This is a genomic window from Thiohalomonas denitrificans, from assembly GCF_900102855.1.
In the GTDB taxonomy this organism is placed as follows: domain Bacteria; phylum Pseudomonadota; class Gammaproteobacteria; order Thiohalomonadales; family Thiohalomonadaceae; genus Thiohalomonas; species Thiohalomonas denitrificans.
Map to the genome: position 1 here is coordinate 275,887 of NZ_FMWD01000005.1, position 56,076 is coordinate 331,962.

Annotated in this window: 55 protein-coding genes and 3 tRNA genes (2 of these 58 cut by a window edge); 17 read left to right on the top strand and 41 right to left on the bottom strand. The window is 60.2% G+C overall.

Annotation, left to right across the window (positions count from 1 at the left end; all coding sequences use genetic code 11):
• From BLP65_RS09800 to BLP65_RS09820, 5 genes are all read right to left on the bottom strand, one after another.
• A tRNA-Glu gene (locus BLP65_RS09800) sits at positions 1-12 on the bottom strand (it extends 64 nt beyond the left edge of the window).
• Between the two features lie 57 nt (positions 13-69).
• A tRNA-Ala gene (locus BLP65_RS09805) sits at positions 70-145 on the bottom strand.
• A gap of 85 nt (positions 146-230) precedes the next feature.
• A complete protein-coding gene (locus tag BLP65_RS09810; protein WP_092996105.1) occupies positions 231-1,928 on the bottom strand; it encodes a glutamine--tRNA ligase/YqeY domain fusion protein in 1,698 nt (565 codons plus the stop codon).
• A gap of 26 nt (positions 1,929-1,954) precedes the next feature.
• Complete coding sequence (gene gltX, locus BLP65_RS09815; RefSeq protein ID WP_092996108.1) at positions 1,955-3,364, bottom strand: glutamate--tRNA ligase; 1,410 nt, start codon at positions 3,362-3,364, stop codon at positions 1,955-1,957.
• A gap of 25 nt (positions 3,365-3,389) precedes the next feature.
• Positions 3,390-3,812, bottom strand: a complete 423-nt coding sequence (locus BLP65_RS09820) for a phosphate-starvation-inducible protein PsiE (protein ID WP_092996111.1) — start codon at positions 3,810-3,812, stop codon at positions 3,390-3,392.
• A 118-nt stretch (positions 3,813-3,930) separates the two neighbouring features.
• Between BLP65_RS09820 and BLP65_RS09825 the strand changes: the two genes are divergently transcribed.
• Positions 3,931-4,005, top strand: a tRNA-Val gene (locus BLP65_RS09825).
• A 368-nt stretch (positions 4,006-4,373) separates the two neighbouring features.
• Here BLP65_RS09825 and BLP65_RS09830 read toward each other — a convergent pair.
• From BLP65_RS09830 to BLP65_RS09865, 8 genes are all read right to left on the bottom strand, one after another.
• Complete coding sequence (locus BLP65_RS09830) at positions 4,374-5,996, bottom strand: tetratricopeptide repeat protein (protein ID WP_092996114.1); 1,623 nt, start codon at positions 5,994-5,996, stop codon at positions 4,374-4,376.
• A gap of 125 nt (positions 5,997-6,121) precedes the next feature.
• A complete protein-coding gene (aprA, locus tag BLP65_RS09835) occupies positions 6,122-7,954 on the bottom strand; it encodes an adenylyl-sulfate reductase subunit alpha (protein ID WP_092996117.1) in 1,833 nt (610 codons plus the stop codon).
• Positions 7,954-8,424 (bottom strand): adenylyl-sulfate reductase subunit beta, encoded by a 471-nt coding sequence (gene aprB, locus BLP65_RS09840; protein ID WP_092996119.1) that lies wholly within the window; start codon positions 8,422-8,424, stop codon positions 7,954-7,956. The genes aprA and aprB overlap by 1 nt, the downstream gene beginning before the upstream one ends.
• Before the next feature lie 38 nt (positions 8,425-8,462).
• Positions 8,463-9,254 (bottom strand): adenylyl-sulfate reductase, encoded by a 792-nt coding sequence (locus BLP65_RS09845; RefSeq protein ID WP_092996122.1) that lies wholly within the window; start codon positions 9,252-9,254, stop codon positions 8,463-8,465.
• A 496-nt stretch (positions 9,255-9,750) separates the two neighbouring features.
• Positions 9,751-11,046, bottom strand: a complete 1,296-nt coding sequence (locus BLP65_RS09850; protein ID WP_092996125.1) for an NAD(P)/FAD-dependent oxidoreductase — start codon at positions 11,044-11,046, stop codon at positions 9,751-9,753.
• Entirely contained in the window at positions 11,039-11,650 is a 612-nt protein-coding gene (locus BLP65_RS09855; RefSeq protein ID WP_092996128.1) for a c-type cytochrome, read from the bottom strand. The genes BLP65_RS09850 and BLP65_RS09855 overlap by 8 nt, the downstream gene beginning before the upstream one ends.
• Before the next feature lie 17 nt (positions 11,651-11,667).
• Positions 11,668-13,647, bottom strand: coding sequence for a cytochrome c family protein (locus BLP65_RS09860; RefSeq protein WP_092996131.1), 1,980 nt, complete (start codon positions 13,645-13,647; stop codon positions 11,668-11,670).
• A 69-nt stretch (positions 13,648-13,716) separates the two neighbouring features.
• On the bottom strand, positions 13,717-14,157 hold the full coding sequence (locus BLP65_RS09865) for a hypothetical protein (RefSeq protein WP_092996134.1): 441 nt from the start codon (positions 14,155-14,157) through the stop codon (positions 13,717-13,719).
• Between the two features lie 232 nt (positions 14,158-14,389).
• Here BLP65_RS09865 and BLP65_RS09870 point away from each other — a divergent pair, with 232 nt between their 5' ends.
• Positions 14,390-15,178 carry a Tll0287-like domain-containing protein gene (locus BLP65_RS09870; RefSeq protein WP_092996138.1) on the top strand — a complete coding sequence of 263 codons (789 nt, stop codon included), beginning with the start codon at positions 14,390-14,392 and terminating at the stop codon, positions 15,176-15,178.
• 309 nt (positions 15,179-15,487) lie between these two features.
• Here BLP65_RS09870 and BLP65_RS09875 read toward each other — a convergent pair whose 3' ends face one another.
• From BLP65_RS09875 to BLP65_RS09950, 16 genes are all read right to left on the bottom strand, one after another.
• Positions 15,488-15,901, bottom strand: a complete 414-nt coding sequence (locus BLP65_RS09875; RefSeq protein ID WP_092996141.1) for a hemerythrin domain-containing protein — start codon at positions 15,899-15,901, stop codon at positions 15,488-15,490.
• Between the two features lie 301 nt (positions 15,902-16,202).
• A complete protein-coding gene (locus BLP65_RS09880) occupies positions 16,203-17,132 on the bottom strand; it encodes a tetratricopeptide repeat protein (RefSeq protein WP_092996144.1) in 930 nt (309 codons plus the stop codon).
• Between the two features lie 174 nt (positions 17,133-17,306).
• Positions 17,307-18,263, bottom strand: a complete 957-nt coding sequence (locus tag BLP65_RS09885) for a type II secretion system F family protein (RefSeq protein ID WP_092996147.1) — start codon at positions 18,261-18,263, stop codon at positions 17,307-17,309.
• Positions 18,264-18,276: 13 nt separating this feature from the next.
• Complete coding sequence (locus BLP65_RS09890) at positions 18,277-19,251, bottom strand: type II secretion system F family protein (protein WP_092996150.1); 975 nt, start codon at positions 19,249-19,251, stop codon at positions 18,277-18,279.
• The gene (locus tag BLP65_RS09895; RefSeq protein ID WP_092996153.1) at positions 19,232-20,602 is read right to left on the bottom strand and encodes a TadA family conjugal transfer-associated ATPase; all 1,371 of its coding nucleotides are present in this window, start codon (positions 20,600-20,602) and stop codon (positions 19,232-19,234) included. Before BLP65_RS09895 ends, BLP65_RS09890 begins: the two co-directional genes overlap by 20 nt.
• A 3-nt stretch (positions 20,603-20,605) precedes the next feature.
• Positions 20,606-21,805, bottom strand: a complete 1,200-nt coding sequence (locus tag BLP65_RS09900; protein WP_092996156.1) for a CpaE/TadZ family protein — start codon at positions 21,803-21,805, stop codon at positions 20,606-20,608.
• 32 nt (positions 21,806-21,837) lie between these two features.
• A complete protein-coding gene (locus BLP65_RS09905; RefSeq protein WP_092996159.1) occupies positions 21,838-22,317 on the bottom strand; it encodes a TadE family protein in 480 nt (159 codons plus the stop codon).
• The gene (locus BLP65_RS09910; RefSeq protein WP_175452515.1) at positions 22,317-22,766 is read right to left on the bottom strand and encodes a TadE/TadG family type IV pilus assembly protein; all 450 of its coding nucleotides are present in this window, start codon (positions 22,764-22,766) and stop codon (positions 22,317-22,319) included. The genes BLP65_RS09905 and BLP65_RS09910 overlap by 1 nt, the downstream gene beginning before the upstream one ends.
• Positions 22,753-23,901: a Tad domain-containing protein gene (locus BLP65_RS09915; protein WP_175452516.1), complete on the bottom strand. Its 1,149-nt coding sequence runs from the start codon at positions 23,899-23,901 to the stop codon at positions 22,753-22,755. Before BLP65_RS09915 ends, BLP65_RS09910 begins: the two co-directional genes overlap by 14 nt.
• 9 nt (positions 23,902-23,910) lie before the next feature.
• Positions 23,911-24,156 (bottom strand): hypothetical protein, encoded by a 246-nt coding sequence (locus tag BLP65_RS09920; RefSeq protein ID WP_092996168.1) that lies wholly within the window; start codon positions 24,154-24,156, stop codon positions 23,911-23,913.
• 11 nt (positions 24,157-24,167) lie between these two features.
• Positions 24,168-25,682, bottom strand: coding sequence for a type II and III secretion system protein family protein (locus BLP65_RS09925; protein WP_092996171.1), 1,515 nt, complete (start codon positions 25,680-25,682; stop codon positions 24,168-24,170).
• 190 nt (positions 25,683-25,872) lie between these two features.
• The gene (gene cpaB / locus BLP65_RS09930; RefSeq protein ID WP_245688290.1) at positions 25,873-26,655 is read right to left on the bottom strand and encodes a Flp pilus assembly protein CpaB; all 783 of its coding nucleotides are present in this window, start codon (positions 26,653-26,655) and stop codon (positions 25,873-25,875) included.
• Positions 26,648-27,973: a P-loop NTPase family protein gene (locus BLP65_RS09935; protein WP_092996174.1), complete on the bottom strand. Its 1,326-nt coding sequence runs from the start codon at positions 27,971-27,973 to the stop codon at positions 26,648-26,650. Before BLP65_RS09935 ends, cpaB begins: the two co-directional genes overlap by 8 nt.
• On the bottom strand, positions 27,973-28,446 hold the full coding sequence (locus BLP65_RS09940) for an A24 family peptidase (RefSeq protein WP_092996177.1): 474 nt from the start codon (positions 28,444-28,446) through the stop codon (positions 27,973-27,975). The genes BLP65_RS09935 and BLP65_RS09940 overlap by 1 nt, the downstream gene beginning before the upstream one ends.
• A 68-nt stretch (positions 28,447-28,514) precedes the next feature.
• Positions 28,515-28,709: a Flp family type IVb pilin gene (locus BLP65_RS09945; protein ID WP_092996180.1), complete on the bottom strand. Its 195-nt coding sequence runs from the start codon at positions 28,707-28,709 to the stop codon at positions 28,515-28,517.
• 137 nt (positions 28,710-28,846) lie between these two features.
• On the bottom strand, positions 28,847-29,647 hold the full coding sequence (locus BLP65_RS09950; RefSeq protein ID WP_092996183.1) for a helix-turn-helix domain-containing protein: 801 nt from the start codon (positions 29,645-29,647) through the stop codon (positions 28,847-28,849).
• Between the two features lie 473 nt (positions 29,648-30,120).
• Between BLP65_RS09950 and BLP65_RS09955 the strand changes: the two genes are divergently transcribed.
• The 5 genes from BLP65_RS09955 (at position 30,121) to BLP65_RS09975 (ending at position 36,614) form a co-directional block, all read left to right on the top strand.
• Positions 30,121-32,040 carry a hypothetical protein gene (locus tag BLP65_RS09955; protein ID WP_139181471.1) on the top strand — a complete coding sequence of 640 codons (1,920 nt, stop codon included), beginning with the start codon at positions 30,121-30,123 and terminating at the stop codon, positions 32,038-32,040.
• A 475-nt stretch (positions 32,041-32,515) separates the two neighbouring features.
• Positions 32,516-33,787 (top strand): ABC transporter substrate-binding protein, encoded by a 1,272-nt coding sequence (locus BLP65_RS09960; RefSeq protein WP_092996337.1) that lies wholly within the window; start codon positions 32,516-32,518, stop codon positions 33,785-33,787.
• Positions 33,788-33,789: 2 nt separating this feature from the next.
• On the top strand, positions 33,790-34,683 hold the full coding sequence (locus BLP65_RS09965) for a carbohydrate ABC transporter permease (protein WP_092996189.1): 894 nt from the start codon (positions 33,790-33,792) through the stop codon (positions 34,681-34,683).
• A complete protein-coding gene (locus BLP65_RS09970; RefSeq protein ID WP_092996192.1) occupies positions 34,680-35,519 on the top strand; it encodes a carbohydrate ABC transporter permease in 840 nt (279 codons plus the stop codon). The genes BLP65_RS09965 and BLP65_RS09970 overlap by 4 nt, the downstream gene beginning before the upstream one ends.
• A gap of 78 nt (positions 35,520-35,597) precedes the next feature.
• Positions 35,598-36,614, top strand: coding sequence for an ABC transporter ATP-binding protein (locus tag BLP65_RS09975; protein WP_092996195.1), 1,017 nt, complete (start codon positions 35,598-35,600; stop codon positions 36,612-36,614).
• Between the two features lie 217 nt (positions 36,615-36,831).
• Here BLP65_RS09975 and BLP65_RS09980 read toward each other — a convergent pair whose 3' ends face one another.
• Positions 36,832-37,761 (bottom strand): isoaspartyl peptidase/L-asparaginase family protein, encoded by a 930-nt coding sequence (locus BLP65_RS09980; protein ID WP_092996198.1) that lies wholly within the window; start codon positions 37,759-37,761, stop codon positions 36,832-36,834.
• 51 nt (positions 37,762-37,812) lie between these two features.
• Positions 37,813-38,262, bottom strand: a complete 450-nt coding sequence (locus BLP65_RS09985) for a CBS domain-containing protein (RefSeq protein WP_092996202.1) — start codon at positions 38,260-38,262, stop codon at positions 37,813-37,815.
• A 484-nt stretch (positions 38,263-38,746) separates the two neighbouring features.
• On the opposite strand from BLP65_RS09985, the gene BLP65_RS09990 reads away from it, so the two are divergent.
• Both BLP65_RS09990 and BLP65_RS09995 read left to right on the top strand, forming a co-directional pair.
• Complete coding sequence (locus BLP65_RS09990) at positions 38,747-39,151, top strand: DUF2267 domain-containing protein (RefSeq protein ID WP_092996205.1); 405 nt, start codon at positions 38,747-38,749, stop codon at positions 39,149-39,151.
• A 50-nt stretch (positions 39,152-39,201) separates the two neighbouring features.
• Positions 39,202-39,879, top strand: a complete 678-nt coding sequence (locus BLP65_RS09995) for a dienelactone hydrolase family protein (RefSeq protein ID WP_092996209.1) — start codon at positions 39,202-39,204, stop codon at positions 39,877-39,879.
• Positions 39,880-40,203: 324 nt separating this feature from the next.
• On the opposite strand, the gene BLP65_RS10000 is transcribed toward BLP65_RS09995, so the two are convergent.
• Positions 40,204-40,881, bottom strand: a complete 678-nt coding sequence (locus BLP65_RS10000; RefSeq protein WP_139181472.1) for a dienelactone hydrolase family protein — start codon at positions 40,879-40,881, stop codon at positions 40,204-40,206.
• 109 nt (positions 40,882-40,990) lie between these two features.
• Between BLP65_RS10000 and BLP65_RS10005 the strand changes: the two genes are divergently transcribed.
• On the top strand, positions 40,991-42,028 hold the full coding sequence (locus tag BLP65_RS10005) for an AI-2E family transporter (protein ID WP_092996216.1): 1,038 nt from the start codon (positions 40,991-40,993) through the stop codon (positions 42,026-42,028).
• 78 nt (positions 42,029-42,106) lie between these two features.
• Positions 42,107-42,595 (top strand): DUF4112 domain-containing protein, encoded by a 489-nt coding sequence (locus BLP65_RS10010; protein ID WP_092996219.1) that lies wholly within the window; start codon positions 42,107-42,109, stop codon positions 42,593-42,595.
• A gap of 209 nt (positions 42,596-42,804) precedes the next feature.
• On the opposite strand, the gene BLP65_RS10015 is transcribed toward BLP65_RS10010, so the two are convergent.
• The 6 genes from BLP65_RS10015 to BLP65_RS10040 all read right to left on the bottom strand — a co-directional run bounded on the left by BLP65_RS10015 (position 42,805) and on the right by BLP65_RS10040 (position 48,393).
• Complete coding sequence (locus tag BLP65_RS10015; RefSeq protein WP_092996221.1) at positions 42,805-43,506, bottom strand: class I SAM-dependent methyltransferase; 702 nt, start codon at positions 43,504-43,506, stop codon at positions 42,805-42,807.
• A 178-nt stretch (positions 43,507-43,684) separates the two neighbouring features.
• Positions 43,685-44,740 carry a glycosyltransferase family 9 protein gene (locus tag BLP65_RS10020; protein WP_092996224.1) on the bottom strand — a complete coding sequence of 352 codons (1,056 nt, stop codon included), beginning with the start codon at positions 44,738-44,740 and terminating at the stop codon, positions 43,685-43,687.
• A gap of 132 nt (positions 44,741-44,872) precedes the next feature.
• A complete protein-coding gene (locus tag BLP65_RS10025; protein WP_217631959.1) occupies positions 44,873-45,670 on the bottom strand; it encodes a TIGR04290 family methyltransferase in 798 nt (265 codons plus the stop codon).
• 46 nt (positions 45,671-45,716) lie between these two features.
• On the bottom strand, positions 45,717-46,322 hold the full coding sequence (locus BLP65_RS10030; protein WP_175452517.1) for a histidine phosphatase family protein: 606 nt from the start codon (positions 46,320-46,322) through the stop codon (positions 45,717-45,719).
• Positions 46,319-47,233, bottom strand: a complete 915-nt coding sequence (locus BLP65_RS10035) for a glycoside hydrolase 5 family protein (RefSeq protein ID WP_092996230.1) — start codon at positions 47,231-47,233, stop codon at positions 46,319-46,321. Before BLP65_RS10035 ends, BLP65_RS10030 begins: the two co-directional genes overlap by 4 nt.
• On the bottom strand, positions 47,230-48,393 hold the full coding sequence (locus BLP65_RS10040) for an inositol-3-phosphate synthase (RefSeq protein WP_092996233.1): 1,164 nt from the start codon (positions 48,391-48,393) through the stop codon (positions 47,230-47,232). Before BLP65_RS10040 ends, BLP65_RS10035 begins: the two co-directional genes overlap by 4 nt.
• 308 nt (positions 48,394-48,701) lie before the next feature.
• On the opposite strand from BLP65_RS10040, the gene BLP65_RS10045 reads away from it, so the two are divergent.
• Both BLP65_RS10045 and BLP65_RS10050 read left to right on the top strand, forming a co-directional pair.
• A complete protein-coding gene (locus BLP65_RS10045) occupies positions 48,702-49,064 on the top strand; it encodes a DUF1622 domain-containing protein (protein WP_245688292.1) in 363 nt (120 codons plus the stop codon).
• 52 nt (positions 49,065-49,116) lie between these two features.
• Positions 49,117-49,530, top strand: coding sequence for a CopD family protein (locus BLP65_RS10050; RefSeq protein WP_092996236.1), 414 nt, complete (start codon positions 49,117-49,119; stop codon positions 49,528-49,530).
• 90 nt (positions 49,531-49,620) lie between these two features.
• Here the strand turns inward: BLP65_RS10050 and BLP65_RS10055 are convergent, their stop codons facing one another.
• The 3 genes from BLP65_RS10055 to coxB are packed head-to-tail and all read right to left on the bottom strand — an operon-like array spanning position 49,621 to position 53,629.
• Entirely contained in the window at positions 49,621-50,118 is a 498-nt protein-coding gene (locus BLP65_RS10055) for a DUF2231 domain-containing protein (RefSeq protein ID WP_092996239.1), read from the bottom strand.
• 11 nt (positions 50,119-50,129) lie between these two features.
• On the bottom strand, positions 50,130-52,631 hold the full coding sequence (ctaD, locus tag BLP65_RS10060) for a cytochrome c oxidase subunit I (RefSeq protein WP_092996242.1): 2,502 nt from the start codon (positions 52,629-52,631) through the stop codon (positions 50,130-50,132).
• The gene (gene coxB / locus BLP65_RS10065; protein ID WP_175452518.1) at positions 52,631-53,629 is read right to left on the bottom strand and encodes a cytochrome c oxidase subunit II; all 999 of its coding nucleotides are present in this window, start codon (positions 53,627-53,629) and stop codon (positions 52,631-52,633) included. The genes ctaD and coxB overlap by 1 nt, the downstream gene beginning before the upstream one ends.
• Before the next feature lie 283 nt (positions 53,630-53,912).
• Here coxB and BLP65_RS10070 point away from each other — a divergent pair, with 283 nt between their 5' ends.
• From BLP65_RS10070 to BLP65_RS10085, 4 genes are all read left to right on the top strand, one after another.
• Positions 53,913-54,263 carry a hypothetical protein gene (locus tag BLP65_RS10070; RefSeq protein ID WP_139181473.1) on the top strand — a complete coding sequence of 117 codons (351 nt, stop codon included), beginning with the start codon at positions 53,913-53,915 and terminating at the stop codon, positions 54,261-54,263.
• A 195-nt stretch (positions 54,264-54,458) separates the two neighbouring features.
• Positions 54,459-54,671: an SHOCT domain-containing protein gene (locus tag BLP65_RS10075; RefSeq protein ID WP_092996250.1), complete on the top strand. Its 213-nt coding sequence runs from the start codon at positions 54,459-54,461 to the stop codon at positions 54,669-54,671.
• Positions 54,672-54,675: 4 nt separating this feature from the next.
• The gene (locus BLP65_RS10080; protein ID WP_092996253.1) at positions 54,676-54,996 is read left to right on the top strand and encodes a hypothetical protein; all 321 of its coding nucleotides are present in this window, start codon (positions 54,676-54,678) and stop codon (positions 54,994-54,996) included.
• 56 nt (positions 54,997-55,052) lie between these two features.
• Positions 55,053-56,076, top strand: partial view of a cation:proton antiporter gene (locus tag BLP65_RS10085; RefSeq protein WP_175452519.1) — the 5' portion only. The gene runs 149 nt beyond the window's last position; only the first 1,024 of its 1,173 coding nucleotides appear in the window; it begins with the start codon at positions 55,053-55,055; its stop codon lies off the right edge, out of view.

Consider the following 56,076-nt stretch of genomic DNA (forward strand, 5'->3'; position numbering starts at 1 on the left):
GACGATGGGGACGGGTTAACCGTCTTACAAAAACGAACCGGGCTGCCGCACAACAGCCCGGTTACTGATTGGTGGAGCTAGGCGGGATCGAACCGCCGACCTCCTGCATGCCATGCAGGCGCTCTCCCAGCTGAGCTATAGCCCCGAAAAGCAAGGCGACGATTGTAGTGAAATACGGCTCACTGTCAAGTACCACAACCGCATGAGGTTAGTTGTGTCTCTTTCCGCGACTAACCACCCTGCTGTTCGATCTTGGCCCAGGAGTCCCGCAGGGTTACGGTACGATTCCAGATCGGCCTGGCTGCGGCATTCACCGTGGCATCGCGGCTGAAGTAACCCTCCCGTTCGAACTGGTAGAGGGCCCCCACCTCCTCGTCAGCCAGAGTGGGTTCCAGTACGCAGCCGGTCAGCGTTCGCAACGAGTCGGGGTTGAGAAACTCCTTGTAGTCCCTGCCCTCCTTCGCCGCAGCGCTGTCGGGACTCGGAACACCGAAGAGGCGGTCATACAGCCGCACCTCTGCCTCTATTCCGTGGCGGGCGGAGACCCAGTGGATCACCCCCTTGACCTTGCGCCCTTCCGGGTTGGCATTGAGAGTGGCCGCGTCATAGCTGCAGCGCAGCTCGACGATCTCCCCTTGCGGGTCCTTGATCACCTCATCACAGCGAATGACATAGGCATTGCGCAGCCGCACCTCACCGCCGGTCACCAGCCGCTTGAACTTTTTCGGTGCCTCTTCGCGGAAGTCCTCCGCATCGATATAGATCTCGCGGCAGAACGGAATGCGACGGGTTCCCTGCGAAGGGTCCTGGGGGTGGTTGGCAGCCTCGACTTCTTCGACTTGATCCTCGGGATAATTCTCGATGACCACCTTGAGTGGATGCAGCACCGCCATCCGGCGCAGGGCGTTGACATTGAGGTCATCGCGCACGCAGTTCTCGAGCAGCGTCATCTCCACCGTGTTCTCGGACTTGCTGACACCGATGCGATCGATAAAGTCGCGAATGGAGGCCGGCGTGTAGCCGCGTCGGCGCATGCCGGCAATGGTCGGCATGCGCGGATCGTCCCAGCCCTCGACGTGACCCTCGTCCACCAGTTGCGTCAACTTGCGCTTGCTCATCACCGTGTACTGCAGATTGAGACGTGAGAACTCGATCTGCTGCGGGTGACAGGGCGCGTTGATATTGTCCAGCACCCAGTTATAGAGCGGACGATGGTCTTCGAACTCCAGGGTGCAGAGGGAATGGGTGACCCCCTCCAGTGCGTCGGAGATCGGGTGAGTGAAATCGTACATCGGATAGATGCACCACTCTGCCCCCGTCTGGTGGTGGACCACCCCGTGGCGGATGCGGTAAAGCGTCGGGTCGCGCATGTTCATGTTCGGCGAGGCCATGTCGATTTTGGCCCGCAGGACCTTCGCACCGTCCGGGAACTCACCGGCGCGCATGCGCCGGAACAGATCAAGATTCTCCTCCACCGAGCGCTGGCGGAACGGGCTCTCTTTGCCCGGCTCGGTCAGCGTGCCGCGATAGGTGCGAGTCTCCTCCGCCGACAGATCGCAAACGTAGGCAAGCCCTTTCTCGATCAGCTCGACCGCGAATCCGTAAAGCTGCTCGAAATAGTCGGAAGCGTAGAAGACCCGGTCGCCCCAGCTGAAACCGAGCCAGCGCACGTCCTCCTGGATAGAGCGAACGAACTCCACGTTCTCCTTGTGCGGATTGGTATCATCGAAGCGCAGATTACAGATCCCGTCGTAATCCCGGGCAATACCGAAATTGAGGCAGATCGACTTGGCGTGACCAATGTGCAGATAGCCGTTCGGCTCCGGCGGAAAACGGGTTACCACCCGGCCGTCATTCTTGCCCGCAGCGATATCCTGCTCGATAGCCTGGCGGATAAAATTGGTCGGGGCGGTGGTCTCGTTACCCATACTCGTGGATTCCCTCAGTGCAGCCTTCACTTGTCTTCGGCCCGGGCGCGGATCAGCTCCAGCGCCTTGTCGATGCGGCGCAGGGAGGCTTCGCGTCCCACCAGTCTCAGTGTCTCGTCGATGCCGGGAGAGGCGGCGGTGCCGACCACCGCGACACGCAGCGGCTGCGCCACCTTGCCCATCTTCAGCTCCAGGGCAGCGGCCACCTGCTCGACAGTGGCGTGCAACGCCTCGGGGGTCCACTCCTCCAGCCCCGCCAATGCCTCCCGCATCCTGGCCAGCGGCTCCTGGGCCACGGGCCGCAGGTGCTTCTTGGCCGCTGCCGGATCATATTCGTCGAAATCGCGATAGATATACGCACATTGCAGCGCCATCTCGGCCAGCGTGCTGGTGCGCTCGCGGTAGGCGATGACCACTTCCACCGGATCGGGACCAACAGATGGATCAATGTCCAGCTTGCCGAGCTGGTAGCTCAGGTGGCGAGCCACATAGGTCGGATCGAGACTCTTCATATAGTGCTGATTCAGCCACTGCAGCTTACTGAGATTGAGAGCCGAGGCCGAATGGTTGATGTCGCAGATATCGAACAGGCGGACCATCTCCTCCAGCTCGAAGATCTCCTGGTCGCCGTGGGACCAGCCGAGGCGTGCCAGATAGTTGATCAGCGCCTCCGGCAGGTAGCCCTCCTCCCGGTAATCGGTGACGCTGGCGGCACCGTGGCGCTTGGAGAGCTTCTGACCATCCTCGCCGAGGATCATCGGAAGGTGGGCATAGGTCGGCGGCTCGACGCCCAGCGCCCGCAGGATATTGATTTGGCGCGGCGTGTTGTTGAGATGGTCGTCGCCGCGGACCACATGGGAGATTTCCATATCCATGTCATCCACCACCACTACAAAATTGTAGGTGGGACTGCCATCGCTGCGCCGGATGATCAGATCGTCCAGCTCGGCATTACTGAATACAACCTTGCCGCGGACCATGTCATTCACCACCACGCTACCTTCGGTCGGACTCAGAAAGCGGATCACGTGGGGCTCGTTCGGATCGATCGCCTGCCCGAGGCAGCGGCGGTCATAGCGCGGCTTCTGTTTCCTCGCGATCTGCTCCTCGCGCAGCTCCTCGATGCGCTCCTTCGGGCAGTTGCAGCGGTACGCCAGGCCCTTGTCGAGCAGCTGCTGCGTCACCTCTGCATAGCGGTCGAAGCGATGGGTCTGAAAAAACGGTCCCTCGTCGTACTCCAGGCCCAACCAGGTCATACCCTCGAGGATCACATTGACCGACTCGGCGGTAGAGCGTTCCAGGTCGGTATCCTCGATGCGCAGCACGAACTTGCCGCCGTGGCGTCGTGCATACAGCCAGGAGAAGAGCGCCGTACGGGCGCCGCCTATGTGGAGGTAACCGGTAGGGCTGGGGGCGAATCGCGTTTTGATACTCATAGAATCCGTCGTGTTTGGTTTGAGGCTATTTTTTGTCAATCACTTTCTGATCGGTCGCGCCATACGGAAAGCGCAGGTGTCCGTAACGGATCACCAGCACGGCCAGCCCGAGCACCAGCACGGCACCAGCCACCGCCAGGATGCGCCACCCATCCATCGCCTTCATGTCAAGAATAAGATAGCGCGCCAACGCCACCATACCGATGTACAGGGGCATGCGCACCGGGAGCTGACCGGAGTTCCAGTAGCTGGCAACCATCGCCACCACTTCAAGATATATGAACATCAGCAGCAGATCGGCCAGACGAACCGTGCCGCTCTCCACCATGTGCCAGATCTCCTGCCCGGCTGCCACAATAGTGGCCAACAGGATGATGAAGAGGCCGATGTCCTCGACCACCCCCACCGCTTGCTGGCCCAGCCGGCGCACCCCCTGCTTCTCAGCCATTTCCAAAGTCCCGATGGCAAAAACAGGAAGTATACATTGGAAGCGCGTACATCCGCGAAAACCCGACCCAACGGTTTGACCACAGCCGGCAGGATGTATATCATCTGCGGCCTTCTTCGGGCGGTTAGCTCAGCGGGAGAGCACTGCCTTCACACGGCAGGGGTCACTGGTTCAATCCCAGTACCGCCCACCAGAAAATCAGAGGGTTACAGAGCAATCTGTAACCCTTTTTTCGTTTTTGGGCATTTTTGGACAAAACGGAAGTTGAGGCGCTATTAGAGGAGATAATTCCTTGAAAGCCCGTGGCAACGGTCCCAGACGCAACAATGACATCTTGTTGCCGGCGTAGGGCGGATAAGCGTCAGCGCATCCGCCGTTTTCAGCCATATTGGTGGATGCGCTTCGCTTATCCACCCTTCCCACAGACAGGCCACGAAGGCCTCTCCCAGGCTGAGAAGGCGCGCAGGTGGTGTTCATTGTATGTGAGGCCCGATCGGGGCGGTCAAAACTCGAGCCGAGCCGGTAGAGATGCCTCATGCATGACGTACTGATCCCTTCCCCCTATCGGCGGTCAATGCCAGAAGAGTCGAGGCGGGAGGTGACACGGTCATCACCTCCCACCAGCTCCGCGGTCAGCTTGCGGGCATGGGCCAGCTGCTCCTTCGCAAGGTGATAGTACCGGGGATGGCTGGCGTCATGGAAAACCTCGGCAACGGCCTCAAAATCGGCAACCGCCTGGAGAGATATCTCGATGTCCCGTGTCCGCTCGGCCAGGCCCCGGCGCGCACTGCCCAGGTTTGCGCAGGTCATGGCCCAGGCGAGGGGTTTGCCCTCGCGGGACAACTCCTGCAGCGCATTTTCGTAGGCGGTGACCGCTTCGCCCAGAAAGCTGGTGTCATTTTCTTGCTCGCCGAGTTTGTGGAGTGCGGCGCCCAGGTTGTTCTGGATCAGGGCCCACTCCGCAGGCCACTGCTCGCGGGTCAACAGCGTCAGCGCGCTGCGGTAGGCGGAGACTGCCTGTTCCAGTGCCCGCGGGTCGCCGTCCTGCTCGCCACGCACCCGTAACGCGGACGCCAGGCTGTTCTCGGTCCTGGCCCAATCGAGCGGCGCCCGTTCCCGGGTCCATTCGGTCAGCGCCTGCTGATAGGCGGCGACGGAGCGCGCCACGATGGCGCTGTCGTGCTTGAGCTGGCCCAGGGTCAACAGGGCCGTGCCCAGATGGTACTGGGTCATTGCCCAGTCCCAGGGGGTTCGTTCCCGATCGCGCGCCTCGATCGCACGCTCGAATTCCGAGACCGCGAGCTCCAGCATGTCGAGGTCCTGTTGGCGCTGGGCAAGGAGGCCGAGTGCATTGGCAAGACCGTGCCGGCTTGCGGCCCACTCCATCGGTGTCTGCTCACGACTGCGTTCACCCAGGGCATTCTCGAACGCCTCCACGGACCGCTCCAACAGACGGATTCCTCGCCCGCGCTGGCCCAGGATACCGAGCGCATTGCCGAGCGCATGTTGTGTGGCCGACCAGTCGGCCGGCCGTTCGGATCGGGGGGCCAGCGGCAGCACGCTGTTCTCGTAGAGTTCGACCGCTTCTTGCAGGGCCTCGTCTTCGCCATATTCCCGGCCCAACTCATCCAGCACCGCGGCCCGCCCATATTCGAACTGCCACTGCATCGCCGCGTCGAGGCCCGGCACCTTCGCCACTTTGGCGTAGAGCTCAGCGGCCTTGCGATGAAGCTGCGCTGCCGCGGCCACTTCTGCCTGCCCGGCGGCGATGGACGCAACCCTTCCGGGTGTTGCGGCACTGTCCTGCAGGCAGTGCGCAAGGGCTTCGCCGAATGCCTGCTCGGCCGCTTCCAGCGAGAACGACGGGCCGGCCTGCAGTGCCTGCCGGGCAAGCGCTACCGCAGCGGCGGTTTCACCGGCCGGGAGCTCTCCTGCCAGATCGCGAAAGGCGTGGGAACGGAGGTTGTCGAGGCGGGAACACGCTTGTCGCAGCACGCCGGGCAGTTGCTGGCGCGTTGCGCCACTGGCCCGGGCGCAAGCAACAAGAGAAGCCAGCTCGGAGGCATCGAGACCCTGCTCTTTCCCAAGGGCGTCGATATCCTCGTGATGCTCTGTCGAGCCGGTGTTTGCACGACCGGGCTCGCTTGACTCGATCGTTGACATGGAAGCTGTATCAATGGGCATCGGTGCCTACCTTTTTTCAAGGCCACGGAGGGCACGGAGAACACGGAGAAAACCAATCCAACCACAGGGGACACGGGAGATTAATGCACTTCTCAGTGCACTCCGTGCCCTCTGTGGTTTTATGACTAGTCCACGATGTGATAGACCGGGGCCTTCTCCATGGTCCACTCACCGGATTCCGGGTCACGCCGCGAAACGGTAAGGACATGCCAGTTATCATCGTCCAGTTGCGGGTGGTCGCCACGGTAGTAGTAACCCGGCCAACGCGTCTCCTGGCGGAACAGCGTGTGATGAACGACACACTCCGAAGCGAGTGCCCGGTGCTTGAGCTCCCAGGCACGCTGCAACTGATGCAGGTCTTCAGCCCCGATGTGTTCCAGGTCTTCTTGCAGGATCCGCAGATGCTCCAGCCCGCGTTTGAGCAGGGGCTCGTTGGTCATGTAGTTGACCGTGATGCCGCCGGCATACTCGTCCATGATTTTCTCGAGGCGCTGCAGACCGTGGATCGGCAGGATATAGCTGGGCGAAACGGTACCGGCGACGATCTCGTTGCGTCCGATCTCGTAGTTCTCGAGTGGTTTGTAGATCTGTTCGCGCAACTCCTCGATCTGCTTTTCGGAGACATTGACCCTGTCGTTGGCGTGGTCCCTGACATATTTGACCGCCGCCTTGGCAGCGAGTCGGCCCTCGGTGAATGAACCCGAGGAGAACGCATGCGCCGTGCCCCCCAGTGCGTCGCCGGCACCGAACAGCCCCTCCACGGTCATCATCCGGTTGTAACCCCAGAAATACTCGTCGGGAGAGATATCCTCCGGTCCGCTGGCCCAGGCCCCGGAACAGGTGGCGTGGGAACCCATCACGTAGGGCTCCGAGGTGGTCAGTTCGGGATTGACGTATTTCGGATCGATATCCTGGGATGCCCACACGACTGCCTGGCCCACGGTCATGCCGAGGAAGTTTTCCCAGCCCACGGTCTCCTTGTGCGGATCCTGGAACGCTTCCTTCGTCACCATGTGGATGGGGCCGCGGCCGGCCGCCACTTCCCGTACGAAGGCGTGATTACGCAGGCACGTGGGAGTCGGGTGGTGATCGATATAGGGACCCACCATCGACTTCAGTTCGTCATACCACTTGGACTCATACTCTTCGCCGTAGGCGTTCTGCGTATAGGTCTTGAGATGCAGGAAGTAGGCACCGACCGGACCGTACCCGTCCTTGAAACGGGCCAGGACGATGCGGTTCTCCATCTGGGTCATCTTGGCGCCGACCTGAATCGGCAGCGCATAGGCCGAGGCACTACTCCAGGGCGCATACCAGGTCCGTCCCATCCCCTCGCCCACCGAGCGCGGCTTGAAGATGTGCGAGGCACCACCGGCGCCGATGATGACCGTCTTGGCCTTGTACACATGCAGATCGCCCGTGCGCACATTAAAGCCGATGGCACCGCCTACCGTGTTCGGCCTGCTCTCATCCATCAACAGGTGCGTCACCATGATGCGGTTGTCGATCTTGTCGGCGGACTTGCGCGCGGCCTCGGCGACGATCGGCTTGTAACTCTCGCCGTGGATCATGATCTGCCACTTGCCCTCACGCTGGTAACGGCCCGTCTCCGGATCGCGCATGATGGGCAGACCCCACTCTTCGAACTGGTGAACCGCGGAATCCACGTGTCGGGCCATGTCATAGGCAAGGTCCTCGCGCACCATGCCCATCAGGTCATTCCGTGCATAACGTACGTGATCCTCGGGCTGATTCTCGCCCCAACGCATGCCCATGTAGCAGTTGATGGCGTACAGGCCCTGGGCCACGGCGCCACTGCGATCGATGTTGGCCTTCTCAGCCACCACGATTTTCAGGTCGCGCCCCCAGTAGCGGGCTTCGTAGGCGGCACCGGTGCCCCCCATGCCGCCGCCGACCACCAAAATATCGCACTCTTCGAAAACCGTATTGAAGCCCATCAGTAATATACCCCCTGCTTGAATTTGGATTTATCAATCGTGGGTAAGCCCCCTTCGACCTTGAGCCCGTCGGGCTCGTGGCAGAGCAGCGGAGAGTCGAGTTCCTTCTCATCGGGAATCTCGTACTCCGCGAGCTTCGGGATCTTCTCGCCCCAGGGTTGGGTAGTGATGGGTGAGACGAAGTCTTTGATGCGACCATCCCGGAACTTGATACGCCAGGAGATGGTGCCCTTTTCCTCCTCGCGCAGTACCCGAACGCTGTGTCCCAGTGGCGCAAAATCGGCATAGCCCCTGACATCGATGGCGTTCATCGGGCAGGCCTTCACGCAGGAGTAGCATTCCCAGCAGAAATTGGGCTCGATGTTGTAGGCCCGCCGGTAGGTCTTGTCGATGTGCATGATGTCCGAGGGACAAATATCCACACAGTGTCCGCAGCCGTCACACCGGGTCATGTAAACAAATGTCGGCATTTCGAAATCCTCCAGATTTCCAGGTTTTTCGTTTTTGCTTAATAGTGACGAGGCGCTTCGCGCTTGATGCCAAGACCAAACTGTTCCGGTTTGTCCGCGGGTGGCGGCAGGTTCTGGCGGGAGCCGTCGGCTTCACCGAGGTGGCGCTGATAGGCTGCGGCCGGCTTGAAGAACATGTGTGCGAATTTCGACCAGGGCACACTGCCGAACAGTACCGTGCTGGCAATGATAAAGAGCGCGAAGAACAGCATGGACCAGAACCCGACACCGGCTCCGGCCTGCACGGCACCCCAAAGGATAGCGAAGGTCGTCGACCCCAGCAGGGAGAGGACGAACAGGTCCGCTCTGGAGACGCGGTACCAGGGATTGCCCTCGGCAGCCACATCCACACGGATATTGAACCAGAACCAGTACCCGCCGCCGGCAACCATCAGGGCGCCGAGATACCAGAGTAGCGGCCAAATGGCAGAGGTCACCGCGTCGGCAGCCGTAAAGACCATGACGAACGTGCTGATGAGAAACAGCACAAAGCCGTACATGGTCAGCAGGTGGGCAATCCTTCGCCTCTGATTGCAGAATTCACCGGAAGCCAGGACATCATACGCGGCAGTTTTGAGCGCGATGGACGCCTTTTCGCCACCGCCGACCTCACGGGTCCGCGCCTCCCGGGACTTGACGCCGGCCTGAAAGAAGTACTTGGCGCTTTTCTTGTGCATGACGTCAACCACCGTGCCAGCCACGACGAGCAGGAGCATGACAATCACATAGCTCTGCATGGCCGGCGGTGGAACTAGCGTGTACAGCTCAGAAAAGGGGTTGGTGGTCAGCATGTTTGCACTTCCTCCGTTGATCCATTTCACGTGCAGTTTGCTCACATCCGGAAGCTTGCTCTTACAACCCGACCACGAACGCGGAAAGGTTTCTTCCCAGGATTCCCAACATGTGAGTACAGGTAAGCATAGACGCCCCTTGCGTAAAGGTAGATATCGCCTCTTCTGAACTGGCCATTGAGGAGTCAGGGGGTGGTAACAGGTAGTAAGGGTGGGGTGTGGTGGGCCAATCAGATTTGTTGTGAAATCCGGGACGGGCCCTATCCGGATCTATGGGGGGATGCTCGGCGACCGCAGGCAGCGGCCATTTATAAAGGACGCTTTCCACAAACTACAGCCGGGACAGCTGTATCCGGGAAACGCTGATTACAGGGTGGGAAAACGGCAGGTTAGCGCGTTGGCAGATCCCTGGTCCGATCGGCTCATCGGCAGAATTTACGGGTTTCCCTCTCCCCCGAAGAGGGAGAGGGAATCCTTTGCTCCTGCCCGAAGGTGCTCACTCCATCATGTCGTTGATGACATTGCTGAACCAACTATGGGCATAGCTCACTTCCCGCTTGCGCAGTTCGGGACTGGCATTGGCCGGTGAAACGCCACCCGAGTTAGGTATCGGTTCGATGGAGTTATTGGCGGCATCCAGGGAATAAACCGCGGCAACGGAGATGCCGAAGTCTTCCCCGACGATGCTGTAGCAGGTGTTCACGAAGGTGGGATCATCCGGCTCCTGGCCACTGAAGCGCGCCACGATCGCCGCGGCAGCCACCTTGGCCTGGGAGTTGGCGGCGTAGGCCGACTTGGGCATCTTGGAGGCACTGGAGGCATCGCCCAGAACATAGATGTCCTTGTGCCGGCTCGATTCGAAGGTGCGCTTGTCCACCGGACACCAATCGCCCTCCACCAGGTCTGCGGCAAAGGCGATAGCACCAGCCTTTTGCGGCGGGATGATATTGACTACGTCGCCCTGGAAATCCTCGACGAAGGTCTGCAGGGTGCGGGTCCCGGGGTCTACCGCTTCGACTGCGCCGCCTTCCGCACCGCTTACCCATTCGATCATGCTGTTGTCGCTGCCGTAACCGTAGAGCTTGGTCCAGCCTTCGACATACAAACCCTGCTTGGAAAAGGCATCCTTCGGGTCGAGGATGATGATCTTGGCGCGAGGCTTGTGGTGCTTGCAGTACATGGCGATCTGCGAGGCGCGCTCGTAGGGTCCCGGCGGGCACTTGAACGGATTCTGCGGGGCGGCAATGAGCACTTTGCCTCCCTCAGGCATCGCCTCCAGCTGCCGGCGCAGGGTCAGCGTCTGGGGACCGGCATACCAGGCGTGGGGGATCTCCTCCGCAACGTTCTCGTCGTAGCCTTCAATCGCCTCCCACTTGAATCCGATGCCCGGGGAGACCACGCAGGCATCGTAGCTGAATTCTTTGCCCCCATCGGTCTGCACCGTCTTGCTCACCGGGTCGATACCCGACACACGGTCGATGACGACCTCCACGCCATGATTGCGCAGACCGTCATAGCCGAAGGTGAGCGAATCCAGCGTGCGGTCGCCGCTCAGTACCTCGTTGCTCATAAAGCAGGAGGTATAGTTAGGCTTGGCTTCGATGAGCGTCACCGAAAGGCCCGGGTCGAGCTTGCGCAGATACTTGGCGGCAGTGGCCCCACCCACTCCGCCGCCGACGACGACCACCCGGCGGGTGGCACCCATGGCCAGGTACGGAAAGCCCAGGGTCGCACCGAGTACGGCGACACCGCCAGCCGTTCGCATAAATGCTCTGCGATGGATATCAGTCATTTTCATTTTCCTCGATCTTCGGGTCGTGCTGGCTGCCGTAATAGTGGATGAGAGCAGGGACGGCCTGCTCGCCCTCCTCCGCGATTGCCGCATCGACCTTGCGCTCCATCTTGCGAGGCCACTCGCGCTTACCCGCCAGGAAGTCGGACATGGTGAACTCCAGGTAAGGCATCCACTGAGCGGCCAGGGTCCCGGCATCACCCGGGCGACCACCCTCTTCATGACACTTTTCGCAGTGCCTCTCGTGCAGCCGGGCACCCTTCGCGGCCAGGGCCTCGTCGTGGGGCTGCGGCCCCGTATTCAGGCGCTGCCGGGCGAAGAACCAGGCCATATCCTCGATCTGTTCATCGCTGTAGGCCTTGGCGATGCGGTTCATGATCGTGGCGTTGTGCTGGTCGGCCCGGTAGGCCTGCATCATGTCGATGAAGACCTCCGGGTCCATCCCGGCGATGGAGGGGCTCGATGGCCCCACGCTGGAACCATCGGTGCCGTGGCAGCCGGCACAGGTAAAGGCCAGTGCCGACGCCGAGGGCCCGGCAGCGAAGGCGGCTCCGGAGAGCAGCGCCAACACGGCCAGAAGGAGATACCGAATATTATTTGTCATGGTGTCGTCTCTCCTATTCAGTTCGGCGTGGTCATGACGCCGATCAACACCAGGGTCAGCAAAGCCAGACCGGCCATGATCAGCACGCTGGTGATAAACGACGAGGCCAGTTCGGCGCGGCGCGAGGGGCGCTTCACCAGATGCTTCTCCAACTCCCCGCGCTCGACGAGCCGCTCGTATTCGAGACGGTGGTCGTGCTTGAACTCCTCGATGGGGATCGCACCGGTGAAGATGGTGGTGCTCATCGGGAAGCGCTCGGGCCGGAAGTGCACATTAAAGAAGTGCACCGAGTTGAGGAAGATGGCCGCCAGCAGGGCCTCCTCGGCGTGGATCAGCGTGGCGAAGTTGAACACCGATCCCGGCAGGAGCAGTGCGGTCTTCTCCGGCGCGAACAGTATCAAGCCCGTGGTGCCGATCACGGCCGTACCCCAGAAGGGCGCCCAATAATCGAACTTCTGCCAATAGGTCCAGTGACAGAATTTGGGGCGGGGGCCGCGACCAAAGAACCACTTGAACATGTCCCGCAGATCCTCGAGGTCCTTCCAGCTGGGCAGCATCGAGGTGCCGCCGAACCACTCGAAGGTTCCGAGTTTGCGCTTGCGCTGAATGTTGATCAGCGCGATGGTCAAGTGAACCGCAAAGATCGCCAGCCAGATAATGGCGGCGGTACGATGGATGATGCCCTCCACCTGCGGACCACCGAGGAACGCCACCACTGCCTTCGCCCAGTCAGTGTGGGAGAACAGCAGGGTCGTGCCGGTGAGGATCAGGGTCATCGTGGAAATGGCAAACAGCCCGTGAATCCAGCGCCACGTCGCCGAGAAACGGCGGAAGTAGACCTTATCGGGGTTGTCGAGATCCTCAATGAAGCCCCGACCCTGGAAGCGCTCCACCACCTCGCGGAACAGCCACAGCAGCACGTGCAGCCAGAAAAAGGCGATGACGCCGATTATGAGCGCCTGCATGAAGCGCTTGGCGAACCACAGGCCCGGATAGTTCTCCGGGTCGTCCGCATCACCGTGCGGCAGAAAGGCCAGGAAGTTCGCGTTGGCACTCTCGTGGCAGGTTTGGCAGTTCTCCAGCCGGTTGTCGGCGTGGATCTCGGAGGTCGGGTCATCCTCACCCTTCACCCCATGGCCACCGTGGCAGTCGTGGCACTTGGCCGTATTGGTGTAGCCAAGGCGGTGCACCTGACCGTGATAGGAGGCGAAGTAGGTCCGCTGCGCGTCCTCGTGACAGTCGCCGCAATTCTTCGTGATTGCCAGTTTGGCGGCGTCCCCTTCGGGTTCCGTGATGGCGTGTGTGGTATGGCAGTCGGAGCAAACCGCGGCGTCGCTGTCGCCCTCCTCCAGAACCGCACGACCGTGGTCGGAATCGCGGTACTCGGCCAGCTCGTCTTCGTGGCAGCTGCCGCAAATCTCCGGATTCTTCAGCCGCTGTTCGGCGCGCTGCTGGCTGCCGAGCTCGCCGATGTTGTGAGCATCGTGGCAGTCGTAACAGGTGGCATTGGTCCGGGACTCGTCGAGCTTGCTCGGGCTGGCATGGACCGAGCCCATGAAGTTCTCGATCTCTTTATTGACCACCTCAAGGCGCTCGTACTCGGGATCATCCTTGTGCTCGGCCCACATCTCTTTGTGGCACTCGACACAACCGACGACCACTTGCGGAGCCTCCCGGTGTGGTACCCGATCTATGGTCGTGTGGCAGTCGGTGCAGCTGTGCTCGCCGTGAACACTCGCATCGAGCCGTCCGTGCTCCACGTAGATATCAACCGGACTGCCGTCATCACGGACATCCGTCTTTTGATCCTCATCCCCATGACAGGTCAGGCAGCGCTCATCAGGGATGATGCGCTCCCGGGTCTCGAGGTCGAAGTATTGCAGGACCCCCTCGACCGCCGGATCCGAATTTTCGGCATGGGCGAAAGGTGCGATAAAAAGCATGAGGGCGGCCGCCCAGAGGCAGGTCATGGCCACCGGTGCGATGCGTCTGGGCATCGTATTCTTCTCCTATTTTCCTTTGGTGGACGCGAAATTCGCGCGCCTTCGTATATTTTTGATTCGGACTTATTTGACGAGGTGCAGATCCAGGGAGTCCGGAAATACAACACGGACAAGCGCTGTTTTGATGCGGTCGGTAGTACCGAACGCACGACCGCGTGATCGCGCACGAAATCTGGCGCAGTGGGATATCGAACGGGAATGGTCCACCCTCCCGCTAACCCGCATGCCGATATGGCTGAAGGTCGTTGAACGGGTGTTACGTAGGGGCGAACAGAAGCTGCCGATGGTGTGGCCAAACGCCTCGACACCATGGGTTCGGGTAGCCGTCGCGTCGCCTTCCGGCAAAACGGACGGTCGCAACAAACCCAACCCGAACTCCCCGAGGCCGGCGGCCGGCGGGAGTTCGCGTTGGGTCAGGCACGGGAAATACCAGGCCATGCGTAGCTCTCCTTTGGTAAATACTGCCCCCCCCAGTTTGGCAACAAGCGGGAACACATTTTCCATGCGAGCTACTTACTATTCCTGACATTCTAATGATGACGAGCTCTTTGGTCCAGATCCCGACGACGCATTCTCAAAAAACAAGAACTGCGAAAGATTCTAAGACTTATTTTAAATTAATCGACTTCCAGTCAAAGCGGGAAACATCCAGTTACAACTTGAAACAACACTCCTCCTCGCCGCCTGTAATAATTTTACCGGGCCCATAACACCAATTAATACCGGAGGGATTCACATGAAAAAGTTTGCATTGCAGACGGCGGCTGGCCTCGGCCTGCTTTTTTTCTCCTGCCATACGGCGATCGCCGAGGAGATCGGTGTGCCGGCCCAGGGGGGGCACCCGGAATACCTGTTCCTGGAGAAGGTGCCGCAGGAGCAGGGCCGTGCCACGGCAGAGATGATCTCTCAGGCACTCGCCATCGGCCGCCTGGTGATCTTCAGCCATATGAAGAAACTCACCGATCCCGAGCTGGGCGATAAGGGGTTCACCGGCGATTACTTCGTCGAACAGTGGCTCGCTGCACTGGAACCACAGCTCATGGACGTCACCCCGGTACAGCAGCGTATTCTCGATAAGCTCATCTGGGCGGGCAAACTCAGCATCGACAACAATCAGGACAGGCTCAACGTGAAGGGAACGGGCTGGAAGCACTTCCTGCCGGCCAAGTGGGCCCGCGAGGCGGGTCTGATGTTCAACTCCCGTACCGGAATCGTCACCCGCCAGCCGGCCCGCAACTACCGCCATCCCAGCAACGCCCCCGACAGCATGGACAAGGCGGTGCTCACGCGTTTCATCCAACCTGACCATGATGGTAAGCCTTACGGCGAAGAGACGATGATGGGCAAACAGCCGGTCTACCGGTACTTCGAACCGGTCGAACTGATGGAGCCATGCCTGGCTTGCCACGGCAAACCCGAGGGTGAATTGGACGTACTGGGTTACAAAAAAGATGGTCTCGAGGCAGGCGACGTGATCGGCATGATCAGTGTTGCGGTTCCCATCGAAGGTCCATCCGGGAAATAGTGTAATACCAGCCGGGGAATACAGAACGGCGGTTCACCACGGGGCGCACGGGGGAACCCAATCGGGTTACCCGGGCTTCCCGTGGTCCCTGTGATTTATCCTTCCGTCCCCAGAGCGTGCCGTTACAGGTGCTTGTGAGTTGTAGCCCCGTAGGGTGGATAAGCGGAGCGCATCCACCTTATCCCAGGCTGTTGTTGGCGGATGCGTCTGACGCTTATCCGCCCTACGGATGGTGCTTGTGGGTTGCAATTGCGGGATGGGCGACGTGCCCTACCCACTAAAGCCCGACCTGTGCGGGGTTCTCCAAGCTCAGGAGATCTTTTCGGCCACTTTTCCGGCGTAATTCGGCAGACGCTCTACTGCCGGGAATAGCTCACGCTCCTCGAAACGTACGTGACGGGAGAGTGCATCGGCAAAGGCGAGAAGAACCCGGGGCCGGGGTGAAGCCAACCGGTCGGCCAGGTCCGTCAGTTCCGCGTGCTCGGCGAGCGTACGCTCCACCAGCATTTTTTCGCCGGCCCGGGCCAGTACCGGCAATAGCCAGTTTTCTTCCTGATCGAAATGGGGCTTGAGCTCGGTTTCAAACTTCCGGCGCACCAGGTCAGCCAGATTCCTTACGGACCCCGGTTCGCCCTCGTGGGCGACCCGGCGGGCACGGAGGGCAAGTGAAAGTGCTCCGTGGTGCTCTCGTGAGAGAGCGATCAGGGGCTCGGATCGTTTCATGAGATGACTCCTGGTCCAGGTTGCAGGCTATCTGGCGCTTGAAAATCGAGCGCGGCGTTGTGGTCAGGCTTCCAGCCACGTCGGCTGAAGCCGTTCACCATCGTTGAATGACGGGCACTTCTATAAATTCGTTATTCCCACGAAAGCGGGAATCCAGCCGTTGATTTTACTGGGCTCCCGCTTTCGCGGGAGTGACGAAAAATGAATGTTAGAGGTTCCCTGAAACGGCGCACCTCTTTCTTGACTATTTTACTAGGTCTATAAAGGAAAGACCAATACGCCCATCAGCAGCGTGCCCGTGTCAATCAGCCCCGGCCCGGTGCGAACGGTTTCCAACCACCTCGAGGTTTTCGTGCGCCTTCTCGTAATACTGCGGCGAAAGGTGCACGGCCCGGTCGAGATATTTCTGTGCCGAATCGAGATCGTCGTTGTGAAGCGACAGGTAGCCGACATTGTTGTACGCGCCGGGTTTGTCCGTCACACGCTGAAATGCAGCCACTGCCTCTTGATAACGGCCCGTCCTGGCCAGGACCAGGCCGAGATTGTGCCAGGCCCGCTCATATTCCGGGTCCCGGTGGACAGCGGTCTTGAGACGGGCAATCGCCTGGTGGTAGTCCCTGGAGAGATAGAGCGAATAGCCGAGATTGTTATGGACCCGGGCAGATGTGGGCACCAGAAGAAGTGCGGTTTCATACGACTCCCGAGCCACATCATGCTCGCCGCGCAGATCGGCAAGGATCCCCAACCCGTTGTGGGCCCGCCAGCGTCGAACATCGATCTGGACCGCACGTTCCAGCACTTGTTGACTTTCGTCATAACGCCTTGCGCGTAAAAGGGCGAGCCCAAGCCCCTCGTTGAGAGCCGGATGTTCGTTGTCGAACCGGAGACCGCTTCTGAAAGTCCTTGCGGCGAGGGCGAGGCGGTCCCGCTCCAGATGTATCGTCCCGATGCGCTCATAGGCAGGGATGGTTTTCGGATTGAGCTCAAGGGCCTGAACGTAACGATAAAGCGCCAGATCCCGATCTCCTCGACTCAGGGCCTTGTCGCCCCGGCTCATCGCCTCCGTGACGTTCTCGACAGGCATTTCCGTCGCATAAGCCACTTTCTCTTTGCCGTCATACAAGTGATCAAAAGATCCGGTTTTAGTCGACTTCGGAGTCGATGCACAACCGGCCATTACGACCACGATGGCAAAGATCCCCGTCATTCGAATCGCGTCAGCTGCTTTCATTTTTTTACACCTTTTCGATAATGGCTTCGCGAATCTCGCAAAAATCCGGCGTCTGCGTTCCCGGCCGGAAAAGACAGATTATGGCGCGGACCGAACGAACTTCATTGGACCTCGGGACGTGCCTGATCGGCCCTGCTCCTCGTGTACTGAACGCCCTCTTTCTCCCATTGCCTGTTAACGAAACGCTGCCAGCACACCGAGTATTGCCGGACCGATCGCGACCAGAAAGAACGATGGAAACAGACACAGCACCAGCGGAAAGATCATCTTCGTACCGATCTTGGCGGCTGCCTCTTCCGCTTTCTGCATCCGTCGATCACGAAATTCTGTCGCAAAGATGCGCAGGGCATCGGCAATGCTGGTGCCAAAACGCATGCTCTGCACCAGCAGCGTGACGAGGCCGCGCAGCTCTTCGAGTCCGGTTCGTTCCGCGAGGTTTCTCAACGCATCCGTATGGGAAACACCGGCACGGACTTCGACATTGACCAGCGACAACTCCCCGGCGAGCTCGGGATGACTGACCCCCAGATCATCCGCAACGCGCTGTATGGCCCCTTTCAGACCGAGCCCCGCCTCCGCACAGACCACCAGCAGGTCAAGGGCATCCGGCAATCCCTCCATGAGGCGCCGCTGGCGAGCAGTTACCTTTTTGTGAAGTACATAATTGGGACCAAACAGGCCCACTCCTCCACCGGTCACTGCCGCAAACAGTACTTGCTGCATCGCTAACCCCGGGATCCAGGCAGCGACAAAAAACACCAGCATCGGGAGTCCTACGGTAAGCATGATCTTTAGGGCAAAAAAGGAACCGAGAGCATTGGGTCGACGAAAGCCAGCCTGAACCAGCTGACGCTTTACGTGGGCCTGCTCACGATGGTCCTTGGGAATAATGCGATGGTAATAGGGAGTCAGACGCTCCATGAAACGGGCGGCAACCCCCTTTCGGCCGATCGAGGAGTCCTCCGTCAAACGCTGCAGCCGCTGGCGCGTCGGACTGTTCAGCCCGTTGACCAGCAAAAGACCCGCCACGCCAAACGAGAAGGCCGCTACGCCCATGACGATGCTGAACACAACCGATACCGCCTCGGGTGATCCCGAAAGCCGGCTCAACAGTGCAACGAAGTAATCCATGTCCCCACTCCTGTCAGACCTGGATACGTAACAGTTTTCGAATCCAGAAAATGCCAATCGTCCCCATGACAACGGCACCCACCACCAGCTTTTGTCCCAACGGGTCGTTGATCAGCCGCGGCAGATAGTCGGGCGTGGTCACCGAAATGGCCGCAAAAAGACCCAAAGGCACCAGCGCCAATACCCAGGCCGAAAGACGCGCCTCGGCCGAAAGCGTCTTCACCCGACGCTGGAATCGGAACCGGGCGCGAGTCACCTCGCTGATCTTCTCCAGAATTTCGGCCAGATTGCCCCCGGTCTCCCGCTGTACCAGTACCGCTGTCACCAGCGCCATCACGGTGACGCTCGGCACTCGCGACAGCAGTCCGAGCAGTGCCCGACGCACATCTCCGCCATAGTTGATATCGGCGAAGACGATGGCGAACTCACGGCCAATCGGAGGTTCGAGGTCGTCGGCAACCAACCGCAGCGCCTGGGTGAAGGGGTGCCCGGCCCGCAAGGCCCGCACCATGACGCCCACCCCGTCCTGGAGTTGCTCCTCGAACTTCGCGATGCGCCTGGCACGGTCAACATGCAGTTTGGCGTAAGCGGCCATCACCACCCCGACACCTGCCAGGGCAGCCCAGCCCGGATGCCCGATGAAGAGCCCCACGACCAGTACTATGCCTGTCGCCGCCCCGAGGGCCTGGAGCACCAGTTGATGAACGGATTTCGTGTACCCAGCCTGTTCCATGGTCACTGCCAGTGCCGCCATTCCCGGCAGCTTCTCCATCGCCTGCTCCAGGGCGCTTTTCGGCTTCTGGCGGCGCCGTACGCCGCGTGCCGGCCCCGGATCCTCGGCCGCCATCTCTTTCAGCCTTCTTTGCAGACGCTTGCGCACGGCCCGGCTCTCACCGAAGACCGGCACAACGAAGCTGAAGGTCAGCAACGCTACCGCCGCAAAGACCAGCCCGATAAAGATCAGCGTTTCAGTTGAACCCCATTCCATGTCCGAAGCCCTCCTCTGGTTCGTACATGTCGAGCCCCATATCGATACCGTGCTGGACCAGCCGTTCGTGGCACTGGGGTACCACGCCGCTGGCAATGAATTCGCCCTTCACCCGGCCCTCCTCATCCAGACCGCGGCGGCGAAAGGAGAAGATTTCCGACATGGTGATCATCTCGCCCTCCATGCCGGTGATCTCCTGCACGCTGACCACGCGCCGGCCGCCATCCTGCTGCCGTTCCAGCTGAATCACGAAGTCCACTGCGGAGGCGATCTGGGCACGCAGCGCGCGAGGCGGAATATTGACTCCCGCCATGGCCACCATCGACTCGATGCGCGTCAGCGCATCACGCGGAGTGTTGGCGTGGATGGTGGTCATAGAGCCGTCGTGGCCGGTATTCATAGCCTGCAGCATGTCCAGTGCTTCGGAGCCACGGACCTCGCCGACCACGATGCGGTCCGGCCGCATACGCAACGCATTGCGGACCAGGTCGCGCTGGGTAATCTCCCCCCTCCCCTCGATATTCGCCGGACGGGTCTCGACCCGGACCACATGCGGCTGTTGCAGCTGCAGTTCCGCCGAGTCCTCGATGGTGACAATCCGCTCGTCCGAAGGTATGAAGCCCGACATCACGTTCAGCAGCGTCGTCTTGCCGGAACCGGTGCCGCCTGAAATCACCACGTTCAGTCTTCCGCGTACTACCCCGTCGAACAGTTTCCTGATGGTCGCTGACATCGCACCCAGCTCCACCAGCTTGTCTGCATCCAGGCGTTCAGCAGGAAAGCGTCGAATCGACAGGGTTGGACCATCGATGGCCAGGGGTGGGATGATGACGTTCACGCGGGAGCCGTCATTCAGCCGCGCATCGACCATCGGCGATGACTCATCGATACGGCGCCCCACACGGGAGACAATACGGTCGATGATATTCATCAGATGCGCATCGTCATGAAAGCGCGCATCGGTCTGCTCCAGCTTTCCGTAGCGTTCGACGTAGATGCTGTGGGCGCCGTTGACCAGAATATCCGATACGGTGGGATCGGCGAGGATCGGTTCGAGGGGACCGAGGCCGAGGATTTCATCCTCGATCTGACGCACTATGCGTTGCCGCGCCGTCACACTGAGGGGAATGGCCTCAGCCTCGATCACCTCACGGCTTACCTCCCGGATCTGGCGTCGCGCCTCCTCTTCACCGAGCCCGGACAGCAGGGACAGATCCAGTACGGTCAGCAACTTCTCATTGATATGCCGCTTCCACTTCTCCTCCGTTCCCCGTGAGTCAGCACTCTCCCGGGTGGCCGGCAAATCGCTGACGTCGGCCGCCACATCTGCATTGATTCGATGTCGCATCATTCCCTATCCCCGATTCCATCCCAGTAGTGAAAATCCCAGTCGACTCTTCGGTCTTTTCGCCGACTCGGGTTTGAGTAATCGGCCCATCTTTTTTACCGCCTGCCCGAAGGCGCTCCTGGGTGCGGCTTCCATCACCGGAATTCCGCTGTTGACACTCTCGGAGATGCGCTCGTAATCATTGGGAAGCCGCTCCACCTGGACACCTCCAAGGGCCTTCTCGATGTCCTGCACCGATACGGTTCCCCGCTTCTGCCAGCGGTTGACGACCGCCACGATCCGTTTCGGATCGAGCCCGGCATATCCCGCCGCCGACTCGATGAAATGCTTGGCCTCCCGCAGATGAGCCACGTCCTGCTGCAGAACCAGAAAGACCCGATCGGCAGCACCCAGCGCTACCGCCGACGAGAGATCAATCTGACGGGGAATGTCGACAATCACGCGGTCACAACTCCGTTTCAGAAGGCCCAGAATACGTTCGATGTATTCCGGATGCGGTGAGTACCCGATTGCGCCGCGCCCGGTCGGGGAGAGGAGCCGCAGACCACTGTGATGTCGCAGCAGGTAACCCTCCATCGCCACCTCATCCATCTCCAGGGCCCTGTGAATGGCCTCTTCCAGACCGCCGCCGGTCGGGCTCAAATCCAGCAGCGTCGGCAGGGAGCTGGTCTGGAAATCCAAGTCCAGCAGCGACACACGCATCCGCTCCCCGACCAAGGCAAGCGCAAGGTTAGCAGCCACAACACTGCTGCCGGCCCCGCCTTTGGCTCCAACCACCACCGCAAGCTGCGGACCCGATTCCGTCACACTGCTGTTTGGAACAGTGGCGCGCTGGTCACTGGCAAGCTGGCGAAGTGAACCGTTCAGATCATCGGCCGGCACCGGAAACGCAAAGTAGTCCCGGGCGCCACCGCGCATTGCCATGCGCATCGCCCGGGTATTTTCCCTGGGTCCTACGATGACCGTCGGCACCCGGGTTCCGACCGGGCGATCGGCCAGCACTCTGAGTTCCTCCTCCCAGTTGCCGGAAAGGACAAAGATCAGTACCGACGGCAGTTCGCGGACCCCGTAGAGCGGATCGATATGCCCGTTGGTGATCAAACGAATCGTAACCCGCCATCCCGAACTCACTTCAACGAGTTTCTGAATGGAATCCAGTTCATCCCTGGCGCGTCCCGCCAGAAGCACTTGCCATTCGCCAGACATCTGGTAACGACTCCTTCCGATAAATTTCCTGTCTAACCGAAAGTCCCGAAACAAGTCCGCACGTTCCACTCTGGTACGTAGCCCAGGCTTTCCACCGGAACCGTGGTACTCGAATCGGGCAGCGTGAAGCTGCTGAAGGGAAAAAACAGCTGGTAGGAATAACCCGTGATAGCCACCCGGACAAATGCCGCATCCTCGTACGACAGGGTGGCTGCCCCATCCATGTTCAGATACTCGACGCTGACATGGCCGGTATTCATTCCCTGCAGTACGCGACTCTCCGTTCCACCATCCGCGGCCTCGAAAATCGCCGCACGTCTCACGCTCGAATGGTCGAAGGGACAGACAGCGGCAATGCGGGCCGCCCGACGGGTGGCCTCCTCGATCATGTTCCAGGCAAAGAAGGCCCGACCCGCCTCGATGATGCCGAACAGCAGCGTAAAAAAGAGTAGCCCGACCAGTGCAAACTCCACCGTACTGATCCCCTTCTGCCGCATCCCCTTCTGCCACATTACAGTGCCCTCATGGTGACGGACGCCTGAAAGGTCCGACCCGGACCGACATCGTTGCCGAAACCGAACACCGGCAGTATTTCGAAAATCGGCCGGTACTGGTAAGCAGCAGAGATCTGCACGTGGTCTGTATCCACCTGTGTCACCGAAACATCGGCTGTGGCCAAACCCTCCAGAAGCGGCTCTCCCACTCCCGGCTCCCCGTAGACCACGAGATTACGCGCTGTGGTCGCCACCTCATCGCTGAGGATGATCTCGCCGGTGGTGTCGGGGGTGGCCTGTTCGGCCAGATACCGGCCCCCGTCGCGAACCGTTTTGGTAAGTGTGTTGTAGTGATAAAACATGCTTCCAAACTCGGCCGTCACCATCAACAGAATGAGAAGCAGCGGCAGCACGATCACGAATTCCACCAGGGCAATGCCCCGCTGCGATTGGCTACGAATCAACACTGTCCGGATCCTTGTAGAGAACAACCTTGTGCAGGGTACTTCCGGAGGTGGGATCGGTTACCGGCTCTTCCGCGGCGCTCCCACTGGCCGGACATTCATCGACAAACTGTCCATAGATCTCCTGATCCCCTCCCTGTTCCGCGGGGCGGGTAAGGAAAAAACAACCTATACCGAGTACATCGACTTCTCCCCGCCCGTTGGTAGTAGTCGAGCAGTCACCGATGGGCACAGCCAACATGCGCCGGTTCGGCACCCCTTCAGGTTCCGGATAGTCGTGTGGTCCGTCCGCCTGACGCTCCTCATAATCTGCATGCCAGAAAAAATTTTCATCCGAACTGAAATCGTAATGAGTCACCGTATCGGGGCTCGCATCTTCGGGCCGCATGGGACCATTATAAATTCCGAACCGGGTGTTCAATCCCTGGGCCACCGGACCGACCGTATTGCCGGGCTCCGTGGTCATCGTATCGCCTTCCGTAGTACAGGCTTCATACTCTCCGGCCAGCCCCCCCCGCACACAATCTGCGCCGGTTCCGCAACCGAGGGAGAGCAGCTGAAAGTTACCCGGTCCCACCTCGGAACCGTCACTGCCTGCCCCCGATTTCAGGACCTCCTCCTCGGCACCGGCGGAGTAGCCGAAATGCTCTGCATCCGGATCGCCGCAGACCATGACCGGCACCAAATCGCAAACCAGGGAGAGCGGAGGACTCGGCCCGGCAAGAGCGCTCCCGCCTACCGTCAGCATTTCACCTATGCCGGGGAGTACATGAGCAAACCAGGTCGCAAACTGGATTTCGTCTACCCGCACACGAATGTACTGAGGCTCCGTGCCACCGGGCACGAAGGGTTGGTAGGTATCCGACAGTTCTACCAGCGGGACAGCGTCCCCTGTCAGAAACAGAGCCGGCAGATTGCTCCCGTAGGTCGCGATGGCCGCATTTTGCCCCTGTTCCGCAGATCCGGTTTCATTGAGCACTTTCGCCCCGCTCAACGCGGCCGCATCCAGCACGTTCTGCAGTTCGCTCTTGCGGGCATACGCCTGACCGAGATCGACGACCAGGCCGGCTATCCCCAAAAGCACCAGAATGCTGATGGCCATCAGGGGAAAAATGATGCCCCGCTGTTGTGAACGCATTGGCATCGGTCACATCCCGTTTGAGATGGCGGTGCTGCCGCCCACCGTTCCGGTTTCGGCACCGCGGTAATCCCGCAAGGTGCGCTCCGCCCGCTCGCCATCGAGCCCAGAGCCGTTCTGGTACGCCGGGTTGTCGGTCTGAACCCGGATCATGTGCCGTACCGATTCCCCGAAGTCATCCTTCAGCGGGTCGGGGCCGGCGCAGCCGGCCACAAACAGAGTCGATACCGCTATTCCGATTAGCTTCCGGTGCATCACTTGCTCCTTCACAGATCGTGACCAAAACGTCCCTCGACACCCCCTCTCGGGGACTCCACCGGAGAACCACCCTCCGGACCTTTTTTATCTTCACGGCTGCCCTGCAGCCGGCCCAGCAGGTAAAACTCGGCGTCGCCCGGTTCCACAAAGGAATCCGTGGGCAGGCGCACCAACTCCGGATCGATGGGGTGGGCAAAACGCGGGGTAACAAAGATCACCAGTTCCGTCTGTCCCTTAATGAACTCCTGGCTACGAAAAAGGGCTCCGAGCACCGGGATATCGCCGAGGCCGGGGAACTTGTTGACCCGTTCGCTCAAATTCTCGTTGATGAGACCGGCAATGCCGATGGTCTGTCCGCCGGCCAGCTCGACCGTTGATGAGGCCTGCCGCATTGTGAGCGAGGGTATGAAAAAGCTGGTAGAGACACCGGGCACCTCCAGCGCCACGGCGTTCTGGTTGGAAAGTTCACTCACTTCGATATCCACATCCAGGCTGATCTGGCCCGAATCGAGCACCACGGGAAGAAAGCCGAGATTCACCCCGAACTTCTTGTATTGGATGGTGACGCTGTCGTCCTGACCGGGCACCGGAAGAGGAAATTCGCCACCGGCATGAAAACGCGCGGTCTCCCCAGTCGACGTGGTCAGGGTGGGCTCAGCCAATACCTTGGCCAACCCCTCCTCCTTGGCCGCGTCGATCACGATAGTGCTCAGCGTCGTGCCATCCAGGAAACTCGCCACGAGGGAGTTCCCGCCCGTGGGAATCACGCGAGGATCGGCCAGATCATTCGTCGTACGGGATCCCGGCGCCAACAAGGTCGAAGAGGAGATATCGGCGCCGGCTCCCTCGACGGGAAACTGCAGAACCTCGCCCGACCCGGTGATGGTGCCGATGCTCAGGTTATTGTCCGCTGTTATGACGGAAAAATTGGACTCCATTCGCTTCATGAAGGTGCGGGCAACCTCTGCCACCTTTACCTCGAGCAGAACCTGTTTGGCTCCGCCCACCTGCATCATGTTAAGCACCCGCGCCCGGACGTCCTCTTCCGCATTGCCGTCCCGGCGGATCGTGCTGCGCGCCAGTTGCAGTGCCATATCCATCTTGGGCGCGCTGGAGACCTCTCCGGTCATCACGATGGCCTCCTTGGAGGCATGGACACCGATACGCTCGCCCGGAAGCAGTTCGTGCAGCTTTCTCTTCAGCAATTCCAGGTCGTGGGTGACCTGAACGTCGATGCTGCCAGTCACCTCGTTACGCCCGTTCCAGAGAATCAGATTGGTGCTGCCAAGCTGCTTCCCCAGCAAATAGAGCTGGCGCGACTGCATCATGCGAATATCCGCGACCGCGTCATTACCCACCGAGACCTTTTTGGGGGCAAAGTCGAGCGTCACCACCCGGGATTTATTCAGGGGCACTTCGATGTTGTGGATCGCGTCCGGGCGCTCCTGGGCACTGACCGTCAATGCCAGGGCTCCCACCAATCCCACCATCCATCGACTGCTTCTTCTGTTTCCCCAGTTCATTCCGGAACTCCCTTTAGTATTGTTCTACATCTGGTAACTGCTCACTCCCCGTCATTCCCGCGTAGGCGGGAATCCAGAGCGCAGCGGCATGGCTCAAAAATGGATCCCCGCCTGCGCGGGGATGACGGTTCGCCTGCGCGGGGATGACGAATCTCCTGTGTCGCACGCATGATCAACGGGCGAGCAGCTACTACATCTGTACACGGAGGTTCTCACTATCCACTCCCCGGATAATGGTGACGTAATTCCAGTTGCGGGCCGGGGCCGCACGTTTCGGCTTGGGCTTGGGCTTCGGCTCCGGTTTCTCTGCCACCTTGATCTTTTGATCGCCGGGGTTTCTCAGTGCCATTTGCAGGCTGCCCTCCTCAGTCGCCTCGACCAGTTTCTCCGCCTCTTCGGGGGTGAGTTCCAGTGTTACCGCGCGCACGATTACCGGCTCGTTTCTCTCCGGCGAGGCGGTCTGGTCCACCGCCAGCACCTTCTTGTTCATGAGCAGGATTCTCGAAGAGGCCTCCCGATTGCGATCCTTGCGGGAGGCAATCACATCGACCCGGTTACCCGGCAGCAAAAACCCCGCCACGCCGATGACATCATTGACACGGACCGTCACCGCGCGATGACCCGGCTCGATGACGGCAGCCAGAGAGCTGCCCTGCAGGTGTTCCACCGCCTTGCTCTGGTGAATGACCTCTCCGGGATAGATGGTCTGCGAGGCAATACGTCCGACTACATCTTCCCGCCTTGCGAACGAACCGGAAGGGACCGCCTCCTTGGGAATCGATACCAGGCGTACGTCCGACTCCTCGATACGCCTGCCGAACGGGATCTCAAGGGAAGCGACGGTGGTGGTGTTTTTATCCTGTTGTTCACCCCCGGAAAGTCGTGACTGGACCCACTGGTTGGCCGTCAATGCCGCCATCACCCCGAGGCCCAGCGCCACCAGAAGAATGATGGAAGTCCTGCGATTAATCATGTGTCATTCCTCTCGATTCACCAGTCACAAAGTAGTTGTCCCAGGCGGCCTCGACGGCTTCCGGGGAAAGTTCGGGTGTCCTTCCTTCATAGCGGCAGCGATCGACCACCAGTCCGATCAGATCGCGCGGATGGCAGGCGAGGAGCGGCACATCCCGCAAACGGTGGAGATGTTCAACCGTGTAGCGGACCACATCGGAAGCGAAGTCGAGGCCCTCGGCTTCGCACACCTGCTGCCAGATTGCGGTGTAGGCCCGTTCGCTGAGTTCCCCGAAGCGGACCTTGTAACCGATCCGCCGCAGGAAGGCTTCGTCGGCCAGTTCGGTCGGCGGGTAGTTGGTCGAAAACAGCAGGATCACGTCAAAAGGCACCACAAACTGGGCACCGCCGTGGCTGTGCAGGTAGTCGGATCCCTCCTCCATGGGGACGATCCAGCGATTGAGAATCGCCTCCGGCGGCACCCGCTGCCGGCCCAGGTCGTCGATGATCAGCAGGCCGTTATTAGCACGCATCTGCAGCGGTGCCCGATACTCGCAGGAGGCCGGATCGTAGTGCAGCTCCAGCATCTCCAGCGTCAGTTCGCCGCCGGCCGATACCACAGGACGGTCGCAAAGCCGGTAGCGGGGGTCATGACCGGAGTCGATGCGTGCTTCGCGGGCATTCGCCTCCAGCCGGGGCCGGTGGTACTCGGGATCGAAGACACGTACGGTGATCCCTCCGGCCTGCACTGCATAGGGAACCAGCACGGGATCGTCGAGTACCCGTCCGAGGCACCGGGAGATGAAGCTTTTCCCGGAACCTGGTGAACCGTAGACCATCATGGAGCGCCCCGAGTGCAGAGCGGGACCGAGACGATCCAGGATGTGCTGTTCGATTACGATGTCGGAGAACTTGCTGCGCAGCTGCTCCGCCGTGATCTGGCGACGCGAACTCGACTGCCATCCGACGATGTTCAGATAGGCCTCGAGAGGCACCGGGGCCGGTCCGGTATAGCCGTCGCGCATCACGGCATCGAGCGCCGCCGTGCGGCCCCGCTCGGTGAGTCCGTAGCGCACCCCGCCGTCTGTGCTACTACGCACCTCCAGCTGTGCCTCACGCCTCAGATAGTGGATGAGCGGCTCGAGCACCACCCCTGGTAGCGCGACTTCCCGAACCAGATCCGCCAGATCGGTGGGCCCCATTTTCAGGATCTGTTTCAAGAGCAGTGAGAGGAGCAACTCCTCTTTTAGGCCGGTCTCCTGCAGTGAACGGGGCCGCTTCGCGGTGGTTTCCATACTGCTATTCTCGAGGGTCTCGACGGTTTGCGGGGAATACGACATCACATCACCCCTATCCAGAGTGCACCCGCACTGCCGGCGGCAATCGCCAGTGCATAAGGGAAATGCAGCCGTCCCGACTCCCTCACGATCAAGGCGTTCGCCAATGCCCCGGGGAGCGGCACATAGCGCTCGACCACATAGACGGCGATAGCCAGTAGGCCACCAAAGACAAGGGTCAACACCACCGCAGGGAGTGCCGCCATGCCGAGATAGCTGCCGACCGCCGCCATCAGCTTCACGTCCCCGGCGCCCATCGCCGACAGCGCATAGAAGGGCAGCAGCGCCGCGAAGCCGATGGCCACTCCGCCGAGTCGCTCCGTCAGTGCCACAGATGTACCGCTCCAGAGTCCGAACAGCAGCCCGGTCAGCAGGATCGTCACGCACAGCCGGTTGGAGATCCGGTGGTGCTTCACATCCTCGATCACCGCCAGACCGAGCAGTCCCGAAAGAGCAATGATTTCGCCGATCAGCATGGAATCCGTTGTCGTTGGTTGTCCTTGGGGAAAGCGGGGGACAGAGCCCCCGCTTGGTTTACACCGGTTTAACCGGCGGCCGGTTGATTCGCCGTAAGAGTGGTATCGATAGTTTCAATTACACCGGCGACGGTAACGCCAAGAGCTGAAAATGCAGCAATAGCGCCCACCGTAATCAGTCCACCCGCCACCGCGTACTCGACGATGGTCAGCCCGCTCTCGTCATCGATGAATCCCTTTACCTTCTCGAAGATACCTTTCATGGTGTTTCTCCTTTTCCTTTTTGATTCACTTCAAGTGATGGGCCGCATCCGGCGGCCTCGATACAGGTATAGGATCAGACACAATGATCCATTAGGAGCTTGTTGCGCGAATATGCAACTCTCTTGCGTGAGGGTTCTCACGGGTTCACCTGTCCGGAGCACTCCGCCCGCCATGCCCGCTGGAACTCCGAGGGAGAGGTTCCGAACTGGCGCTTGAAGAGACGACTGAAATAGGAGATATCCCGCAACCCTATCGCCCAGCAGACGTCGGTGACCGAGGCGCTTCGGTTATGCAGCAGGCGCCGTGCTTTTTCCAGCCGTCGCTCCATCAAGTAGGCCTGGAAGGTCATCCCGAAGGCCTTCTTGAAACTGCGGCTGAACTGTGAAGGATTCATGTCGCAGAGCCTCGCCGCCTCTTTTTGGCTGATGGGCCGCGACAGATGACGATCGATGAAATCGGCCACCCGCGCCATCCCGACAGGAGGCCTTGAGTCCGGCCGAAAACGAGCCTCCAGGGGCATGCTGATGGCCGGCAGTATCGGGACCCGCCCATCGCCTTCCGGCTTACCCCTGGCCATGCGCTCCAGTGAGTCGATGGTCTGGTCGATCTGGCCCGGGTCGACCGGTTTGACGAAGTAGTCCCATACCCGTGAACGCAGCGCCCAGACCGCCAGCGCCTCGGAATGCTCCTCGGTGCACATCACCGCGGGGATCTTCGGAACCATCCAGCGTATTTTTTGCAGCAGCGCCAGACGCGGAAGGTCCGGAAAATCGAACTCGAAGAAGATACCGCAGGGGGTGTGCTCCTTCACCTCCACTTCGATATCCTCCGTCCAAAGCACGGTTCGCAGGCGACAGTTCTCTTCCAGCAAATACTGAAGCGAAGGGGGTAATGCATACTGACGCAAATCGACAAGGAGTACTCTCGGCTGTTCCATACCGTCTCCCGAATCCCTGGATGTGATGAACAAAGAGTGCTGGTGGTCATTCCCGCAAACGGGTGTGTGCCGGTGGATTCAACAGTTGTTATGTATAGCTGAAAACAGAGTCCGCTCAAGGTAGCAGCCGCTTGCTCGAACCTTCCCGTCCTATCCAAGTCCAACGGGAGTTAGCGTGACAGATGGAATATCGCCGCGGGGGCGCACCTCCTACCCAGTCATTTGCATCCGTAGGAGGGGCGCCTCGCCGCGACCAACCTCGGGAATACGGCCACCGCGGGGCGCGCCCCTACCCGGTCATTCGCACCGGTAGGAGGGGCGCCCTCGCCGCGACCAACGTTCGGAATTCGGGCACCACGGGTGCGCACCTCCTGTCGCGAAATCTGCCGATGCCTGAGAATACCGGCGGCCTCCGGACCCGGTGGCATGGTATGCTGTCGCGTCCCTTTTCACCGAACCATTTGAGCCCAATTATGAAGCGCACCCCGGGGGGTCGCAGCGACAGCGAAAACGGCGAGGAGCGAATCTCCAACGTCTATCTCGAGCGGGAGGGACGGAACCGGATCGACCAGGTGCTTTCGACGGTTGAGGATGCACCGTGGAGCATCTCCCTCGTGCAATTGGCCTGGACCGCAGGCCCGGTAACCTACATCGCCGCCCAGGGTGGCTACTATCTCGGCTACAACGAATTCCTGCCTCTCGATCGGATGGCCTTCTTCGTCGGCTATACGGTTATCGCCGGCATCATCGGTATCCTGACCAAGGTCGTTTACGATACCCATGCCAAACGCAAAAAGAGACGACAGGACGAGGCACTGACCACGGTTATCGATCGGCTGCCGGAGCTGATCTTCGCCGTTCGCAATCTAGCCCTGGAGCAGCTGCCACCGGATCAGCGCAAGCGTGAAGCGGCCTGGCACCTGTTGAAGGAGTTCGAACTGGGACCGGTTTCGCTGGCCACGGCGGTGGAGGACCTCACCGGTGACAACCATCTCGCCGAAACGGCCCAGCGAGCCGAGATCTATCGCCGCAACGGCATGCGGATCCGGGCCCAGGACCTGCTCGATGAAGAGTGGCCCCTGATCAGCGCTGTACTGGACGAACTCCACACCTCGGCTCCCGCCATGGAAGCGACCCTGCGCGGGCGGCTGGAGGGGCACGGACCCACCATCAAGATGGGTGTGCCGCGGGATGAACACTTCATCGAGCGCATCCTGGCCGCCATTGCCGAAGACAATCTGGCACTGATGACGCTCTATGACGTGGACGAAATCCTGATCCTGGCTTTCGAGCTGTTGAGCGGGCGCGAAATCCCGGTGCTGGCCTTCAACTACCGCGGATCGTGGCGTCTGGCAAGAGCCACGGACAATCTGGAGCTGGCCCGGACGCACTACCGGCTGGCCCAGGCGCGTGGATACAGCCGGCTCAAGGCCCTCATCGGCTATCTGACCGAACGCCATACCGAGCTGGCGGAGGCCGTGGCCGGCCAGCCAACGCCGGTGCTGCTGGAGAAGGCGCAACAGACTTTCGACGCCCTGCGGGACGAGATCTACGAACTGCGGGTGGATGTGGCCAATGGCAAGATCAGCCAGCTGCCCACGCTGCAGGAGAAGACGGAAACGCTCTCCACCGGTCTGGAGCTGTACCGCGCCATTCGAGATGCCTACCGGGCGCAGGGCCGTCGCCATGCCGCACTGATCCGTGCCCGCCAGCGCTGGGATTACCTCTCCAACCGGCGACCCGATTCGGCAACCGCACTACGGACCGGCCGCGGCCACTATGGCCTTCGAATCGCAGAGCGGATCATCAAGCTCGACGACGAAGACAAGCTGAAGGTGGCCGAGGCGCTGGCAAAGCCCCTGCGCTCTCTGGACCTGCGCCGCGAACCCCGCACAGTGGTGCGGGCCCAGACCGGCTTCCGGACGCTGACCGTGGAGGCGGCCAAGGATCTTACGGTAGAAGTTGCGCTGATTCTGCAGCGTTTCATCAATATCGGTTCGCCCGAAGCGCAACGTGCCATCAACGGGTCCAACGCCTCGCTGCTGGCCAATATCGAGCCCGGCATGAGCGCGGCGTCGAAAGCGGCAATCGGGGCGGCCGTGGCCAAGGAGGTCCGGGCCGATACCGGACGCGCAGCCGAGCAGCTCGCCTGGGCACTGGTTCGCCACTATCGTATCGAACTGACGGACGAAGCCATCGATTTCCTGCACAAGACCTACGGCGCCAACATCGAAACTCTCAAAGTACTTGCGGGAACTACCGAGCCCATGCCGTCGATCCCGATCAGCCAGCTTCGCACCCGTCCCCCCTCAATCCCTCCCCTGGAAGAGAGCTGGACACGCCAGATCAACCGCGCACGGCGGCTCCTGGAGCGGCACAATTTTCACATCTGAAGCTCCCAATCTTCGCGGGGGCGCGTCACTTGCCGGGCGGCCGGAACGCAGGAGTGCGTCCGTCGTAAAATGCACCGCTCCGTGGTTCGGCGCATTTGGGCGGAGCCCTCGGCTTCTCCGGTGGCTTCATTAAATGCGTTGCCTTCGGTGGACCGAGTCGGCTTAAAAGAATGCACCCTACGGGGCCTCAAATTGAAATCGCCGCAAGGGCACCGAAATGCGTAGGGTGCATTCTTCAAATGCACCATTTTCCATCCCCGGGCACGCATTATCCAAATTGGAAACCTTCGCGGGAGGCACCCCCGCCGCAAAAACATCCTTCCCCTTGGGTCATCGTCCTGTGCGGGCTTTCCGGTGGATTGCCGCATTTTCTGCAGACTGTTCGTATAGTTACTGGTTAAGAATGATGTCGTCGCACTAGCATCCGGCATTGGGCTGGCTGCGCTATTCAGCAGTATCGATAACAGGGATGAAGATGCGGTTAAACAAAATCCTCCGGATGGGTTTACTTCTGCTGTGCCTGAGCCCGGTCGCCTTGGTCGGGGCGGCGACCGTATCGATTTCCTGCGGTGCGGTTGGAGTCGAACTGGAGGTCTGTCGCGAAGGTGCCGAAGCCTGGTCCGATAAGACCGGTCATGAAATCCGTATCATCTCGACCCCCAATTCGACGACCGACCGGCTTGCTCTCTACCAGCAACTGCTTGCGGCCGGTTCGGCGGATATCGATGTCTTCCAGATCGACGTCGTCTGGCCCGGCATCCTGCAGGAGCACTTTATCGATCTCAAACAGCATATCGAACCTGAACGACTGAGGGCCCAGTTCGAGAACGTTGTCGATGCCAACAGGGTCGACGGCCGTCTGGTTGCACTCCCCTGGTTCGTCGACGCCGGCCTGCTCTATTACCGCAAGGATCTCCTCGACAAACACGGCTTCGAGGTCCCCGAGACCTGGGAGGCACTGACCCACACCGCCGAAGCGATTCAGAAGGCCGAACGCGCGGCGGGCAATCGAAACCTATGGGGGTTCGTCTGGCAGGGGCGGGCCTACGAGGGACTCACCTGTAACGCCCTGGAGTGGGTTCACAGCTCAGGCGGCGGCAACATCGTCAACGACCAGGGCGAGGTGATCATCAATAACCCGGCCGCGGTCGAGGCGATCGACCGGGCCGCCGCCTGGATCGGCACCATTACCCCGTTGGGAGTTCTCAATTATGAAGAGGAGCAGTCGCGGGGCGTTTTCCAATCCGGGCGCGCGCTTTTCATGCGCAACTGGCCCTATGCATGGTCGCTGGTGAACGGCGGGGACAGCCCGGTGCGCGGCAAGGTCGGAATTACCGCCCTGCCCCGAGGCAAGGAGGGGGTTCATACGGGAACCCTCGGCGGGTGGCAACTGGCCGTCTCGCGCTATTCCGAAGTTCGCGAAGAGGCTATCGACCTGGTGCGCTATCTCAGCAGCCGCGATGAACAGAAACGCCGTGCGATCAGGGCGGGCTACAACCCCACCTGGCCGGACCTCTATGACGATCCGGAAGTGCGAGCCGCCCATTCCATTGCTCCAACCCTGCGCAAAGCGCTGGCCGGTGCCGTGGTGCGTCCTTCCGATGTCACCGGTCGCAGCTACAATCAGGTCTCGAATACCTTCTGGAGCGCGGTGCACGCCACGCTTGCCGGCAAGGGGGATGCCGCCGGCAATCTTGCTTTCCTTGAGCGCCGGCTGAAACGGCTCCGACGCCACAGAGGTTGGTAGCTATGGGACCGCTGGCCCGCAAACGCGCCCGTGCTGCCTGGTGGTTTTTGCTCCCCTCGCTCGCTGTGTTGCTGCTGACGGCAGGCTGGCCGTTGCTGCGTACCGTCGGCTTCGGTTTTACCGACGCCTACCTGGGGAATCTGGAAAACTACTCTTTTGTCGGGCTGGACAACTTCATTCTTCTTTACCAGGACCCGTTCTGGTGGCAATCGGTACGAAACACGCTGTTCTTCACCATTACTTCGGTATCCCTGGAATTGGTCCTGGGGCTCACCATTGCATTAATCCTCAATGTCGCCCTGCCCGGCCGGGGCCTGATGCGGGCGGCGGTGCTCATTCCCTGGGCGATCCCCACCATCGTCTCCGCTCGCATGTGGCAGTGGATGTACAACGATCTCTACGGCGTTTTCAATCAGATGCTGATGGGAGTGGGCGTGATCGCCGAACCGATCGCCTGGACCGCCGATCCGGCGCTCTCGCTCTGGTCGGTGGTTGCGGTCGACGTCTGGAAGACCACGCCGTTTGTGGCATTGCTCGCCCTGGCGGCCCTGCAGCTGGTGCCCGGGGAGCTCTATGAGGCGGCCCGGGTTGACGGGGTTCATCCGGTGAAGATTTTCTTTCGTATCACTCTGCCGCTCATCATGCCGGCGCTGCTGGTGGCGATGGTATTCCGCATGCTGGATGCCCTGCGCATCTTCGATTTGATCTACATTCTGACCTCGGGCAGCCCATCCACCATGTCCATGTCGGTTTATGCCCGCCGGCATCTGGTGGAGTTCCAGGACGTGGGCTACGGTTCCGCCGCCTCGACCTTTCTGTTTGCACTGGTCGCGCTGATCACCGCCATTGTTCTGACGCTCGGGCGCAGCCACCTCGCGCGGGAGGTGCGCCGATGAGGCTCAGCCGCGCACGTTTGCTCAAACGCATCCTCTTCTACCTGCTGATAACCGTTATCCTCATCTACACGCTGTTTCCTTTCTACTGGGCAGTGGTTTCGTCACTGAAAAGCGGCAGCGCCCTGTTCGAGGCCCATCCTCTACCTATCGACCCGGCCTGGAGCAATTACACAGCCGTTTTCCAGGAGCAACCCTTCGGCCGCAACATTCTCAATTCCGTACTGGTATCAACGGCAACGGTTGCCCTCTCACTTATGCTGGCGGTCACTGCCGCCTATGCCTTCGGACGTATCTCCTTCCGTGGCCGGCTACCCCTGCTATTGACGTTCCTCGGAGTGTCGATGTTTCCACAAGTGGCCGTATTATCCGGCATGTTCGAATTGATTCGGATGCTTGGCCTCTACAACAATCTGCTCGGCCTGGTCGTCTCCTACATGATTATCACCCTGCCCTTCACCGTCTGGGTGTTGACCACCTTTATGCGGGAGCTACCGAAAGAGCTCGAAGAAGCCGCCCTGGTCGATGGAGCCACGCACTGGCAAGTGGTTACACGCATCTTTCTGCCCCTCATGGGACCGGCGCTGGTCAGCACGGGTCTGCTCGCCTTTATCACGGCCTGGAACGAGTTTCTTTTTGCCCTGACTTTCACCCTGACTAGCGAAATGCGCACTGTTCCGGTGGCCATTGCCCTCATCAGCGGCGCCAGCGCCTACGAATTACCCTGGGGCCGGATCATGGCGGCCAGTGTAATCGTCACCGTGCCCCTGGTACTGCTTGTGTTGATTTTCCAGCGCAAGATCGTCGCGGGACTGACAACCGGGGCCGTCAAGGGATAACGATCACCCCAGCGGAAAACAGGCATTTATTCACGCTGTTCCGTGTAGTAGATAGCCACCCATTCGACTGAGATTGATATGGCATCCGTAGATCTCGAAAACGTCACCAAACGCTTCGGCCGCACCGAGGTCATCAAGGGCATCGATCTTACGATTGAAAACGGCCGATTGACGGTCTTCGTCGGCCCTTCGGGTTGCGGCAAATCAACGCTACTGAGGCTGATTGCCGGATTGGAAGAGGTGACATCCGGTAAGATCCACATCGGTGATGAAAACGTTACGGATTGGCCGCCCGCGGAGAGGGGAGTGGCCATGGTTTTCCAGTCCTATGCGCTTTACCCACACATGAAGGTCTTCGATAACATGGCCTTCGGGCTGAAAATCTCCCGAACCAAACGTAACGAAATCGAAGAGAGAGTCCGGCACGCAGCCCGCATACTTCGCATAGAACCGCTACTGAACCACAAACCAGGCGAGCTTTCCGGCGGCCAGCGCCAACGCGTGGCCATCGGTCGAGCCATCGTGCGGGAGCCGAAGGTTTTCCTGTTCGACGAACCGCTGTCCAATCTGGATGCCTCCCTGCGGGTGCAGATGCGACTGGAACTGGCGTCGCTTCAGCGTGAACTCGATGCGACCATGGTGTATGTCACCCACGATCAGACCGAAGCGATGACCCTGGGCCATACCATCGTGGTGCTGAACGAAGGACGGGTAGAACAGGTGGGCACGCCACTGGAGGTTTACCGAAACCCGGCCAATCGTTTTGTGGCCGGCTTCATCGGTTCGCCGGAGATGAATTTCCTGGAACTCGAAGAAAAATTGCCAATTCCGAAGCCACCTTTACCCGAGGCCGTCACGCTGGGCATCCGGCCGGAGCATGTCATCCTGGGAGACGGTCCGCTCCAGGGAAAAATCACCCTCGTCGAACGACTCGGCAGTGAAAGCTTTCTGCACCTCGAACTGCCCGGGGAAGAGAGAGTAACGGCACGCGCTTCGGGAGATTTGTCAGCCAGGCCCGGCGACACCATGGCAATGGAGTTTCCTTCCGAACACCTTCACTTTTTCGATGACGACGGCCGAACGATCCAGGCATAGGGTGGATAAGCGGAGCGCATCCGCCTCTCCCAGCTGATTATTGGCGGATGCGCAGACACTTATCCGCCCTACGAATGGTGCTTGTGAGACCTAGGGTGCTTTCTTCAAACGCACCATTCCGTGGGTCGGCGCATTTGGGCGGTGCCCTCGGCTCCGAGGGTGGGATTCATAAACGGTGTGGCTTTCGGTTGACCGGGTCGGCTCGAAAGAATGCGCCCTACGTGGTCATTCGGACCTCGATTGCGGGGCTGCCTTCCCTGACCCACGCGTGGGGCATCGCCGGAGTCAGGTGATGGATCCCGAAATCACCTTCAGAATCCAGGGCAATCACACCGACATCCTCCCCTACACACTTGCCCATCTCCCTGAGCACTCGTTCAACCGCCTTGTTTGCCGGGTGCCCGTTCCAGATGTCATCGCAGATCACCTTGGCAGTGAGGAAGCGCATCATCAGTTCACCGCGTCCGGTTGCCGAAACGGCCGCGTGGGGGGTCGCGTAATTGCCCGCACCAGGGAGCGGTGAATCACCAATGCGGCCCGGAAGCTTCAGCGTCACTCCGCCGGTCGATGTACCCGCGGCGAGTTCGCCCTGACGGTCCAGAGCGACGGCGCCCACGGTGCCCATGTCATCCTCACGGGGCCATGTCGAAAGCAAGGTGTGGAGCGCAGCCACTTTGTCATCACCCTGTTTTGCCTCCAGGTCCTCCCGGTGGCGCTGCCAGTTTTTGCGCCGTTGCAGTGTGACCGGATCGTAATCGGCAAAGCCGACAGCCCTCGCGAAACGAAGTGCGCCACTTCCACCAAGCAGGACATGATCCGTCATCTCCATGACCTTGCGTGCGACCAGGATCGGATTTCGAACCCGCCTCAAGGCCGCCACGCCGCCGGTGCGCAGCCCACTCCCCACCATAATGCCGGCGTCCATCTCGGCATCACCGTCGAAATTGAGCACTGAGCCAGTTCCGGCGTTGAACAGGGGATCATCCTCGAAGACCCGCACCGCCTCGGTAACTGCATCCAATGCGCTTCCACCTTTTTCCAGGATTTGTCGGCCCACTTCCGCCGCCTGTTCGACACCGGCCAACGCAGGCTTCCGGGGCGTATGGCTCCAACTCCCGGCCCCGCCGTGAACCGCGATTGCATACATGCTCTTCACCCTATCCGCGAATCACTGCGCATTTGATCCTGACAATTCCCATCAGGGCCTCAATCGCCGCTCGCGAAGCTGCTCCTTGCGCACGATCCGAACCAGATCACTGACCTGCTCAGCAAGCACTTCCAGGATATCGTCCACAGCCAGCAGCCCCACCAGCACGTTCCGCTGATTGACTACCGGGGCGCGCCGGACACCTTGTTCGGACATTCGGTTCGAGGCGTCGACAAGGTCTTCCTCCTCATGGAGAACCAGCAAATCCCGGCTCATGATATCGCCGACGGTGACCTTTTCCGGTTCAACGTTCTCTGCCATCAGTTCGATGACGATATCGCGGTCCGTAATCATACCGATTGGCCGGCGACCATCCGGATCCTCCTTGACCACGACGAGGTCGCCAACGTGATACTTGCGCATCAGCCACACCGCTTCCCGCGGGCTTTCGTCCGGTTTGATCACAATCACTTCCCGGTTGCACCACTCACCCACCGACATCACTCGGTTCCTCCATACCATACGTACCCATACCGATGACCTTAGACCTTATATGGTCCGAACGGTGTCGTTGTTCACTTTTTGTCTGGAAAGGCTTTGATCAAACGCTAGTGTACTGTTGCATGCTTGGCGGTTCTTTCAGCGAGTCGCTGGCCGGCCAGCTGCAAGGCGCGTTTCGCAGGGAATGGCGTGCCCTTTGCAAGAAATGCAACGCCGCAGATGGCCGGCCAGCGGCTCGCCCGAAGGGAGCCCCCAAAAGCCATGACGGCGTTGCAGACTCCATCCCTGGAGTCCTCCGTTCGGGCCAGCCTTTGGCTCCGCTCCCGGCGGATTCGTGCAGCGCTTGACAAGGGAATCACCATTGCCTGCGCGCTGCGCTTGTCCGGAGGTTTTTGGGGCTCTGAAAGTATCGCCAAGCATGCAACAGTACACTATCTTGTCGTGTAAAGACGCGTTGCGTCCCGCTTAACGCAGGAGGTGTAGCATGCAGCTTCACGACTTTCTCGGACAGGTCCAGCATCGGGCACAAATGCCCGATATCGATGCCGCTCTGCGCGCCAGTCGCGCGACGCTTGAAACACTGGCGGAACGACTCAACGGAAATGAACCTGCTCAGCTTGGCGCACAACTGCCCCGGGAACTCAGGGAGTTTCTGCAGAGGGAAACCGCCGGCAGCGGCGAGCGCTTCGATTCCAGCGAGTTCCTGAAGCGCGTCAGTGAACGCGAGGGTATTGACTTGCCGGTGGCGGTTTACCACGCCCGCACGGTGATTGAGGTACTACGCGAGGCAGTCTCCGCCGGTGAAATCAACGACGTGCTAGCCCAGCTTCCCGATGACTACAAACGCATCTTCGAAGCCGGCACCAGTGGCAGCATGCCCTCTCACTGATTGAGGCGACAGGCGGCACACCGCTACCCGGGATTTGTGACGGAGTCGTTATGGATATTCCGACCACCGTTCATCGGCGGACGATTATCATCAACGCCGGGGGCATGCTGATTGAGGCAGACCTCACCCTTCCGGAAGAGGCGTTCAGCATGGTGGTGATGTTCGGCGGCATCGAGAATGCCCGCTATGAGGAGGACTTTCTCCAACTGGCCGGGGCATTAGCCGTCGAAAACATCGCCACCCTGATCGTCGATCCCTACACTCCTGAAGAGTGGACCCACGAAGATCACGCCGGCGATGTATATGAGCGGATTGCACGGCTCGGAACACGAATGACCGCCGCTGTCGATGGACTAGTGGAAGACAGCGACATCGGTGGGTGCCATCTTGGATTACTGGGACGTGAAATCGGTGCCGCCGCCGGCCTCAAAGTGGCCACCGCAAGGCCAAACCGTATCCATGCCGTCGTCTCCGTCTCCGGCCGCCCCGATTTGGCGGGGCGACAGACGCTTCGCCAGCTCCGGGCGCCAACACTGCTGATCGTCGGCGAACACGATCATGTCGTCCTGGATGCCAACCGCCATGCGATCGGCTTCATGAACGGCCGATACCAGCTGGCGGTGGTTTCCGGCGGGACCCACCGGCTCAACCACTCCCCCTACTCGGAGCAAGTGGCCCTGTCGGTATCCAACTGGTTCCATGAACACCTGGAACGAACCCCGGAATAGACCCTGCTCTACTGTCATTGCGAGCACTACCCGCCGCTCCGCGGTCCCGAATCGATGACGAACTGTAAACAGTCATTGCGAGCCATACCCCCTACTGCGCAGGCCCGAATCAGTGACGAACTGTAAACTGTCATTGCGAGGAGCCCCAGCGACGCGGCAATCTCAGGGTTCGTCGCCGGGGCTCCTCGTAATGAACAGCAAGGGCAAGTTCTTCGGGAGGAGCCTCGGCGACGAAGCAATCGGTTACGCCCGAAGTGCAAGACTGCCGCGTCGCCCAGGCTCCTCGCAGTGACAGTGTGGGGCGGGTTCTGCGAAAGCGATTCCCTATGAAGATTCGGAAACAAGGTAGGTGGCAAACCATTCCCCCGCCCTACGGGCTAGCTCTTCCACGTGACTGGGATTGTTGCCGGAAAATCCGCTTGCTCCGGGGATGATCTCCAACCGGTATTCACCACGCAACCAGGCCGCTGCTTCGCGATTGAGATCCACCAGCGGTGAATCCTCGCCGCCCAGCAACAGCAGTGTGGGTGTGTGGGTGGCGCGCAGGGTATCGCCGGCCAGATCGGGCCGACCGCCCCGACTCACAACCGCAGCGACTTCGTCACTCCGTTCCGCAGCCACCGAGAGCGCAGCGGCCGCCCCGGTGGATGCCGCCAGAATGCCAACCGGGGCATCGGGAATCTCCTTACGCCCCCAGTCGATGACATTGGAAAGCCGTGTGGTGAGTAAACCGATGTCGTAGCGCAGATCGGCGAGCTCGGCATCTTCACGGTGTTCATGCGCCGTCAGGAGGTCGGTAAAAAGGCTGGCGTAGCCTGCCCGTGCCAAGGTTTCAGCCAACAACTGGTTGGTCGCGCTATGGAGTCCCTCACTGGTGACGCTGACCAGAACGATAACGGCCTGCGCATCCGCCGGCTGCACCCAAAGCCCGGAAAGCAGCGCCCCATCCGACGTATCGATCGAGATGTCTTTCCAGGTCATGTCGCCTTCATTTTGCATCATGTTCTCCGCGATGGATCACTCGAAACCGCTTTTTCCAAGTGTAGCGCCGGGTGGTCGACGCAACAGGGGTCCCGAACTAACCTCAAGCTGACATTTCGGCAAAGAGACGATGAAAAACATCTCTTCCACACGATTTTCCCCGGCAGGCATCTTCGGAATAACGGCCCTTGCTTTCCTGGCTGTCGTGGCAGTGTTTTTCGGATATGTCCTGCTGCTTGCGTTCGCCGGTATCTTACTGGCGGTTTTCTTCGACGGCATCAGCGCCTACCTGGCCCGCTGGACCCGGCTCCCCCGCGGCGCCACCTTCACTTTGGTGGTGACCCTGTTTCTGGCCTTGATGGGTGCAGCCGCACTTCGCTTCGGTCCGCTGTTCCTCGATGGCATCAATCAGCTCGCGGACACCATCAGGCACTATGCAGACGACATCAGCAATCTCGCGTCTGAACGTGAATGGGCGAAGGCCCTGTTCTCCGAGGGAGGCAGTGGAGGGTCCCTGGTCACCTCCGCATTCAGTACCGCTGCCGGGCTCCTTGGAACGGCGACCTGGGTCATCTCCGCGGGTCTCATCATTCTGTTCACCGGCATTTATCTTGCGGCTGAACCGGGTGTATACACCGGCGCACTGCGATCCCTGTTCCCGGAACGACACCGGGAAGAACTGCAACAGGCCCTTCGTACACTCCAGTCAACGCTACACTGGTGGCTCATCGGACGCATCGCATCCATGCTGGTGGTCGGGATTCTGACCTGGACCGGTCTTCTCGTCCTCGATGTACCGCTGGCCTTTACGCTTGCCCTGCTGGCGGCGCTATTGTCGTTCATCCCCAATCTCGGCCCGGTATTATCGGCGGTTCCTGCGGGACTGGTCGGGCTGGAGCAATCGGTCACCACGGCCATTTACGTCATCATTCTGTATGTCGCCGTACAGACGGTGGAGAGTTATTTCATCACGCCGCTGATCCAGCGCCGCGCGGTGCGGCTGCCACCGGCACTGGTGATTACCATGCAGGTACTGATGGCATTCGCATACGGCACACTGGGGCTTCTGGTCGCCACCCCGCTTACGGTGGTGGCGGTGGTGTTGGTCAAGGTGATCTATTTGCCGCGCCGCAACGCAACCAACGCGCAACAAGAAGAGGGAGCCTGACAGCGGGCAGTGCCCACGCTCCGGTCGAGCGTGGGGGGACTACAATCTGGATCACCACCAAAACGCGGGAAAACCGAGATGCCACGCACCGATTCAGAACGGAATCGGGAGACTCCGGAGCGGCCGGAACTCCGCCATGCAGACCTGCTCAGCCGCTGGATGGACGACGTGATTCGACTGCCCGGCGGATTCCGGATCGGTCTCGACGGAATCATCGGACTCATTCCCGGCGTGGGGGATGCGGCGGGAGCCATCGTCTCGTCGGTCATCGTGGGGCAGGCAGCCCGCTTCGGAGTTCCAGCGGGCGTTCTGTTACGCATGATCGGCAACATCCTGATCGAGACGATCATCGGCGCGATACCGATATTGGGAGACTTGTTCGACTTCGCCTGGAAAGCCAACCTGAAGAACTTCGACCTACTAAAAAGGCACATGGGCGAGGCCAGCGTCGGCGAACGGGGAACCCAGCGACTTGCCTACCTGATCATGGTCGTGGTTGCGCTCGCCATTCTGGCGGTGATTGCTCTCGTCTACCTGTTGATCCTCATGCTGGTGAATCTTTTCTGACGGGGCAACTGTTCACTCCCCTGTCATTCCCGCGTAGGCGGGAATCCAGCGGCTATCCGACAGTCTCGTAATAGTTGAGGGCCGTCATTCCCGCGCAGGCGGGAATCCAGAGAGTAGCAGCATGGCTCAAAATGGATCCCCGCCTGCGCGGGGATGACGAATCGCCCAATCACCCGGGCGAACAGTTACTTGACGGGCGAAAAATTGATTCAGACCCGCAGCAGCGTGACACCGACCGAGGTGTAGGGATAACCGTGGAAACGTCGCATTACCGGCTTGGTACGCTCCCAATCGACCCGCAAGTCCAGTTCTCCCTCGAGTCGCCATCCGGGGGCATCAAGGATGTGCTGCTGCAGGCGTTCGGCATCGAAGAAACTCCAGTCCACCGGAAATGGTCCACCCTCCCCTTCATACCGGATTGAGGCATTGGCGTCTTCATAGTAGTCCGTGGTCAACAGCAAACGCCCGTTTGCCCGAATCACCCGATGCATTTCCGACAAGGCCGCAGCCATCTCGCCAAACCCGAGATGTTCAATCACCGATATGCAAAACACGGCATCAAAGGCACCATCCGCGAACGGCAGCCTGCCCAGATCGCCGCCCACGTAGCCGACGCTTACCCCGTGAACCCGATCCAGCCCTGATGGGGGCGACAGGTCCAGCGCAGAGACCCGGTAGCCCTGCTTGGCCAGGTAAACCGGAAAAATAGACGCTCCGCAGCCCGCATCCAGCACGCCGGACCTTGGCGACAGCTGGGCACGTTCCAGTGCCCATGGGTATTCCCAGCGCTTGCTCGGATGCAGATAGGAGATGGAATCACTGCTGGTCAACTCATCCATTTGACCGAGCACCTGCCGAAAAGCGGGGGTTTCAAGTTCGTCCAGGTCGAGGATACGGTTCGGCGCACGCATATTCCCTCCTCGGTTGGGTTCGCGACAAATCGGATGAACGATCGTGCTAGATAGCTGTTCCGAAATGGTGTCCAACCCCCTTTGGCAAATATTGAAAATACTGTAGGAGCGGCGGAAGCCGCGATTCGGCGTTTATCCCGTCGCTCCTACACGCATGGACACCAATTTGGAACACTGTTTAGCAGGTTACCCTGTTCAAAGTGTCGCACACCCGCTGAACGGGGACCGTATCGATACAGCCATTGCGGTCAATCAGACAGCGAGCCTCGACCACACAGCGGGGAGGACCGAATCGCCTCTCCAGCCGGTGGGGACAACTTACCTGAGCACCAAGCCCTACGGCTCCCGGCGGGGCATAAATAGCAGGATTGGTGGGGCCGAAAACGGCTACGGTGGGTGTACCCACTGCGGCGGCAAGATGCATCAGACCGGTATCGTTACAAAGAAGCGCGCGACAGCGTGCAATCAGCGCACCTGTGAGGCGCAGGTTGGCGGGAGGCAGAACCGCGGTGCGATCCGAATAACCGATACCCTGTTCAAGACTGCGACCCAATTCCTGCTGATCGCCGGACAGTATCAGGATACGGGCGTCTTCATGCTCCATGAGCAGTTCACGCGCGACCGCCGCAACGCTGCTTACCGGCCATCGCTTTAACGGCGATGACGCTACCGGCGAAACGGCATAGGGACGGGCGGGGCCGCTCATCCCGAACTGCGCCAGAAGCCTGCGTGCATGGTCGCGTTCCTCTTTCCGCAAGGGCAGTTCAGGCCGGCGGTCGTCCGGCACCTCGATCCCCCACCCGAGATGTACCGCTTCGCGAATCGCATCCAGCCCCTTGCCACCCTTTTCAAGGGCACGGTCTTCAAGCCCATTACCGGTGTCGAGTATCGCCGAGGTCGAATCCCATACTACGCTCCCGAATCCCATCGTCGCATGGGAGGGATCGATAACCACGTCGAAGTTACGCGCACGCAGCCAGGCATGAATGGCGGAACGGGTTTCCGAATTGCCGAAGTCCCCCCAATGTGCCAGGCCGAAGTCATGGACACTGACCAGCTCATCAACACGCTCGTCTCCCTCCAGCAATTCGATAGCCGGACGTGATCCGATACCGGTAATATGCGCCTCGGCCAGTTCCTCCCGTAACGCAGAAAGCGCCGGCAACTGCATCACCAGGTCGCCAATACCGTAGCGGAGACAGATCAGAACCTTTTTCGCTTCGAAGAAAGACATCTCGGAACCCGGGTTGCCCTAGTGGTCCGTAGGTTGGGGTGAGTTATGCGAACCCCAACGCTGATTTGTTGGGCTTCGTTCGTCAGCGCCAACCTACATTTTGGAGCCCATTGCTAATTCTCGGACACGCGCCTAAGGATCGGACGGGGTACCAAGACGACCCGTAGCGGCGAGGAACTCCTCGGCATCCCACGTGGTTATCGGCGAGGTGCCGTTTGCTTCGGGTGTACACAGATAGGTTTCTGTTCCGGGATAACTGACGATCCGCATTCCGGTGGAGCGCAGCATCGCCTCGATGCCGGCATGGTTCGGCGCCCACCAGTTGGTTGGGTCCCCGGCCAGCCGGTTCTCGATGAAGGCCATTTTTGGCCAACCCGGCTCGTTCATGGCTGCACGGTCGTTGATATCCCTGTCCTCTCCCGGATCAAGGACCTCCCGACCCGGCATGCTCAGCGTCTGGAAGGCAAACAACCGGCGGACCTTGCGCGCGGCGATATCCAGCCCCAACAGCGGGTAGCGCAGGTGATAGAAGACACCCAGAAAAAGCACCAGATCGAATTGCTGGTCAAGTTCGCCAAGCTGGTAGACCTGCCGCTGAAGCAGCTGTACACGGTCGGAGACCTCAAAGGCGTTTACCGCCCAGCGGGCCTGCTTCAGATAATGGGGGTTCATGTCGACCGCCGTAACGTCGGCGCCCCGCCGGGCCAGTTCGATCGTGTAGAAACCGGCATTGCAGCCGATATCCAGTGCGGTCCACCCGTGCAGGTCTTGCGGCAGCGCAACCCCCAGCTCCTGCCATTTATACCCGGGAAAATCGCCGAGAAAATGATCGGGCGCGGTCTGCTGTCCATTGGGGAGGTGAAGGTTGTGAAACCAGGGACGCAACTCCTCTATCTGCCGCTCGGTTTCCCTGTCTCCGGCCTGATCCACACTCACCCTCCGAAGGGCCATCATCAGAAAAGAAAAAAAGCCGCCTTCAGAACACAGGCAAACTTCCGGTATGGTTAACGCATAGGACTCGCGCACCCCGGTCGTCAACCGCAATCGCGCTCACCGATGCAATATCGATGTTGGTACGGAGGGCAAGGTCGAGCGGAATGCCGGCGTAGAATGCAACGCCGTAGCGGATGGGGTCTCCGTGCGAAACCAACGCGATCACCCCGTCCGGGGTCTCCCTGCGGAGCCTTTCGGTAGCTGCAACCACACGGGCCTGTATCTCCAGTGCCATTTCACCGCCGGGGATACGGATGCCGCCACGAAATTCATGGTAGCGGCGCCAGAGCGGATCGTCCTCCATCTCCGCAAAGCTGCACCCACCCCACTCTCCGAAATCGACTTCCAGCAGCGCCTCATCGATTTCCATCGCGGTACCGTGGACCTCGGTAATGGCTGCTGCAGTTTGTCGGGCACGCTCCATGGGACTCGTAACCAGACGGTCGAGCCGTTGAAATTTCAGCTGTCCGGCCAGTGTCCGTACCTGGTCGAATCCGCGCTCGGTAAGACGCACCCCGGGAGCACGTCCGGTAAGCGTCTTTCCCACGGCTTCGGTTTCGCCGTGGCGAATAAACACAAATCGGGTCACGAGGCGCTGACCTGTCGAACACGCGTGGCTGGTTTCACTATGTAACGCTCCACGACCTCCGAAGCAAATTGGGAGAATTCGGCAAGATCGATCGGCGGGCTGGTGTGGCAGGGCCGACGGCCGCGGGATGGGGGAGTAAAGCAGAGCGTGAGGGTGACATCGAAAGACGCAATGGCCTCCATCTGCCGATCAAACCACTCGAGCGCACCGGGACGATGCCAGTCGGCCCAACTGATGCCAGTACGCAGCCGCTTCACGCCCAACTGTTTCAACCAAGCCACGGCCTCTTCGAGACGATGATCCTCGAAATGGAACCACTGGCAAATCCCCATTTCCGGGTCCAAGTGTTCCAGCGCCGGCTTCGGTGTGCCGTCATGGCGTAACAACCCCATATAAAAGTGCCGGTAATAAGCACTGCCTTCGCTCTCTCGATGCCGTGTGGTCGCCTCCCAGCTGGGCGGCAGGTCGTAAAGGCTGTACCAGAACACCCGCTCCACCCGGTCAAGCAGCAGCTCGGTGGTACGTTTCAGTCCGAATACCTGGACCTCTTCCGCCCCGAATGTCGAAACTCCCACCTCCGTCACCCAGACGGGGAGATCCGTTACATCCTCGATTTCCGCCACCTTGTCCGGCCAGTGGTCGAGCTGCCAATGGTTCCAGTCAAGGGGAAAACCGTGCACCCCCACCGCATCAAGCTCCTTCAATACGCCATACCCCATCAGCAGACGGATGAAATCCGCGTCAATGGGGGAAATGCCCCCGAGCACGAGCTTGATCTCGGGTGTCAGTGCCCGCACGGTCAGCGCGGCTCTGCGGGTCATCTCGGCGTACTCCCGCCACTCCGGATCCATTTCAAAGTCCCAGTGCGAGAGGTTGTTCGGTTCGTTCCAGAACTTGATGGCCTCGATCATAATGCGCTTCCGGGGACCTTGTGGCCCGCGTCGACGGACTTATCTTCGTTTTCCACCCGATGTACCCAGCCGTTGATAAAGGCTTCGGTCAGTCGATACGCCTCATCATCGGTGTACTGGCGCGGAGGGTGCTTGCAGAAACAAGCGGCGGGGGCATGCAGCGGCCCTGCCTGTCCCCGGTCCAGAGCTAACCGGCAGCAACGGATCGCATCGATGGCAACGCCGGCCGAATTGGGGGAATCCTCCACCGAGAGACGCAGCTCCAGATTCATCGGCACCTCCCCGAACATGGTCCCCTCCATTCGGATGAAGCAGACCTTGTTATCGTTCTGCCACGGCACATAGTCGCTGGGACCCACATGAATGTTGTCGTCCTCGATACGACTGGCCGCCACCGATTGCACGGCTTCGGTTTTCGAAATCTTTTTGGAAGAGAGCCGCTTGCGATCCAGCATATTGAGAAAGTCGCTGTTGCCGCCGGTGTTGAGCTGGTAGGTGCGGTCGATGCGCACTCCCCGGCGCCGAAACAGATCGGTCAGCATTCGGTGCACGATGGTGGCGCCAAGCTGGGATTTGATGTCATCGCCGATGACGGGCAATCCCCGCTCTTCGAAGCGCATCGCCCAGACCGGATCGCTGGCGATGAAAACCGGTATGTTGTTGATGAAGCCAATCCCGGCCTCGAGGGCACATTCGGCATAGAAGCGCGTGGCCGCCTCGGATCCCACCGGCAGGTAGTTGACCAGCATTTCCGCGCCGCTTTCACGAAGTATTTGCACTACTTCCGGCTGCGAGAGTTCGGTCTGATCGGAAGGCACACAACGACGGCGCTTCGGATGCTCGGCCATGTGTGGCGCAAAACCATCAAGGACAGGTCCCATCTGCACCAGGACACCGGTTTCCGGCAGATCCCGCTGAAACGGCTCAGTGCAGTTGGGCTCAGCAAACACGGCTTTCGCCAGATCGCGTCCCACCTTTCGGCTATCGATATCAAAGGCGGCAACCACCTCGATGTCTTCCGGACGATAGCCACCCAGGTCCAGGTGCATTAGTCCAACAGGCTCACAATCCCTTCTTTCTCGATAAAACTGGATTCCCTGAACGAGAGAACTGGCACAGTTTCCGACGCCGGCAATGGCAATCCGTATATTCCCGCCCATTCCTTGTTATCTCCTGGCGACACCGATTTTGTTCCACGGCACCGGGACCGATTCAATCCGGAACCGTCAGCAAACATTCCGGGGATGCACCTCTGGTCATGGTAGGTAGAACCATTACTGTCGGAAAGTTAGAACACCACCCCACGATTGCAAATCACTACTGCTACGGAAATGTCATCAAATAGGTTACTACTCCTCATAATTGACCCGGAAATGCGCTCTTGGAGCCAACGTTACGCGGCTCCAAATGGCTCGTTCCGACAGGCTGCTAGACTGGTTTGTGTACCGCATAGACAGCGGGGAATCTGGTGGAAGATGTAAAAATCCTGATTGAGTATGCGGGACTCGCCCTGGAGTTCGCGGGCATGGTAGTGATCGTCCTCGGCGCTGTGTACTCAACGGCACAGGCGATACACCTGTGGTTCGGTACCACTAACAGGAACACGATCTTTTTACAGTTCCGAATCCAGTTGGGCCGTGGCATTCTGCTCGGGCTCGAGTTCCTGGTAGCGGGGGACATCATCAATACCATTGCCATAGAACCGTCCTATAACAGTGTAGGCGTGCTGGCGGCCATCGTGCTGGTCCGAACCTTTCTGAGCTTTACCCTGGAGGTCGAGATGACCGGGCGCTGGCCATGGCAGGCCGAGACCGAGACCGAGCGGCCATGAACCAAAAGAACGCTGTCCGTGATGTACCAATCATGCGGGAAGAAGGAATTCCATGGCGCTTTTCCTGAAGCTTTTGCATATCGGATTCGTGATGTTCTGGATCGCCGGAGCGCTCTATGTCCCCCGCCTGTTCCGTCTCTACAACCAGGCACAGTCCGCTGCCGAGGCGGAGCAGGCGATTGGTCTGGCGAGGCGGCTCTATTTCGAATTGATGACCCCCAGCGCAATCATTGCGGTGCTGCTGGGAAGTAGTCTGGTCTTCTTCGGCTTCGAGGGGGGCTGGCTCCCGGTAAAGCTTTCAGTGGTCTTTCTACTGGTGCTGTATCACCTCTATTGCGGCCGTATCCTTCTAAAGGAGGAAAAGAAGCAAAAGTCCCACGGGCTTTCCTACTTCAGCGGTCTCTCGCTGATTCCCATACCGCTTTTCCTGGCCATTGTCGTATTGGCAGTGGCCAAGCCCTTTTGAACCGCGGTTGCTGGTCCCTTGTCCCTCGCCACTCGCCACTCGCCACTAGCCACTAGCCACTAGCAGCTAGCCACTAGCCACTAGCCACTTTCAAGGCTCCTCCTCTTCCGTGAGATAGGTTCCCACCAGTTCGTGAAATACCAGCTTGCCGCCAAGATAACCTGTGAAGGCCAACATCAGCATGGTGACCACAGAGAGAAATATTCCCCAGGGAAACACCACCGCTCCGGGGTCATCGAGCCGCAGCACCATATTGGCCGAGGCAAACGAAAGCAGCGCAATGGCCGCAAGAAAATGTCCCCAGCTACGAATCTTGTTGCGGATGGCCACCACCGTCAGAAAATCGGTGATGCCTGCAATGGCGGCCGCCGCTCCGCCGACCAGTCCCGACAACACCAACCAAAAAGCGGCACGCGCCCAGAATGGATCCCCACTCCACAGAAAGGCGATGTCGCTGAACAGGGTTCCGGTAAAGAATGCAATGGGAAACGTCACCAGCATCGGGTGAAGTGGATGGTTGTAGATGGCAGCGGTACTGGGGATGCGAATATCCCGGTGACGGTTGCGCTTCTCTTCTTCCATCATCATCCGGCCTCGGTTCAGAAAAGATCGGGCGATACAAAGACGACGGCATAAACGATGAGGGCCACCCCCACAGCGTAGTGCCAAAGTCCCGTTGCCACGTCCACCTCGAGCCTCCGTTCCGAATCGATATGCCCTTTCCAGGAGCGAGCGATGGCAAACCCGATAGCCGCCAGGGAAATGAACAGATGAAACCAGAGATAGCCGTGCAGGAAGTGGACCAACGAAAGATAGACATGCCCGCCACGTTCAGGGTAGGCATCGGCCAGCCAGCCCAGCATCAAGAATGGATAGGCTGCTCCCAACACGAAAGTCACCGCCAGGCCCAGCTGAAAACGACGGTAGGCCCCCCGCCGGTTGGCTGCCACTGCAATCCACAGTATGAGGGTCCCTGCAATCGGCAGTAGCAGTGCCAGAAGCGGTGCATTCATCGTCGCTTCCACCTTCAGGAACGATGGCGGCCAGGGTGGCGAGACCGTCCAGAGGAAATAGTACGCAAACAGCAACGAGGCAAACACTATCGCGCTGGAGACCAGGGCGAGACGGGTTCCCCACAGACCCGGGGCCTGTCCGCTGCTGCTTTGGTTGGGAAGGTGCAGCCCGGCGCCCGCCTCGATACGTCTCGGTGAATCCCGGTAGGCGGCACGCCATGCCCAGACGAAAAACACTGCCACCAGCGCCAGCCCGGCCAACCCGGAAAGCCAGTAGCGTCCCGCCAGGATGCCCGCCAGCGCGATGATGCCGGCAACCGCTGCCCACCATGGCTCCCAGCTCTGATGCGGTAGCCGAATCACCTGCTCGGGAGTAGCGTCACCTGCACTCGTCCCGATGGTTTCGCGCCGGGCTGCCGACGGATCACCGAGGAAGTGCTCGCCCCGTTCGCTGGCCTCGATAGTGCCCTGCTGGTCCCAGAGCGGATAACGCCCGGTCACCGGCGGGATGCTGATGAAATTGAACGGTGGGACCGGCAGACGCAAACCCCACTCCAGGGTCCCGGCACCCCAGGGATTGCGCTTTCCATTCTCACCAAGCCGGAAACGCAGATACAGATCGACAGCGACCGCGGCAATGCCGGCAGCCAGCAGAAACCCGCCGGCCGTGGAAAAGAGATTGAGCCATTCCCAACCGAGTCCTTCGGGATAGGTGTACACCCGCCGCGGCATTCCCACCAAGCCGGTCAGGTGCATCGGGAGGAACGTCAACTGAAAGCCGGAAAACACCAGCCAGAACCCGATTTTTCCTACCCCTACCGAGACGTTGCCACCGGTCAGCAGTGGCAACCAGTAGTAGATTCCGGCAATCAGGGGAAAGACCATGCCACCGAACAGGACATAATGCAGGTGGGCCACGACGAAATGGGTGTCATGGACCTGCGCGTCGAACGGCACCAGGGCGACCATCACCCCGGTGAGGCCACCGAGAACGAACGTGAACAGGAACCCGAACACATACAGCAGCGGCAGCGCCATTACCGGGCGGCCGTACCAGAGCGTGGCAATCCACGCGAACACCTGAATCCCGCTGGGGATCGCGACGGCCATGCTGGCGGCCGAGAAAAAACTCAGTGAAAGCCGCGGGATCCCGGCCGTATACATATGATGGACCCACAGACCGAAGCTGAGGAAGCCGGTCGCGATGACGGCAGCCACAACCCACGCATAGCCCACCACCGGGCGGCGTGCGAAGGTCTCGACCACCATCGTGACGATACCGGCCGCGGGCAGGAAGATGATGTAGACCTCCGGATGGCCGAAGATCCAGAACAGGTGCTGCCACAACAGCGGGTCCCCTCCCCGTTCCGGGTCAAAGAAGACAAAGCCGAAGTTACGTTCCAGTTCCAGCAGGATGCTGCCCAGTATCAGTGGCGGGAAGCCGAACAGGATCATGAAGGCGACCACCAGGATGTACCACGCAAACAGCGGCATCCTCCCCATCGACATTCCCGGTGCGCGCGTTTTGAGGATCGCGACAATCAGTTCGATAGCCGCCGACAGTGCCGAGACCTCGATAAAGGTGACCCCCAGCAACCAGAAATCCGCCCCCATCCCCGGAGAAAACAGCTTGCTGTTCAGAGGCAGGTACATGAACCAGCCTCCGTCCGGTGCGGCATCGAACAGAAAGCTGAGGTACAGGAAGATGCCTCCGAACAGATAACACCAGTAACTGAACGCAGAAAGACGCGGAAACGGCAGGTCACGCGCGCCGATCATTTTCGGGATCAGATAGATCGCGAATCCTTCCATCACCGGGACCGCGAACAGAAACATCATCGTGGTCCCGTGCATGGTGACCAGCTGATTGTAGGTATCGTTGCCCAGTTCGACGCCGCCGGCCGTGGCCAGCTGACTGCGAATGGCCATCGCAAGCAGGCCACCGATGAGAAAGAACACCAACCCGGTGGCAAGATAACGCCGGCCGACGGAAGTGTGGTTGACCGCCCCGGCCGCGCGCCAACCGGGCAGCGTGCGCCAGAAGGCGAAAAAGCGATCGTAGAGCTCGTTGGAGTTGGCGCCGCCCATTATTCGAGACTGTGGAGGTAGGCGGCCAGATCACGAACGACCGCATCATCCAGATGCGAAAAGTCTTCCATCCGATTGCCCGGCTTGATGCGCTGGCTCGCGGAAATCCAGCGTGCGAGATTCTCCCGGGTCATCGGCAGCGTACCGGCAGCGAGGGTTCGGCGGCTGGCCACGTGGGTCAGATCCGGTCCCGTATCACCCTTTGCTGCGGTGCCTCGAATGCGGTGGCATTCGGCGCAACCGACCTGGAGAAAGTGTTCCCTGCCGCGACTGGCGGCTGCCTCACCGGCCGGAGCCGACACCGGTTGCGACTGCCGGGCAAGCCACGCATCGAAACGCTCGACCGGCTCGGCGATCACCCAAAACGCCATATGGGCATGCTGGGCACCGCAGAATTCGGCACACTGGCCCCGGAAGGTGCCCGGCTGGTCGGCATGCAAATCGAGGGGATTCTCATGACCCGGAATGGCGTCCTGTTTGCCGCCCAGCCGCGGCACCCAGAAGCTGTGAATCACATCGGCGCTTCGCACATTGATCCGCACCGTACGACCGACCGGAATGTGGATCTCATTCGCGGTCACTACCTCGGCATCACCAGCACCGGGGTAGCGAACCTCCCACCACCACTGGTGCCCCGTCACCTCGATGTTCATCGGTTCCGACTCACCGCGGAACAGTGGGTAATCGATTTCGAAACTGTATATCAGCAGTACCGTCAAGGTGACGACCGGGAACAGCACGCCTCCGCCGAGGATAAACCAGCGCCCGGGCCGATACTGTTTTTCCGCGGGAGTCGCACGCAATGCGATCAGCGCCAGCGCCATCACCAGCGTCAGAATCACCAGCGAGCCCCAGAACATCACCCACCAAACCGAGGCGATGGCCTGCGCGGAGGGTCCCCCCGGGTGCAGGGCCGATTGGACCGGATCGCAGGCCGCAAGCAACGGGACGACTAACAGCAGGAGAGCCTTCAGAACATACTGAAAGAAAAAAGGCATACTCGAATCCATGAGATTGCCCGGTTAAGGATAGCTGCCGGAGCCTCTCCCGCCATCCAAGGGCCCGCCCTCGTGGGGGTCCCTCACCCGCACGTTTGCACGGTTTTTGTGCTTTGCTTTTGTGAGATCTAACCCGAAGATTTCATGAATTTGTGCCGAGATCGCTTAGGATGTTGGTTTCAGAAGGAAATTCCGACTGAGAAAATATTTCTTGTGGGGCCGAGAGACAAGCGCGATCGGTGCAAATTTTTGAAAGATTCGGGCTAAAGCGCCTGGAGGCATCTTGCGATTGCAGAAGCGGGCCGAAACAGCGCTGGGAATGCTCTCTCCCCTGCTGCTGTGGAGCATCTATTTCCTCGTGGTCTATCTATTGGTAGCCATCGCCTGTGCGCGGCTGAGCGAGACCGACTGGGTACGCCCGACACTGTGGGTTGTGAGTACTATTGCCACCGTAGGGGTACTGGGAACAAGCTATCTCTTCTGGAGCGGCCTTCGACAGGGGCCCACCTCACCAACCAAATCGGACATCGAGCGCCGCACACGACTGCGGGTGGGACTGTTCATCAGTATCCTTTCCCTGGTTGCAGTCATCTGGACGGCGCTTCCAACCCTTTTCCTCCAACCTTGCGAATAGATGGCGGTTTCAGTTCTGCGCATCCGGTTGGTACACCATCGGTCCTGCTGGGGATGCAATTTTAGGCCAGAAATGGGGCTTTTAAGCCAAAAATACGGCCATTTTCAAGCCATAACACCCTTACATTCAATGTATTGCGGTGGTCCGACCCCGCTATACTGTCCCCCATGAGATCACCATTCAAGGAGAAGCGTTATGCATGACGGGTTCGGTTTCGGCTTCGGCGGATTCATGTGGATTTTCTGGATACTGCTAATCGTCCTCGTCATCTGGGCGGTAGGCGCGTTCCGCGGTGGCGAGCCACGCGCAACCCGCCGGACACCGCTAGAGGTCCTGGAAGAGCGCTACGCGCAGGGCGAAATCGACAAGGAGGAGTTCGAACGCAAACGCGATGATTTGAGGAGATAGCGCTATGGTCGAGAGCGTCAGCCGGGGCTTTCGCTTACGGGAGGTGAACGATAGCGCCATTGGCGTGGCTCAGAGTCTGCCCGGAGTCCTCGCCGCTCGGAACGCCGGCGCGGGTAAGCTGAAGGTGACCTATGACATTGCAGAGACCGACTACCGGACGCTGCAGGAGGCGCTACGCCGGCACGGTTACCCGGGACCGACGGGCCGTCTTCAGCGCCTGCGCGACAGTTGGTATCAATTCCAGGACGAGAATCGGCGGGCCAATCTGGAACACAAACCCGCCTGTTGCAGCAAGCCGCCGCCCGGTGCCTCCCGCCGGAAATAACCACGCCGCCCATGACGTGGCCTACCACAGTCCGCCCCACTAAAGAGACTTGGCTGATGGAATACCCGGTTCTCACCGCTGCAGTCGTCCTGCTGGCTGCCTCCGTCGCCGTCCTGACCCTGTTCGAGCGGCTCGGCCTGCCCGTGCTGCTCGGCTACCTTATTGTGGGCATTTCCCTGGGCCCCTCCGGCATCGCTTGGGTGCCGCATACGGAGGACCTCCACTTTCTGGCAGAATTCGGGGTGGTGCTACTGCTGTTTACCATCGGCCTCGATTTTTCCATCACCCATCTCTGGACGCTGAAGAAGCAGGTCTTCGGCCTCGGCGGCGCGCAGGTGGTGGTCACCGCCGCCCTGGTGGCCGGCGCAGCGTGGGCGTCCGGCTTACCGCCCGCCAACGCTTTCGTCGTGGGGGGCGCACTGGCGCTGTCATCGACCGCCGTGGTCACGCGAGAACTGAGCCGACGCGGCGAACTGAAACAGCGCCACGGCCGCTTGTCCGTTGCGGTGCTCATCTTTCAGGACCTGGCAGTGGTGCCGTTTCTCATCCTGATGCCGGCGCTGAACGGAGACACAACGGGCGATGGGGCGTGGGACCTTCTGCTGACGCTGCTGACCGGCACCGTGGTCGTGGCGCTGATGCTCGCGGCGGGACGCTGGCTGATTCGGCCGCTGTTCAGCCGCATCGTCGAAATCGAGTCCCGGGAGCTCTTCACCCTGTCGGCCCTGCTCTTCTCTCTGGCCGCCGCCTGGCTCACCGCCAATGCCGGGTTGTCTCTCGCCCTCGGTGCCTTCCTGGCCGGCGCCCTGTTGTCAGAGACGGAGTACAAGGAGCGCTTGACCGCCGAAATTCGCCCCTTCCGCGACGTTCTCCTGGGGCTCTTTTTCGTCGTCATCGGCATGATGCTCGACCTGCAGGCCCTCTGGGGCCAGATACACTGGGTACTCGGCGCGGTACTGCTGCTCATCCTGCTAAAGACCGCCACCACCACCCTGCTGGGACGCCTGCTCGGCGTGCCGCGCGGGACCGCCATGCGCACCGGCATACTGCTCTCCCAGGCTGGCGAATTCGGGCTGGTAC

Coding starts and splice junctions, on each gene's coding strand:
- BLP65_RS09865 (WP_092996134.1), bottom strand. CDS start 14,157: ATGGAAAATGTGTTCCCGCTTGTTGCCAAACTGGGGGGGGCAGTATTT.
- BLP65_RS09945 (WP_092996180.1), bottom strand. CDS start 28,709: ATGAAAGGTATCTTCGAGAAGGTAAAGGGATTCATCGATGACGAGAGC.
- BLP65_RS09950 (WP_092996183.1), bottom strand. CDS start 29,647: ATGGAACAGCCGAGAGTACTCCTTGTCGATTTGCGTCAGTATGCATTA.
- BLP65_RS09860 (WP_092996131.1), bottom strand. CDS start 13,647: ATGCCCAGACGCATCGCACCGGTGGCCATGACCTGCCTCTGGGCGGCC.
- BLP65_RS09980 (WP_092996198.1), bottom strand. CDS start 37,761: ATGTATGCAATCGCGGTTCACGGCGGGGCCGGGAGTTGGAGCCATACG.
- BLP65_RS10050 (WP_092996236.1), top strand. CDS start 49,117: ATGGCGCTTTTCCTGAAGCTTTTGCATATCGGATTCGTGATGTTCTGG.
- BLP65_RS10000 (WP_139181472.1), bottom strand. CDS start 40,881: ATGATGCAAAATGAAGGCGACATGACCTGGAAAGACATCTCGATCGAT.
- BLP65_RS09890 (WP_092996150.1), bottom strand. CDS start 19,251: ATGGAATGGGGTTCAACTGAAACGCTGATCTTTATCGGGCTGGTCTTT.
- BLP65_RS09855 (WP_092996128.1), bottom strand. CDS start 11,650: ATGACAAATAATATTCGGTATCTCCTTCTGGCCGTGTTGGCGCTGCTC.
- BLP65_RS09995 (WP_092996209.1), top strand. CDS start 39,202: ATGGATATTCCGACCACCGTTCATCGGCGGACGATTATCATCAACGCC.
- BLP65_RS10020 (WP_092996224.1), bottom strand. CDS start 44,740: ATGTCTTTCTTCGAAGCGAAAAAGGTTCTGATCTGTCTCCGCTACGGT.
- BLP65_RS10040 (WP_092996233.1), bottom strand. CDS start 48,393: ATGGGCGGGAATATACGGATTGCCATTGCCGGCGTCGGAAACTGTGCC.
- BLP65_RS09955 (WP_139181471.1), top strand. CDS start 30,121: ATGAAGCGCACCCCGGGGGGTCGCAGCGACAGCGAAAACGGCGAGGAG.
- BLP65_RS09935 (WP_092996174.1), bottom strand. CDS start 27,973: ATGTCGTATTCCCCGCAAACCGTCGAGACCCTCGAGAATAGCAGTATG.
- BLP65_RS09870 (WP_092996138.1), top strand. CDS start 14,390: ATGAAAAAGTTTGCATTGCAGACGGCGGCTGGCCTCGGCCTGCTTTTT.
- BLP65_RS09820 (WP_092996111.1), bottom strand. CDS start 3,812: ATGGCTGAGAAGCAGGGGGTGCGCCGGCTGGGCCAGCAAGCGGTGGGG.
- BLP65_RS09850 (WP_092996125.1), bottom strand. CDS start 11,046: ATGACTGATATCCATCGCAGAGCATTTATGCGAACGGCTGGCGGTGTC.
- BLP65_RS10055 (WP_092996239.1), bottom strand. CDS start 50,118: ATGATGATGGAAGAAGAGAAGCGCAACCGTCACCGGGATATTCGCATC.
- BLP65_RS09925 (WP_092996171.1), bottom strand. CDS start 25,682: ATGAACTGGGGAAACAGAAGAAGCAGTCGATGGATGGTGGGATTGGTG.
- BLP65_RS09940 (WP_092996177.1), bottom strand. CDS start 28,446: ATGCTGATCGGCGAAATCATTGCTCTTTCGGGACTGCTCGGTCTGGCG.
- BLP65_RS09970 (WP_092996192.1), top strand. CDS start 34,680: ATGAGGCTCAGCCGCGCACGTTTGCTCAAACGCATCCTCTTCTACCTG.
- BLP65_RS09885 (WP_092996147.1), bottom strand. CDS start 18,263: ATGGATTACTTCGTTGCACTGTTGAGCCGGCTTTCGGGATCACCCGAG.
- BLP65_RS10010 (WP_092996219.1), top strand. CDS start 42,107: ATGCCACGCACCGATTCAGAACGGAATCGGGAGACTCCGGAGCGGCCG.
- BLP65_RS09880 (WP_092996144.1), bottom strand. CDS start 17,132: ATGAAAGCAGCTGACGCGATTCGAATGACGGGGATCTTTGCCATCGTG.
- BLP65_RS09900 (WP_092996156.1), bottom strand. CDS start 21,805: ATGTCTGGCGAATGGCAAGTGCTTCTGGCGGGACGCGCCAGGGATGAA.
- BLP65_RS09965 (WP_092996189.1), top strand. CDS start 33,790: ATGGGACCGCTGGCCCGCAAACGCGCCCGTGCTGCCTGGTGGTTTTTG.
- ctaD (WP_092996242.1), bottom strand. CDS start 52,631: ATGGGCGGCGCCAACTCCAACGAGCTCTACGATCGCTTTTTCGCCTTC.
- aprA (WP_092996117.1), bottom strand. CDS start 7,954: ATGGGCTTCAATACGGTTTTCGAAGAGTGCGATATTTTGGTGGTCGGC.
- BLP65_RS10005 (WP_092996216.1), top strand. CDS start 40,991: ATGAAAAACATCTCTTCCACACGATTTTCCCCGGCAGGCATCTTCGGA.
- BLP65_RS09875 (WP_092996141.1), bottom strand. CDS start 15,901: ATGAAACGATCCGAGCCCCTGATCGCTCTCTCACGAGAGCACCACGGA.
- BLP65_RS09895 (WP_092996153.1), bottom strand. CDS start 20,602: ATGATGCGACATCGAATCAATGCAGATGTGGCGGCCGACGTCAGCGAT.
- BLP65_RS10015 (WP_092996221.1), bottom strand. CDS start 43,506: ATGCGTGCGCCGAACCGTATCCTCGACCTGGACGAACTTGAAACCCCC.
- coxB (WP_175452518.1), bottom strand. CDS start 53,629: ATGCCTTTTTTCTTTCAGTATGTTCTGAAGGCTCTCCTGCTGTTAGTC.
- BLP65_RS09975 (WP_092996195.1), top strand. CDS start 35,598: ATGGCATCCGTAGATCTCGAAAACGTCACCAAACGCTTCGGCCGCACC.
- BLP65_RS09905 (WP_092996159.1), bottom strand. CDS start 22,317: ATGTGGCAGAAGGGGATGCGGCAGAAGGGGATCAGTACGGTGGAGTTT.
- BLP65_RS09920 (WP_092996168.1), bottom strand. CDS start 24,156: ATGCACCGGAAGCTAATCGGAATAGCGGTATCGACTCTGTTTGTGGCC.
- BLP65_RS09985 (WP_092996202.1), bottom strand. CDS start 38,262: ATGTCGGTGGGTGAGTGGTGCAACCGGGAAGTGATTGTGATCAAACCG.
- cpaB (WP_245688290.1), bottom strand. CDS start 26,655: ATGATTAATCGCAGGACTTCCATCATTCTTCTGGTGGCGCTGGGCCTC.
- aprB (WP_092996119.1), bottom strand. CDS start 8,424: ATGCCGACATTTGTTTACATGACCCGGTGTGACGGCTGCGGACACTGT.
- BLP65_RS09810 (WP_092996105.1), bottom strand. CDS start 1,928: ATGGGTAACGAGACCACCGCCCCGACCAATTTTATCCGCCAGGCTATC.
- BLP65_RS09830 (WP_092996114.1), bottom strand. CDS start 5,996: ATGCCCATTGATACAGCTTCCATGTCAACGATCGAGTCAAGCGAGCCC.
- gltX (WP_092996108.1), bottom strand. CDS start 3,364: ATGAGTATCAAAACGCGATTCGCCCCCAGCCCTACCGGTTACCTCCAC.
- BLP65_RS10080 (WP_092996253.1), top strand. CDS start 54,676: ATGGTCGAGAGCGTCAGCCGGGGCTTTCGCTTACGGGAGGTGAACGAT.
- BLP65_RS09960 (WP_092996337.1), top strand. CDS start 32,516: ATGCGGTTAAACAAAATCCTCCGGATGGGTTTACTTCTGCTGTGCCTG.
- BLP65_RS10075 (WP_092996250.1), top strand. CDS start 54,459: ATGCATGACGGGTTCGGTTTCGGCTTCGGCGGATTCATGTGGATTTTC.
- BLP65_RS10035 (WP_092996230.1), bottom strand. CDS start 47,233: ATGATCGAGGCCATCAAGTTCTGGAACGAACCGAACAACCTCTCGCAC.
- BLP65_RS09990 (WP_092996205.1), top strand. CDS start 38,747: ATGCAGCTTCACGACTTTCTCGGACAGGTCCAGCATCGGGCACAAATG.
- BLP65_RS09915 (WP_175452516.1), bottom strand. CDS start 23,901: ATGCGTTCACAACAGCGGGGCATCATTTTTCCCCTGATGGCCATCAGC.
- BLP65_RS09845 (WP_092996122.1), bottom strand. CDS start 9,254: ATGCTGACCACCAACCCCTTTTCTGAGCTGTACACGCTAGTTCCACCG.